The 56,283-nt window shown below is 59.5% G+C and carries 53 protein-coding genes (2 of these 53 only partly in view); 35 read left to right on the top strand and 18 right to left on the bottom strand.

Annotated features, from left to right (window positions below):
* From QEP12_RS08960 to QEP12_RS08970, 3 genes are all read left to right on the top strand, one after another.
* A protein-coding gene (locus QEP12_RS08960; RefSeq protein WP_284214023.1) for a tetratricopeptide repeat protein crosses the window boundary here: on the top strand, window positions 1-1,133 show its 3' portion. 130 nt of this gene lie to the left of the window's left edge; the window shows 1,133 of its 1,263 coding nt (coding positions 131-1,263); its start codon lies beyond the left edge, outside the window; its stop codon occupies window positions 1,131-1,133.
* Window positions 1,134-1,475: 342 nt separating this feature from the next.
* Window positions 1,476-1,841, top strand: coding sequence for a CidA/LrgA family protein (locus QEP12_RS08965; RefSeq protein ID WP_219164087.1), 366 nt, complete (start codon window positions 1,476-1,478; stop codon window positions 1,839-1,841).
* Complete coding sequence (locus QEP12_RS08970; RefSeq protein WP_284214024.1) at window positions 1,838-2,563, top strand: LrgB family protein; 726 nt, start codon at window positions 1,838-1,840, stop codon at window positions 2,561-2,563. The genes QEP12_RS08965 and QEP12_RS08970 overlap by 4 nt, the downstream gene beginning before the upstream one ends.
* Before the next feature lie 188 nt (window positions 2,564-2,751).
* On the opposite strand, the gene QEP12_RS08975 is transcribed toward QEP12_RS08970, so the two are convergent.
* Both QEP12_RS08975 and ppk2 read right to left on the bottom strand, forming a co-directional pair.
* Entirely contained in the window at window positions 2,752-3,942 is a 1,191-nt protein-coding gene (locus tag QEP12_RS08975; protein ID WP_284214025.1) for a sugar transporter, read from the bottom strand.
* A gap of 295 nt (window positions 3,943-4,237) precedes the next feature.
* Window positions 4,238-5,383 (bottom strand): polyphosphate kinase 2, encoded by a 1,146-nt coding sequence (gene ppk2, locus QEP12_RS08980; protein WP_284214026.1) that lies wholly within the window; start codon window positions 5,381-5,383, stop codon window positions 4,238-4,240.
* A 205-nt stretch (window positions 5,384-5,588) separates the two neighbouring features.
* Between ppk2 and QEP12_RS08985 the strand changes: the two genes are divergently transcribed.
* Complete coding sequence (locus QEP12_RS08985; protein WP_284214027.1) at window positions 5,589-6,116, top strand: DUF4124 domain-containing protein; 528 nt, start codon at window positions 5,589-5,591, stop codon at window positions 6,114-6,116.
* Here the strand turns inward: QEP12_RS08985 and QEP12_RS08990 are convergent.
* The gene (locus QEP12_RS08990) at window positions 6,113-7,054 is read right to left on the bottom strand and encodes an SDR family oxidoreductase (RefSeq protein ID WP_284214028.1); all 942 of its coding nucleotides are present in this window, start codon (window positions 7,052-7,054) and stop codon (window positions 6,113-6,115) included. The two genes, QEP12_RS08985 and QEP12_RS08990, sit on opposite strands and share 4 nt — an antisense overlap.
* Window positions 7,055-7,168: 114 nt before the next feature.
* Here QEP12_RS08990 and QEP12_RS08995 point away from each other — a divergent pair, with 114 nt between their 5' ends.
* The 7 genes from QEP12_RS08995 to trhA all read left to right on the top strand — a co-directional run bounded on the left by QEP12_RS08995 (window position 7,169) and on the right by trhA (window position 13,049).
* Window positions 7,169-8,206, top strand: a complete 1,038-nt coding sequence (locus tag QEP12_RS08995; RefSeq protein WP_284214029.1) for a CDP-6-deoxy-delta-3,4-glucoseen reductase — start codon at window positions 7,169-7,171, stop codon at window positions 8,204-8,206.
* Window positions 8,207-8,464: 258 nt separating this feature from the next.
* Window positions 8,465-9,436 (top strand): Bug family tripartite tricarboxylate transporter substrate binding protein, encoded by a 972-nt coding sequence (locus tag QEP12_RS09000; RefSeq protein ID WP_174863131.1) that lies wholly within the window; start codon window positions 8,465-8,467, stop codon window positions 9,434-9,436.
* A gap of 220 nt (window positions 9,437-9,656) precedes the next feature.
* Window positions 9,657-10,274: a plasmid pRiA4b ORF-3 family protein gene (locus tag QEP12_RS09005; RefSeq protein ID WP_174863130.1), complete on the top strand. Its 618-nt coding sequence runs from the start codon at window positions 9,657-9,659 to the stop codon at window positions 10,272-10,274.
* Window positions 10,275-10,602: 328 nt separating this feature from the next.
* Window positions 10,603-11,058: an azurin gene (gene azu, locus QEP12_RS09010; protein WP_284214030.1), complete on the top strand. Its 456-nt coding sequence runs from the start codon at window positions 10,603-10,605 to the stop codon at window positions 11,056-11,058.
* A gap of 209 nt (window positions 11,059-11,267) precedes the next feature.
* The gene (locus QEP12_RS09015) at window positions 11,268-11,639 is read left to right on the top strand and encodes a nuclear transport factor 2 family protein (RefSeq protein WP_284214031.1); all 372 of its coding nucleotides are present in this window, start codon (window positions 11,268-11,270) and stop codon (window positions 11,637-11,639) included.
* Window positions 11,640-11,799: 160 nt separating this feature from the next.
* The gene (locus tag QEP12_RS09020) at window positions 11,800-12,153 is read left to right on the top strand and encodes a hypothetical protein (protein ID WP_284214032.1); all 354 of its coding nucleotides are present in this window, start codon (window positions 11,800-11,802) and stop codon (window positions 12,151-12,153) included.
* Window positions 12,154-12,419: 266 nt separating this feature from the next.
* Window positions 12,420-13,049 carry a PAQR family membrane homeostasis protein TrhA gene (gene trhA / locus QEP12_RS09025; protein WP_174863128.1) on the top strand — a complete coding sequence of 210 codons (630 nt, stop codon included), beginning with the start codon at window positions 12,420-12,422 and terminating at the stop codon, window positions 13,047-13,049.
* Window positions 13,050-13,133: 84 nt separating this feature from the next.
* On the opposite strand, the gene QEP12_RS09030 is transcribed toward trhA, so the two are convergent.
* Entirely contained in the window at window positions 13,134-13,811 is a 678-nt protein-coding gene (locus QEP12_RS09030) for a P-loop NTPase family protein (protein WP_174863127.1), read from the bottom strand.
* A gap of 179 nt (window positions 13,812-13,990) precedes the next feature.
* On the opposite strand from QEP12_RS09030, the gene QEP12_RS09035 reads away from it, so the two are divergent.
* The 6 genes from QEP12_RS09035 to QEP12_RS09060 all read left to right on the top strand — a co-directional run bounded on the left by QEP12_RS09035 (window position 13,991) and on the right by QEP12_RS09060 (window position 21,089).
* Entirely contained in the window at window positions 13,991-14,635 is a 645-nt protein-coding gene (locus QEP12_RS09035; protein WP_284214033.1) for a YiaD family glycine zipper/OmpA-like lipoprotein, read from the top strand.
* Window positions 14,636-14,937: 302 nt separating this feature from the next.
* Complete coding sequence (locus tag QEP12_RS09040) at window positions 14,938-15,690, top strand: SDR family NAD(P)-dependent oxidoreductase (RefSeq protein ID WP_284214034.1); 753 nt, start codon at window positions 14,938-14,940, stop codon at window positions 15,688-15,690.
* 250 nt (window positions 15,691-15,940) lie between these two features.
* Window positions 15,941-16,984 carry a tripartite tricarboxylate transporter substrate-binding protein gene (locus tag QEP12_RS09045; RefSeq protein WP_284214035.1) on the top strand — a complete coding sequence of 348 codons (1,044 nt, stop codon included), beginning with the start codon at window positions 15,941-15,943 and terminating at the stop codon, window positions 16,982-16,984.
* A gap of 295 nt (window positions 16,985-17,279) precedes the next feature.
* Window positions 17,280-18,236: a bifunctional Delta(1)-pyrroline-2-carboxylate/Delta(1)-piperideine-2-carboxylate reductase gene (lhpI, locus tag QEP12_RS09050; protein WP_284214036.1), complete on the top strand. Its 957-nt coding sequence runs from the start codon at window positions 17,280-17,282 to the stop codon at window positions 18,234-18,236.
* A 735-nt stretch (window positions 18,237-18,971) separates the two neighbouring features.
* Window positions 18,972-19,703, top strand: coding sequence for a phospholipase D family protein (locus QEP12_RS09055; protein ID WP_284214037.1), 732 nt, complete (start codon window positions 18,972-18,974; stop codon window positions 19,701-19,703).
* 9 nt (window positions 19,704-19,712) lie between these two features.
* Window positions 19,713-21,089 carry an STAS-like domain-containing protein gene (locus QEP12_RS09060; RefSeq protein ID WP_284214038.1) on the top strand — a complete coding sequence of 459 codons (1,377 nt, stop codon included), beginning with the start codon at window positions 19,713-19,715 and terminating at the stop codon, window positions 21,087-21,089.
* Between the two features lie 433 nt (window positions 21,090-21,522).
* On the opposite strand, the gene parC is transcribed toward QEP12_RS09060, so the two are convergent.
* The 3 genes from parC to QEP12_RS09075 form a co-directional block, all read right to left on the bottom strand.
* Entirely contained in the window at window positions 21,523-23,907 is a 2,385-nt protein-coding gene (gene parC, locus QEP12_RS09065; protein WP_284214039.1) for a DNA topoisomerase IV subunit A, read from the bottom strand.
* A gap of 77 nt (window positions 23,908-23,984) precedes the next feature.
* Window positions 23,985-24,857, bottom strand: a complete 873-nt coding sequence (locus tag QEP12_RS09070; protein WP_174862511.1) for a lytic transglycosylase domain-containing protein — start codon at window positions 24,855-24,857, stop codon at window positions 23,985-23,987.
* Window positions 24,858-24,999: 142 nt separating this feature from the next.
* Entirely contained in the window at window positions 25,000-26,979 is a 1,980-nt protein-coding gene (locus tag QEP12_RS09075) for a DNA topoisomerase IV subunit B (RefSeq protein ID WP_284214040.1), read from the bottom strand.
* Window positions 26,980-27,191: 212 nt separating this feature from the next.
* Between QEP12_RS09075 and QEP12_RS09080 the strand changes: the two genes are divergently transcribed.
* From QEP12_RS09080 to bamC, 5 genes are all read left to right on the top strand, one after another.
* Complete coding sequence (locus QEP12_RS09080; RefSeq protein ID WP_284214064.1) at window positions 27,192-28,388, top strand: MFS transporter; 1,197 nt, start codon at window positions 27,192-27,194, stop codon at window positions 28,386-28,388.
* Window positions 28,389-28,398: 10 nt separating this feature from the next.
* On the top strand, window positions 28,399-28,563 hold the full coding sequence (locus tag QEP12_RS09085; protein ID WP_284214067.1) for a hypothetical protein: 165 nt from the start codon (window positions 28,399-28,401) through the stop codon (window positions 28,561-28,563).
* Between the two features lie 115 nt (window positions 28,564-28,678).
* Window positions 28,679-29,272, top strand: a complete 594-nt coding sequence (locus QEP12_RS09090; protein ID WP_219164067.1) for a class I SAM-dependent methyltransferase — start codon at window positions 28,679-28,681, stop codon at window positions 29,270-29,272.
* A gap of 212 nt (window positions 29,273-29,484) precedes the next feature.
* Window positions 29,485-30,381, top strand: coding sequence for a 4-hydroxy-tetrahydrodipicolinate synthase (gene dapA / locus QEP12_RS09095; RefSeq protein WP_174862509.1), 897 nt, complete (start codon window positions 29,485-29,487; stop codon window positions 30,379-30,381).
* Between the two features lie 51 nt (window positions 30,382-30,432).
* Window positions 30,433-31,539: an NlpB/DapX family lipoprotein gene (bamC, locus tag QEP12_RS09100; RefSeq protein ID WP_284214065.1), complete on the top strand. Its 1,107-nt coding sequence runs from the start codon at window positions 30,433-30,435 to the stop codon at window positions 31,537-31,539.
* A gap of 229 nt (window positions 31,540-31,768) precedes the next feature.
* On the opposite strand, the gene QEP12_RS09105 is transcribed toward bamC, so the two are convergent.
* The gene (locus tag QEP12_RS09105; RefSeq protein ID WP_219164066.1) at window positions 31,769-32,050 is read right to left on the bottom strand and encodes a hypothetical protein; all 282 of its coding nucleotides are present in this window, start codon (window positions 32,048-32,050) and stop codon (window positions 31,769-31,771) included.
* Between the two features lie 175 nt (window positions 32,051-32,225).
* Window positions 32,226-33,353 carry a cupin domain-containing protein gene (locus tag QEP12_RS09110; protein ID WP_284214041.1) on the bottom strand — a complete coding sequence of 376 codons (1,128 nt, stop codon included), beginning with the start codon at window positions 33,351-33,353 and terminating at the stop codon, window positions 32,226-32,228.
* A gap of 242 nt (window positions 33,354-33,595) precedes the next feature.
* On the opposite strand from QEP12_RS09110, the gene QEP12_RS09115 reads away from it, so the two are divergent.
* Window positions 33,596-34,123 carry an FKBP-type peptidyl-prolyl cis-trans isomerase gene (locus tag QEP12_RS09115; protein WP_284214042.1) on the top strand — a complete coding sequence of 176 codons (528 nt, stop codon included), beginning with the start codon at window positions 33,596-33,598 and terminating at the stop codon, window positions 34,121-34,123.
* A 133-nt stretch (window positions 34,124-34,256) separates the two neighbouring features.
* On the opposite strand, the gene QEP12_RS09120 is transcribed toward QEP12_RS09115, so the two are convergent.
* Complete coding sequence (locus QEP12_RS09120; protein ID WP_284214043.1) at window positions 34,257-35,627, bottom strand: ferredoxin reductase family protein; 1,371 nt, start codon at window positions 35,625-35,627, stop codon at window positions 34,257-34,259.
* Window positions 35,628-35,709: 82 nt separating this feature from the next.
* Window positions 35,710-36,072 (bottom strand): PepSY domain-containing protein, encoded by a 363-nt coding sequence (locus QEP12_RS09125; protein ID WP_284214044.1) that lies wholly within the window; start codon window positions 36,070-36,072, stop codon window positions 35,710-35,712.
* Between the two features lie 164 nt (window positions 36,073-36,236).
* Here QEP12_RS09125 and QEP12_RS09130 point away from each other — a divergent pair, with 164 nt between their 5' ends.
* From QEP12_RS09130 to QEP12_RS09140, 3 genes are read left to right on the top strand one after another with little or no spacing between them, the layout of a single operon-like run.
* Window positions 36,237-36,596 carry a PepSY domain-containing protein gene (locus QEP12_RS09130; RefSeq protein ID WP_174862508.1) on the top strand — a complete coding sequence of 120 codons (360 nt, stop codon included), beginning with the start codon at window positions 36,237-36,239 and terminating at the stop codon, window positions 36,594-36,596.
* Window positions 36,596-37,267, top strand: coding sequence for a response regulator transcription factor (locus QEP12_RS09135; protein WP_284214045.1), 672 nt, complete (start codon window positions 36,596-36,598; stop codon window positions 37,265-37,267). Before QEP12_RS09130 ends, QEP12_RS09135 begins: the two co-directional genes overlap by 1 nt.
* A complete protein-coding gene (locus QEP12_RS09140; RefSeq protein ID WP_284214046.1) occupies window positions 37,264-38,667 on the top strand; it encodes a sensor histidine kinase in 1,404 nt (467 codons plus the stop codon). The genes QEP12_RS09135 and QEP12_RS09140 overlap by 4 nt, the downstream gene beginning before the upstream one ends.
* A 195-nt stretch (window positions 38,668-38,862) precedes the next feature.
* Here QEP12_RS09140 and dut read toward each other — a convergent pair whose 3' ends face one another.
* The 3 genes from dut to coaBC are packed head-to-tail and all read right to left on the bottom strand — an operon-like array spanning window position 38,863 to window position 41,181.
* A complete protein-coding gene (gene dut / locus QEP12_RS09145) occupies window positions 38,863-39,312 on the bottom strand; it encodes a dUTP diphosphatase (RefSeq protein ID WP_174862505.1) in 450 nt (149 codons plus the stop codon).
* Window positions 39,313-39,343: 31 nt separating this feature from the next.
* Complete coding sequence (locus tag QEP12_RS09150; protein ID WP_284214047.1) at window positions 39,344-39,910, bottom strand: hypothetical protein; 567 nt, start codon at window positions 39,908-39,910, stop codon at window positions 39,344-39,346.
* 41 nt (window positions 39,911-39,951) lie between these two features.
* Window positions 39,952-41,181: a bifunctional phosphopantothenoylcysteine decarboxylase/phosphopantothenate--cysteine ligase CoaBC gene (gene coaBC, locus QEP12_RS09155; RefSeq protein ID WP_284214048.1), complete on the bottom strand. Its 1,230-nt coding sequence runs from the start codon at window positions 41,179-41,181 to the stop codon at window positions 39,952-39,954.
* A gap of 1,066 nt (window positions 41,182-42,247) precedes the next feature.
* On the opposite strand from coaBC, the gene ltrA reads away from it, so the two are divergent.
* The 6 genes from ltrA (at window position 42,248) to QEP12_RS09185 (ending at window position 49,235) form a co-directional block, all read left to right on the top strand.
* Entirely contained in the window at window positions 42,248-43,966 is a 1,719-nt protein-coding gene (gene ltrA, locus QEP12_RS09160; protein ID WP_284214049.1) for a group II intron reverse transcriptase/maturase, read from the top strand.
* A gap of 155 nt (window positions 43,967-44,121) precedes the next feature.
* The gene (pyrG, locus tag QEP12_RS09165) at window positions 44,122-45,783 is read left to right on the top strand and encodes a CTP synthase (RefSeq protein ID WP_174862495.1); all 1,662 of its coding nucleotides are present in this window, start codon (window positions 44,122-44,124) and stop codon (window positions 45,781-45,783) included.
* Between the two features lie 149 nt (window positions 45,784-45,932).
* On the top strand, window positions 45,933-46,790 hold the full coding sequence (gene kdsA, locus QEP12_RS09170; RefSeq protein ID WP_154164510.1) for a 3-deoxy-8-phosphooctulonate synthase: 858 nt from the start codon (window positions 45,933-45,935) through the stop codon (window positions 46,788-46,790).
* A 209-nt stretch (window positions 46,791-46,999) separates the two neighbouring features.
* The gene (gene eno / locus QEP12_RS09175; protein ID WP_174862493.1) at window positions 47,000-48,286 is read left to right on the top strand and encodes a phosphopyruvate hydratase; all 1,287 of its coding nucleotides are present in this window, start codon (window positions 47,000-47,002) and stop codon (window positions 48,284-48,286) included.
* A 65-nt stretch (window positions 48,287-48,351) separates the two neighbouring features.
* Complete coding sequence (locus QEP12_RS09180) at window positions 48,352-48,630, top strand: FtsB family cell division protein (RefSeq protein ID WP_219164054.1); 279 nt, start codon at window positions 48,352-48,354, stop codon at window positions 48,628-48,630.
* Between the two features lie 146 nt (window positions 48,631-48,776).
* Window positions 48,777-49,235 carry a hypothetical protein gene (locus QEP12_RS09185; protein WP_174862491.1) on the top strand — a complete coding sequence of 153 codons (459 nt, stop codon included), beginning with the start codon at window positions 48,777-48,779 and terminating at the stop codon, window positions 49,233-49,235.
* A 138-nt stretch (window positions 49,236-49,373) separates the two neighbouring features.
* Here QEP12_RS09185 and hslO read toward each other — a convergent pair whose 3' ends face one another.
* Both hslO and QEP12_RS09195 read right to left on the bottom strand, forming a co-directional pair.
* Entirely contained in the window at window positions 49,374-50,366 is a 993-nt protein-coding gene (gene hslO / locus QEP12_RS09190; RefSeq protein WP_174862490.1) for an Hsp33 family molecular chaperone HslO, read from the bottom strand.
* 40 nt (window positions 50,367-50,406) lie between these two features.
* Window positions 50,407-50,931, bottom strand: a complete 525-nt coding sequence (locus QEP12_RS09195) for a gamma carbonic anhydrase family protein (protein ID WP_174862489.1) — start codon at window positions 50,929-50,931, stop codon at window positions 50,407-50,409.
* Between the two features lie 45 nt (window positions 50,932-50,976).
* Between QEP12_RS09195 and QEP12_RS09200 the strand changes: the two genes are divergently transcribed.
* The 3 genes from QEP12_RS09200 to QEP12_RS09210 all read left to right on the top strand — a co-directional run bounded on the left by QEP12_RS09200 (window position 50,977) and on the right by QEP12_RS09210 (window position 54,489).
* On the top strand, window positions 50,977-51,777 hold the full coding sequence (locus QEP12_RS09200; RefSeq protein WP_284214050.1) for a ferritin-like domain-containing protein: 801 nt from the start codon (window positions 50,977-50,979) through the stop codon (window positions 51,775-51,777).
* Window positions 51,778-51,825: 48 nt separating this feature from the next.
* A complete protein-coding gene (locus QEP12_RS09205; RefSeq protein ID WP_284214051.1) occupies window positions 51,826-53,088 on the top strand; it encodes an EAL and HDOD domain-containing protein in 1,263 nt (420 codons plus the stop codon).
* Window positions 53,089-53,214: 126 nt separating this feature from the next.
* Window positions 53,215-54,489, top strand: a complete 1,275-nt coding sequence (locus QEP12_RS09210; protein ID WP_284214052.1) for an EAL and HDOD domain-containing protein — start codon at window positions 53,215-53,217, stop codon at window positions 54,487-54,489.
* Between the two features lie 66 nt (window positions 54,490-54,555).
* On the opposite strand, the gene QEP12_RS09215 is transcribed toward QEP12_RS09210, so the two are convergent.
* Both QEP12_RS09215 and xerD read right to left on the bottom strand, forming a co-directional pair.
* Complete coding sequence (locus QEP12_RS09215; protein ID WP_174863708.1) at window positions 54,556-55,539, bottom strand: Bug family tripartite tricarboxylate transporter substrate binding protein; 984 nt, start codon at window positions 55,537-55,539, stop codon at window positions 54,556-54,558.
* Between the two features lie 73 nt (window positions 55,540-55,612).
* Window positions 55,613-56,283, bottom strand: partial view of a site-specific tyrosine recombinase XerD gene (xerD, locus tag QEP12_RS09220; protein ID WP_174863710.1) — the 3' portion only. 244 nt of this gene lie beyond the right edge of the window; the window shows 671 of its 915 coding nt (coding positions 245-915); its start codon lies beyond the right edge, outside the window; its stop codon occupies window positions 55,613-55,615.

The raw sequence follows: 56,283 nt of genomic DNA on the forward strand, positions 1-56,283 counted from the left end.
CGCCGCAATTTGAGCTGCCCGCTCCTGCGCCCCAGCCCATCGAGGCAGCACCTGCCGGCGAGCGTGCAGCCCCCCTGGAGAGCGAAGTGCAACGCATCGATGCGCCTTCAGCCACCTCACCGCCCCCGATCAGCGCCCCCCCGATTACTGCCCCTACGCTGCAGCCCAAAGACACGCAGGCCCGCACTGTGAGGCGTGAGCTGCAGCAATTGCAAAAAATGGCTGCCCCAGCCAGCGGCTATGGCAGCACCGCCGCTGCAGCGCAGGCCGCGTGGCAACTGGGTTTGATCTACCTGCATGGGGCAGGCGTGCGCGTAGACCGCCCACTGGCGCAGCAATGGTTTGAACGTGCGGCACGGCAGGGCCGAGAAAGCTGGGCTTATGCAGGACTGGCTTGGTGCACGATGGATGGTTGCTCCGCCCCCGCCAACCCTGCGGCGGCCACACGCGCTATCGAGCAACTGCGTGCCACGCACCCCGGCCGCGCTGATTACCTGGCGTGGCTGCAGGCAACGCAGCTGCACCCACTGCGCATCACAGCGCCCAACCCACGCAGCAGCAACAGCAGCGCGTACGCCCCACAGGATGTGGCGCTGCTGGAGCGCGCTGCCGCATCGGGCGACGTGCCTGCCACCATTGAACTGGGCATCCTGGCCTTTACCGACCAAGATGTTGAGCGCGCACAAACGTACTTCCGCCGCGTGGCGCCGCGTTCGTCCGTGGCCGCCCATAACCTCAAGGTGCTGCAAGTGAGCAACCACTCGACCAGCGACCCGCTCCAAGCCAGCACCAGCAATGCAGCGCAGGCTGCGCTAGAGATGGCACAGATGTACCACCGCGGGCAAGGCGTGCCGGCCAACTTTGCCGAAGCGGTGCGTTTTTACCGGCTGGCAGAACAACGCGGCAGCACGCAAGCGCACAAGATGCTGGAGCTCATCTTCTCGCAGCCCATGCCCGATGGAAGTTTGAACGCGGCCTGGATGCAGCAGTTGGCCCAGGTCGATGTCAGCACCCCTGTGGCTGCGCTGAACTCCGGGGTGCAGACACCGCAGCTGCAACGTCTGCCAACCCCGTTGTTTGATCTGCTGCCCGCTTTCTGGCGCCAGCAGGTCTTGCAGATCGCCGGGGCCTGATCCGTCAGGCTGGGCGCTGGGCCTCAGGCCCGCCAGCGCCGTGGAGGCACGGGGGCTTGACAAATATACGTACAAACCCTTGCTTCTCCACGAAACCACTGGACAACCCTGTGGACAACTCTGCACAACCCATACACCAGTCACGCTAAGCCGTTGTTTTTATTTACCCTGAATTAACGTGCACAGAAAGCAGGCAAATTCATTAAAAGCATAGCTAACAGCGCTTGCTACATAAGCATTGGCAGCCAAAAACATACTTAGTCACCTGCGCAACAAAACAAGCATTGCCAAATCTGCGATACCGCCTAGACTGCGCAGCCATTGCTTTGATGAACGGTTGTCATGTTGTATGCACTTGTGGCCTTGTTCGCCTTTCAGTTGGCGGGCGAGGCATTGGTTCAGTTTTTTCAACTCCCCTTCCCCGGCGCGCTGCTTGGCGCCTTGCTCCTGCTGCTGGGCTTGCTGCTGTACGGGCGCCTGCCCCAGGCCCTGGAGCAGACCTCCCAAACCCTGCTGCAAAACATGATGCTGCTGTTCATCCCCACCATCTCGGGGGTGATGCTGCACTTTGATCGCATCGCCAAAGAATGGCAGCCGTTTTTGGTGGCTGGCGTGGCGGGTGCCGCCATTACTTTTTTGGTCACTGCGCTGACGTTCAAATGGATGCTGGCCCGCACCCCGCAAAGCGCGCAGGAGTCACAGCCATGAGCCCGCTGCATGACGTGCTGCAGCAGCTGTCCCACAGCCACCTGCCGTGGCTGGTGCTGACCATGGCGGTGTATTTGGTCACCTTGGCGCTGTACAAGCGCTCTCGGTGCCACCCGCTGCTCATTCCGGTCTTTCCATCGGTGGTCATCATCGTGGGGGTGCTGCTGGCCACCGACACGCCCTACGCCACCTACCAGCAAGGCGTGCAGTGGCTCAGCCTGCTGATTGGCCCAGCCACCGTGGCCCTGGCCATTCCGCTGTACGCCCAGCGCGCGCGCATTTATGCGCTGTGGAAGCCGATTGCCGTGGCCTTGCTGGTGGGTTGTGTGGTGGCACTGCTGTCGGCCATGGGCATTGCCTGGGCACTGGGTGGCAGTTGGGAGACCCTGATTTCGCTGGCCCCCAAATCGGCCACCATTCCGATTGCCTTGCCGATGGCGGAGCGCTTTGGCGGCTTGCCTTCACTGGCGGCGGTGGCCGTGGCCGTTACCGGCATCAGTGGCTGCATGCTGGCCCCCTTGCTGCTGCGCATCGTACGCAGCCAAGACCCCGCCGTGGAAGGCTTTGCCCAGGGCCTGACCGCGCACGCCATTGGCACGGCGCGCTCCATCCAGATCAACCCCACGGCCGGTGCTTTTGCCGCGCTGGCCATGGGGCTCAACGGCGTGCTCACCGCTTTGCTGATGCCGCTGTGTGTGGCCTTGTTCCAGAAGCTACCCTAAGCGCTGACCAACACCCGCCATCACAGAACGCACCTAAAAAAACAATAGCTGCCAGCGCTGGATAGGTAAGCGCTGGCAGCTATTTCTTTATGTATGCATACTGCATTGCCACTGTTGCGCAAGGCCATATCGACCATCCCTATGCACGTCTTCGCGACCACGCCGCGCTTGCGGCAATGCCAGCGCTTTTATGCCGCTGCGCGCGGCCCCCAGCGGCGCTGGGCATAAGCGCACCACAGCAAGGCCAAAGTGGCCAAAGCACCACCGACCCAGCCAATGTGCTGCATGTCCGTATGCAAACTGACCTGGCTGCCCAGCAAGGCGCCTGCACCAATGCCGATGTTGAAAATGCCGGAAAACAGCGACATGCCCACGTCCGTCGCATCATGGGCCAGCGCCAGCACCTTTGCCTGCAGCGCCAGCACCATGCACATCATGGCGCTGCCCCACACCACGCATTGCAGGTACAGCGCCATTTCAGAGCTACTGGCGGGCAAAAGCAGCAGCAAGCTGGCGGCCATCGCGGCGATCGATGTCAGCAAAAAGCCTTGCGGAAAGCGGGCACCGTAGGCGCTGAACAGCACGCTGCCCATGATGCCCATACCCCCAAAAAGCAGCAGCACGATGGTGGTCACATCCGCGCTCAGGCCTGCAACCACTTGCACAAAAGGCTCGATGTAGCTGTACACCGTGAACTGCGCGGTCACCACCAGCACCAGCAGCACATACAGCGCCACCAATGCAGGACGGCGCAGCAGCAGCGGAATGCTGGAAGCCGAGCCCGCGTTCTCACTGGGCAGCAGGGGCAGCAACTTGGCCAGCGCCAGCATGACCACCACCGCCAGCGCACCAATCGCCCAAAACGTGGTGCGCCAGCCCAGCCAGTCACCCACCACGCGCCCCAGGGGAATGCCCATCACCATCGCCAGCGTGGTGCCAGTGGCCAGCAAGCTCAGTGCCTGCGCTTTTTTGCCCGCAGGCGCAATCCGCACCGCCAACGCCGCCGTGATCGACCAAAACACCGCGTGCGACAGCGCCACGCCCAGTCGGCTGGCCACCAGCATCTCAAAGCTGCTGGCCATGCCCGAGATGGCGTGGCTGGCAATAAACAGCGCAAACACCCCCATCAGCAGCTTGCGCCGCTCCACCTTGCGGGTCAGCAGCATGCATGGCAGCGAAGCCAGCGCCACCACCCAGGCGTAGATGGTCAGCATCAGGCCCACATGCTCCGCCGGCATGTCAAAGCTGGCACCGATATCACTGAGCATGCCGACCGGCACAAACTCACTGGTGTTGAAAATAAAAGCGCCCAGTGCCAATGCACAAACGCTGAGCCAGGCACGCACGTTCGCGCTGGAGGAAGAGGAAACAACAGACATACACCACACAAAAAAGAACGCAGCCTGTTGGCTGCGTGTGCGTATTGTTGCCGTTTCTGCATGCATGCGCTGGCACCAGGGGCAGACCGGGCCGCCTGCGCTGCGCGGCCTGCACCGTGCTTGGGGCCGATCGCTCTGCTGGCACTTTCGCGCGCAGGAGCATGAAGGTGGTATGAGTTAGATAGCTACCAGCGCCTGTCAAACCTTGTTTTCACGGCAATTTGACAGTGAAAGCGTTGTTTCACCTGCGCCAGAAGCTCCTATTTTTATGCGCTGCCTGGTTGTCAGGGCCCGCTTAGACCTTGTCTTGCACCTTCTCGCCACGCTCGTAAATGGCCGAGGCGCGGCCCACGATCAGCGAATCAAGCTTGCCCACTTTCTCCAGATCGCGGCTCGTGTAGGGCAGCTTGGTGAGCACATAGCGCATGGCGTTCAGGCGTGCGCGCTTTTTGCAGTCGCTCTTGATGACCGTCCAGGGAGCGTCGGCCGTGTCGGTCTCAAAAAACATGGCTTCTTTGGCACGCGTGTAGTCGTCCCACTTGTCCAGCGAGGCCTGGTCAATCGGCGAGAGCTTCCACTGCTTGAGCGGATGATTCTCGCGTTCTTTGAAGCGGCGGCGCTGCTCCTTGCGGCTGACGCTGAACCAGAACTTGATCACATGCACGCCGCTGTCCACCAGCATGCGCTCAAACTGGGGCGCGTCCTGCATGAACTGCTTGTACTGCGCATCCGTGCAAAAGCCCATCACACGCTCGACACCGGCGCGGTTGTACCAGCTGCGGTCAAACAGCACGATCTCACCTGCCGTGGGCAAGTGCTGCACATAGCGCTGAAAGTACCACTGGCCCTGCTCGGTCGGCGAAGGTTTTTCCAGCGCCACCACACGCGCTCCGCGCGGGTTCAAATGCTCCATAAAGCGCTTGATGCTACCGCCCTTGCCCGCTGCATCACGGCCTTCAAAAATGATCAGCACGCGCTGGCCGGTCTCCTTCACCCACGCTTGCAGCTTGAGCAACTCCACCTGCAGGCGAAACTTTTCTTTCTCGTAGACCGAGCGGCGCAGCAAATTGGCGTAAGGGTAGCCGCCGTCTTTCCAGTCCTTGGACAGTTCCTCATCGGGATTGGGCTTGGATTCTTTTTTGCCACCATCGAGCTTGCTCAGCGCCTTCAACAGGGCTTTTTGGTCTTCCGAGTCAGCGCCTTCAATCAGGGCACGCAATGCCTTGGCACGCTCTTTGTCTGAGCCGGGCTGATCCAGCACGCTCATCACCGCCGCCACACGGCGCTTTTGCGCGGCTTGGGTGGCTTGCCCAGCGACAAATTTTTCAATCGACTGCGCATCCTCCCCCACTGCGATATCGCCCGCCTGGGCTTTGCGCTTGCCGTGGTCGGCACGTTGGGCGTTTTTCTGGGTACTGCTGGGGGTGGGCTTATCAGCCATGCGCGAAAACTCCTTGCCGCACGGCACCGCAACCCCTGTGGCGCGGTGGGTACAAGCGAACAAAACAAATCAGATACACAAAGATACCATTGCTGCAGCAGGGCGCTGAGCAAGCATCCGACCACAGAAGTGGCACATCGCGCTTGCATGCGCCTGCGCAACCGAGGACAGTATCCCCTTATCTGCACCGCTACTGCTTGCTGCCATGTTTCTGCACCGCTGTTTACTCGCTTCTTTGCTGGGCACCGGGTTGTTCGCCCTGCCCACGGCCCACGCCCAGGTAGTGCGCTGCACCGATGCGCAAGGCCGCGTCACCTACACCGAGGGCTCCTGCCCCGAGCACCAGAAAAGCCGCGAGGTGCTGCCCGAACTCAGCGCCCAAGAGCGTGCCGAACAAGACGCCCAATACCAGCAGGCCTTGGAAAACAAGCGCGCGGAGCAGCAAGCCCAGGCTGAGCGCGAAGCCGCACAAGCCCAGGAAGCAGCGCAGCGCGCCGCCGCAGAGGCGGCACGCCGCCCGCCCCCTGCCCCCATCGTCGTGGTTCCGCCTGCGCCGGCGGTATCCAGCGAACTGCCTATTTATGGGCCGCTGTATCCCCCTCGCCCACCACGGCCCCCGCATGTGCGCCCGCCTCCACACCCGGTGCCACCGCCCCCTGGGTCATCACCGGGCTACAACTGCAACGTGTTCCGCTGCTACGACGGCAAGGGCAATACCTGGCAGCGGCCTTAGGTGGACTGCAGCCCCTCGCGCACCGTGGGGTAGCGCAGCGCCACGCGCAGCTCTTGCCGGATGCGCGCATTGCGCAAACGGCGCGATTCCCCCATGAAACTCAGCATCATGGGCGGCAGTGTTTGCTGCGCCTGCTGCCGCGTCACGCGCGGTGGCCGGGGCAGGCCGTACAGGTCTGCAGCCAGGTCGAAGTAATCCCCCATGCGCAGTTGCGTGTCATCACTGGCGTGGTAGATGCGCTGCGGCTTGCCACGCCACAGCGCTGCCTGTGCAATGCGCGCCAAGTCATCGGCATGGATGTGGTTGGTAAACACATCGTCTGCGGCTTGCAGCACCGGCAGCCCTTTGAGCAGCCGCGTGCGCGGGGTGCCACCCTCCCGGTTTGGGGCATAAATTCCGGGAATACGCAGTATTTGCAAGCGTAAGCCGCTCTCTTTTCCAAAGCGCAACAAACGCTGCTCAGCGTCCACGCGGCGTCGGGCGCGGTCGGTGCTGGGGCGCACCGGCCGGGTTTCATCGACCCACGCGCCACCGCAGTCGCCGTACACCCCGGTGGTTGAGCCATACACCATGCTGTGCGGCAACTTGCCCTGGCGCAGCACGCGCACCACGTTGGCCATGCGCACATCGTGCAGACCATGGTTGGGGGGCGGCGCCATGTAAATCACACGCTGGGCAATGCCGCGCAAACGGTGCAAGCTGCGCACATCGTCCAAATTACCCCGCAGCGGGGTCATGCCCTGTTGCTGCAACAGTGGTGCTTTTTCAGCACTGGAAGTCAGCGCCAGCACCCGCGGGCCATGTTGCCGCACGGTGCTGGGCCCGCGCAGCAGATCACGGGCAATGCGCTGGCCCACATCACCACAACCGATGATGAGCACCCGCGTGCGTCGAAAGCGCGCTGGCAAGGCGCGGCGAGGGAATTGGTTTACAGGCAAAATCGGGCATCCCCATTGAATACTTACTGTTACGCACCGGGCCGCTGTACGCGGCCCATTGCCTTTGTAAAGCTGCTGGTGCGGACACTGCAAAACCCCAAGGATAGCTAGAAGATGACCGCCTCCGCCTTCCAAATCACCGTTCAGCCCAGCGGACGCACGTTTGCCGCCACTGAAAGCGAGACCATTTTGGCCGCAGCCATCACGGCGGGTGTGGGCTTGCCGTATGGCTGTAAAGACGGCGCTTGCGGATCGTGCAAGTGCAAAAAACTCAGCGGTGAAGTCTCGCACGACACCCACTCCGACAAAGCCCTCACGCCGCAAGAGCTGGCCGACGGCTTTGTGCTGACTTGCCGTGCCACCGCGCACAGCGATGTGGTGCTGGAGTCGCGCCAGGTGACCGACACCACGGCCTTCCCCATCAAGAAAATGCCTGTGCGTGTGGCCGCGTTTGACAAGCTCTCGCACGACGTGATGCGCGTGCAGCTGCAATTGCCTGCCAACACCGTTTTCAAGTACTTTGCGGGACAGTTCATTGAATTCATCTTGCGCGATGGCTCGCGCCGCGCGTATTCCATTGCCACGCCCCCCCACGTGCAAGAAAGTACCCCCGGCATTGAGCTGCACATCCGTCACATGCCCGGCGGCATCTTCACCGACCATGTGTTTGGCACCCTGAAAGAAAAAGAAATTCTGCGTGCCGAAGGCCCATTTGGCAGCTTCTTCCTGCGCGAAGACTCTGCCAAACCCATGGTGTTTCTGGCCTCCGGCACGGGTTTTGCCCCCATCAAGGCCTTGCTGGCCCACATGCAGCACCAAGGCATCACGCGCCCGGTCAGCCTGTACTGGGGCGGCCGCCGCCCTGAAGATTTGTACCAAGATGCGTGGGTGCAAGAGCTGGCTGCCGTCATGCCCAACCTGACCTACGTGCCCGTGGTGTCGGATGCACTGCCCGAAGACAACTGGACGGGCCGCACCGGCTACGTCCACCAGGCGGTGCTGGACGACTTTGCCGACCTGTCGGGCCACGAGGTCTATGCCTGCGGCGCCCCCATCGTGGTGGACTCTGCACGCACCAGCTACACCAGCCAGCGCGGCCTGCCCGAAGAAGCCTTCTTTGCCGACGCATTCACCAGCGCGGCGGACAAGTAAGACAACCCATCAAGCTGTTTAAGGGGCTGCCCTGCGCATACCCTCCACCTGCCCAAGGCCGCTGATGCGGCCTTTTTTACGAGTACTTACAAAACCCTTGACTGGACAGCAAGCCCACTTGGGTGTAGCACGCACCAAAACTGCGCACAGTAGATAGATGCAGCAAATTCCCTCAACAACCGTGCCATTCGCACAATAAAAAACCAAAGCACAACAGTTGCGAGAGTATCCACACACGAATCTTGCACAATAGCTGCCATGAACCGTCGAAACCTCCTGCTGTCCTCCGTGGCACTTGCTGCTGCCATCGCGTCCCCTCTGGCCCAAGCCGTTGAGCAACCCATCCGCCTGATCGTGCCTTTTGCACCCGGTGGTCCGCTGGACGTGACCTCCCGCGTGCTGGCCGAGCGTGTGCGCGACACGCTGGGCACTGTGATTGTGGAAAACAAAGCGGGCGCTGGCGGCAATATTGGCGTGGATGCCATCGCCAAGGCGGCCCCCGATGGCAAAACCATTGGCTTGGCCACCGTGGCCACCCACGCCGTCAACCCCTGGCTCTACAAGAAACTGCCCTTTGATGCGGGCAAAGACTTTGTCGGCCTGACCCAAATGGTGCGCGTGCCCAACGTGCTGGTCATCAACGCCGAGCGCGCCAAAGAGCTGAAGATCAACTCTGTGGCCGATTTGGTCGCCTACGGCAAAGCCCACCCCGGCAAGCTCAGCTACGGCAGTGGCGGCAACGGCAGCGCGGGCCACCTGGCTGGCGAAATGTTCAAGCAAGGCATGCAATTTACGGCCGTGCACATCCCCTATCGCGGCGCCAGCCCCGCCCAGCTGGCTTTGCTGGCCGGTGAAGTGGACTTTAACATCGACAACCTGGCTGCCGCTTCTGCCAACATCAAGTCGGGCAAGCTCAAGGCGCTGGCCGTCACCAGCCTCGACGAAAGCAGCCTGCTGCCTGGCGTGCCTGCGCTGTCCAAGCAGATCAAGGGCTTTGCCATTGATACCTGGTGGGGCCTGGTCGCGCCTGCGGGCACCCCGGCAGATGTGGTTGAGAAGCTGAGCAAAGCCTTCTCCGACGCGCTGAAAGATCCAGAAACCCAAAAGCGTTTTGCCACCTTGATGGCAGAGCCTGTGCCCACCACGTCCAAGCAGTTTGACGACTTCATGGCGGCCGAGCGCACCAAATACGGCCCTGTGGTCAAGGCCTCTGGCGCCAGCGTGGACTGAGCGGCCACGCCATCTAGCGTTATTTTTTAAGGCACCTGTGGGTGCCTTTTTTATGCCAAGCACAAATCGCACAAGGTGTCAGCCCGCACGGCTAAACCCCAGCACAGGCGGAACCAGTACTTACCCTGGTACGCCATGCGCTGCATGCAACTGCGCTACAACCCGACATGAAATAACTGCATGCACTGCAGATTTGTGATTGACACCGGGAGGAAAAACCATGCCGAAAACCCCCAACAGCTACCAGCTGCATATTCAACTGTGCGATACCAAACCCGCCATCTGGCGCCGTTTGGTGGTGGCTGAATCCATCACGCTGGCGCAACTGCACCGCGCCATCCAGGCCGTCATGGGCTGGCAAAACCGCCACCTGTACGAGTTTGAAATTGCAGGCCAGCGCTACGGTCAGCCCGATGCCGACCAGCCCGACGACCCCACCATGGATGCACGCCGCTACACCCTGGGCCAGTTGCTGCAAGGCCAGGCCCTGGCCGTGCGCTATCTGTACGACTTTGGGGACGGTTGGCTGCACCGCATCAAGCTGGAATCGGTAGCGCCGATTGCCAGCCCTGCTGCGCTGCACAGCCTGCCCATGTGCATGGGGGGGCGCAACGCCTGCCCGCCCGAAGACTGTGGCGGCCCCGCCGGCTTTGCCGATTTGCTGGCGGCCCTGCAAGATGCCACACACCCGGGCCACCAAGCGGCGCGGGCACAAGCGGCCCACTTTGATGCCAAGCACTTTGACCTGCAGCGCGCCCAGGCACGCGTGCATTCACTGGCACTGCTGCGTGCCAATGCCCCGGTTGCCACACCCCGGGCAGAGACCGCACTGGCATAAGGTGATATTAAAAAATATAGCTGCCCGCGCTTATCAAACAAGACTTTCAACAGTTAAAACGTTTGAAACCAAGCATTAATAAGTGCCAACAGCTATTAATTTGATAATTTCACGTGTTATCCATTGGGGCATGCGGGTGATTTATTGATCCGCATCATGCCCCGATGCAAAAAATACGTAAGCTGCGTTTCGATGATTTGAATTTCACAAAATACTGAAAATTCAAGATCACAATATCCGGCAACTGAACAGTTAGACCGATTCTAAAATTGGCTGCAGTTCAGCATTTCTTACTCTTCACCACGATTCATTCGGAAGGATTTGCGCTATGAAAAAGACTCTGATGGCATTCGCTTTGTTGGCTGCAGGTGGCTTCGCTGCCCCCGCCATGGCTGCTGACTGCGCGATTACCGTAGAAGGTAATGACCAAATGCAATTCAATGTGAAGAGCATTGAAGTGCCTAAGTCGTGCAAGAACTACACCGTCACCCTGAAGCACGTGGGCAAGATGCCCAAGTCCTCCATGGGCCACAACCTGGTGCTGACCACCGCTGCAGACGCAACTGCTACGGCAGCTGACGGCATGAAGGCCGGCGCTGCAGCAGACTACGTGAAGGCTGGCGACACCCGCGTGCTGGCACACACCAAGGTCATCGGCGGTGGTGAATCCACCCAAGTGGTGATCGACGTGGCCAAGCTCAAGGCAGGCACCGACTACACCTACTTCTGCTCCTTCCCCGGTCACTCCTTCATCATGAAGGGCACCTTGAAGCTGGGCGCTTAAACCGTCTGCTGCTTCCCGCCAGTGGTCACACTGGCAGCCTCAAGCCCCGCGCCTTGTGCCGGGGCTTTTGTTTGGGTACTTTTGTTTGGGTGCCTCAGCGCGCGCCCCCCCGCTGTGAAACACCTGTGACTGGAACATGCGCAATCTTGGCGCCCGCCCCCGCTAGCATGCGGCAGCCCATCCCGCAAAGAACCACCAGGAGCCGCTGCATGCTAACCAACCACCCCGAAGAAAACGCTGTACGCATCCCTCTGGAGCTGTACATGCGCGGCCATGCCGAAGACAGCGCCGAACACATGCGCGCCGCCTTCCTCCCCACCGCCCGGCTGGAGAGCGTGCGCGAAGGCCCGCTGACCTCGTGGGATCTGGACTTTTACTGCCAGCGTTTCAACAACACGCCAGCCCCGGACGAATCCACCCGCCGCCGCAGTATTGACTGGCTGGACATCACCGGCACTTCGGCCATGGCCAAGGTCACGCTGGTGCACGGCAGCGTCACCTTCACCGACTACTTTGTGCTGCTCAAAACCGAACAGGGCTGGAAGATTGCCAACAAGGCCTTCCACGCACAGCCCCAGTAAGCGGCAGCGCCCCGCTGCTTATCGAGCCTTGTCTCAGCCCGGCAAAGCCGGGCTTTTTTGTGCCTACCCAACCTTGTTTTTTCCAAAAACCAGCGGCGCTCCAAGACTTAGGGACAGCGCGCACAATGCATCTTTTTTGATAGCAAAAATCTGAACCACCATGAGCCAACAAAGCTTTGAAGTTGCGTTTTTCACCATCGGCGAATTCGAAGGCCTGAGCGCCGACGACACCTCCCGCACCGCCCACATCGATGTGCCCGCCGACTGCCAGCCCGTGGCCGCCACCTTGCAATCGGCCCGCCAGTGGCTGAATGAGCAACATGCCCACATCGACATGGAATGCGCCGCCGAGCTGCCGGTACGCGGTTATTTTTCGTTCAAAGGTGCGAATGTCAACGAAGGCTTGCACGTGGAAAGCGCCCAACTGGTGGCGCTGGACGAAGGCTTTGTGGTGCGCGCCAGCCTGGACAACGGCGTGAGTGTGGAAAGCGATTTGATTGCGATTGCTTTGTAATAAATTTGCATCCAATATGGCGCTAGCGCTTGCTAGATAAGCGTTAGCAGCTATCAAAGCTATAAAAATCCATGAATTTCTGTTGGCGTATGCGCCAGCAATTCACGGCCAAGCCCGCTGCCTGCGGGCTTTTTTCATGGCCCCATGCATCCCATGATGTACATCCGCCACACGCGCACAAGGGCAAGGCGTCCGGCTTAGGCTGACACTTTTGCTTGCCTTATGCCGTCTTGCACATCCAGCGCCTTGGCCCCACCATCTGGCCCATGTATCACGGCGAACGCTTTAACGCTTGGACGCACTTGGTGGGCGCCCTGCTTGCGCTGACGGGTGCCACCTGGCTCATCGTCACCACCAGCTTGCGCGCAGATGCGCAGGCCGTCACCAGCGTCAGCATCTACGGCGCAGCCCTGGTGCTGCTGTATGCCATCTCCACCGTCTATCACAGCGTGCGGGGGCGGGCCAAACGCATCTGGCAAAAGTGTGACCACCTGAGCATCTACCTGATGATTGCGGGCAGCTACACGCCGTTTTGCCTCATCAGCCTGCGCGGTGCCTGGGGCTGGAGTCTGTTTGGCGTGGTCTGGGGGCTGGCGCTGATTGGCATGCTGCAAGAGATCAAACCGCGCAGCGAGGCACGCGTGCTGTCTTTGGTGATTTATGCCGTCATGGGCTGGGCCGTGCTGGTGGCCACCGGCCCGCTGCTGGACGCCTTGGGCACCGCAGGCTTTTTCTGGCTGGCCGCTGGCGGTTTGCTCTACAGCGTGGGCATTGTGTTTTTTGTGCTGGATGCGCGCGTGCGCCACTTTCACGGCATCTGGCACCTGTTTGTGATTGCGGGCAGCTTGATGCACTACATCGCCATCCTCGGCTATGTACTGCCTGCCAGCAGCTAACAATCCACCCCCCAACGCCGAAGGCAAAGCGCCAAACGTTTCACAGTGAGCAGTGGGCGGTGCAACGCAGCGGTTGACCCCGCCCTAGGCCAGCACAGGGGGTGCCAGCACCTCGTCCCACGTCACCCCCGCCAAGGGCTCCCAGTGCGCCACAATGATCCAGCGCGGCGCTTCGGGCGCGCTGGCCAGTGCTTCGCCCAGCGCATCCAGCGCCTGGCTCAGGTAACGAATGCTGGCGGTATCCAGCGCCGCAATCGGCTCTTCAATCACCGTCACCCGCGCACCGCTGGCCAAGGCCGCCGCTATCCCCAGTTTGCGCAACGTGCCGGTGGACAGGTGCCACAGCGGTTTGAGCAAATGCGGCTCCAGGCCAAAGCCTTCGCAATGCGCTTGCCAGGCTTCATCGCTCCACTGCGGCCAGCGCTGGGCCATGCTTTGTGCCCACTGGTGGGCAGCAATCTCACGCGCCTCCAGAGGCTGGCGCGGGTTGTGCCAAAACACCTGCGCCTGAAAAGCGGACGGCTCAAGCTGGCTGTTCAGCCCTGCACATACCACCTGCCCTTGGCTGGGTGCGGCATAGCCGGTCAGCACCGCCAGCCAGCGTGCGGCGTCGTCGCCCGTCTCATCCAGCAGCGCATGCACACCGGGGGGCAGTTGCTCTGTCCAGCCATGGCTGCACCCGGCAGTGCCGCTGGGCCACAAATCTGCCCACGCCATCAGCGCGGCAGACGACGGTTGTGATGCATGTAGGACGTCTGTCATGCGATACCTCCCTCTTCTTATGGCTGTGCAATCTAGCAAAGGCTTGTGCAAGTAAACAGTCGCCCATTGTTAGCAACTGATACACAGGCACTTTCAATACACCGCCAAAAACCACTGCAAGTCTTCTCCCGCCTACACAAATAGCTATACATTTTTCATGTTTGTTACAGGGAGAAAACATGCAAATAAAAACAGGTGCCATCGTCGCCTTGGCGGCTGTACTGAGCCTGACAGGCTGCGAGACCATGACCGAAACCCAGCGCAATACCGCGATTGGTGTGGGCGTAGGGGCCTTGGCCGGTGCAGGTGTTGCCAAAGCCACCGGTGGCAAAGCCGGCAAAGGCGCACTGATTGGCGCGGCCGTCGGCGGGGTGGGTACTTATATCTGGTCGGCCACGATGGAACGCCAGCGCCAAGAACTGGAAGCGGCCACCCGTGGCACAGGCGTGACGGTCAGCCGCACCAGCGACAACCAGCTCAAGCTGGCCATTCCTTCCGATATTTCGTTTGACAGCAACAGCGCCTACATCAAGAGCCAGTTCCGCCCTGTGCTCAACAGCTTTGTCACCAGCTTGCAGCGCAACCCCAACACGTACGTCATCATCATTGGCCACACCGACAGCACCGGGGGCGCGCACATCAATGACCCGCTGTCCCTCAACCGCGCCAATGCCACGCGTGACTACATCTTCAACCAAGGCGTGCGTGGCCCCCGCATCCAGACCGAAGGCCGGGGCGCGCGCGAGCCCGTGGCCTCCAATGACAGCAACTGGGGCCGCAGCAAAAACCGCCGCGTAGAAATCTTTGTGGCGCAGCCGCAATAAGCGCAGCACCACGCAACGCAGCGCGGCACAACCAACGCCGTGGCTTGCCACGGCTATGCCAAGGCACGGCATATTTCATCCCCCGGCACCAAGGCGACAGGGAAACCGGGTGATGGGGTGATGGGGCGATGGGGCGATGGGGCGATGGGGCGATGGGGCGATGGGGCGATGGGGCGATGGGGCGATGGGGCGATGGGGCGATGGGGCCACCACAAGACACCCAAGTGCTTGCCCCCGTATGCCGTCTATCGCCACAATGCGGGCAGCACTGTTGTCACCTTCCATTTCTAGAGGTTTTTTCCATGATCGTTCTTATCACCGGCGCATCGGCAGGTTTTGGCGCCGCCATGGCGCGCAGCTTTGTACAAGCCGGCCACAGCGTGATTGCCACCGCACGGCGCAAAGACAAGCTCAACGCCCTGGCCCAAGAGCTGGGCGACAAGCTCCTGCCCATTGAGCTGGACGTGACCGATGCCACCGCCGTAGCCGCCTTGCCCGCACAACTGCCTGCGGCATGGGCCACCGTCGATGTGCTGGTCAACAACGCAGGCTTGGCACTGGGCCTGGGCCCTGCACAAACGGCAGACCTGGCCCAATGGGACACCATGATCGACACCAACTGCAAAGGCCTGGTGCATGTCACCCGCGCCTTCTTGCCGGGCATGGTCGAGCGCCAGCGCGGCCACGTCATCAATTTGGGCTCTACCGCGGGCAACTGGCCGTATGCAGGCGGCAATGTCTATGGCGCCAGCAAAGCGTTTGTGAAGCAATTTAGCCGCAACCTGCGCACCGACTTGTTTGGCACGCCCCTTCGCGTGACCAACATCGAGCCCGGCCTGTGCGGCGGCACCGAGTTCTCCAACGTGCGCTTTGGCGATGCCGACAAGGCCGCCAAGGTGTATGAAGGCGTGGATTTCATCACCCCCGAAGACATTGCCAACACCGTGCTGTGGGTGGCCCAGGCGCCCAAGCACATGAACGTCAACAGCATTGAAATCATGCCCGTGCAGCAAAGCTTTGGTGGCTTGAGCGTGCACCGCCGCACCCCGGCTTAATGCCCCACCGCCCACGCTTTCCCCAGCGGGGGTTCTCCCCCTTCAGGCCTGCCATGCAGGCCTTTTTTTCGGGCCCACGGGCGCCAAGGTTGTGAGCGCCTGCATCCGCAGCAGCTGCCCTGCATGACCGCTTGCCCTTTTTGTGCTGGACACTGTGGATTCATTCTTTATCTAATACGCTGACACATAGAGCATTGCAGTTTTTTATCTTCACCACGCTCTATCTCGCCCACAACGCCGTGTGATCGTTATGTATAAGAAATCTGGGGAATACCTGCCGCCCTCGGTGCGGCGCCTCCAAGGCATCATCCGGCACGCGGCCCTGTCTGCTGCCTTGCTGGCGGCGCCGGTGCTGGCCCAAAGCCAGAACACGGTCGAGCGCTGGCGCCTGGTGGTCAGCCCCGTGCCCGAGGCGCGCACCTTGCACACCGCCATTCAGCAACAGCTGCAGCAAAGCCTGCACCAGCCTGTTGACATGTACTTTGACAATGCGCAGCCACCCCAGCCGCTGCAGGGCGTTGCCTCCCAGCCCTTGATCGTGCTGCTGAGTGAATTCAACAGCTTTGCCGTCGGCAAGGCGCCCAACAGCCTGCAACACCTCGACAACCTCACCCCGCTGCAGGTGTTTTTTGAGATGCCCTGGTGCCTGTATGTGCAAGACAACTCGCCGCTGCTGCAGCAATCGAACGTAAAAGACTGGATGACCCAGCAACGCCTGCAACGCCCCGTGCGCATTGGCATCAGCGCACGCGGCGGGCAATCCATGTTCTGGCTGTACGTGCTCTCGCAGGCCACGCACAGCAACGGGCAAAGCCCGCACAACATCGTGCCCGTGGAATACCGCGGGGCGCACAACCAAGAGCAGGTTTGGCGCAATGACGCAGACATGGCCCTGGCGCCCTGCTGGCAATCCACCACACTGGGCCAGCAAGTGCGGTTGCTGGCCACCGCGCAGCCCCCCACCCGCAGCGACCAGCCCTCCGCCCAGACCTTCACCGACCTGAGGCTGCCGCCTCTGGCTCCGAGCTGGTTTGCCGCCTTTGTGCCCAAAAGCACGGCACCTGCCATCCAGGCCCAAGCCATTGCGGCGCTGGAAAAAGCCGCCACCGCCCCCGCAGTGCTGCAGGCCATTGAAGCTGCGCACCACCAGCCTTTGCGCTGGAGCCATGCGCAATCGCGCAAGTACATTGAAAACTACATCACCACCTGGCAATCCGTCATGCAGCTGCTGCAATGGAATGCGGCAGACGCCGCCATCACCCCCGTGGCGGCGCGCTACGCCCAGGCGCACTAACTCCACGCACACCTGCATCGCCAATCCCGCCCACTGGCACATGCCCGCTGCGTGTAAATTTCTATTTTGATAGCTACTAGCGCTTACCAGATAAGCGCTAGTGCCATTTTTTCTAATTTTTTAGGGCTGTGCACACCCGTGGTGGGCCCACCTACACCGGGACGTTGCCCATAGCCAGCGCACGCGCGCTTTCCTACCATGGCGGCTTGGGCACCACCGCCCCCCCCAACGCACCCGTCTTGCCAGCACCTTGCACACAGGCGGGGCGCTGCACCCCTTTGCCAGACCTTCTCGCATGCAGATACTCACCCCATCCCAGACCGAACACCACCTGCCGTTGCCCGCCTTGCTGACTGCGCTGGAGCAATGGTTCATCGAAGGCTGCGAAGTGCCGCTGCGCCATAACCACGCCATCACCAGCCCCAACGCGGATGACAGCGGCATCTTGCTCATCATGCCGGCGTGGCGCCCCAGCCAGTATCTGGGCGTCAAAACCGTCTCCATCTTCCCCGGCAACCACCAGCGCGGCCTGCCCGGGCTGCACTCGGTTTACATCCTCTACAACGCCGCCACCGGCCAGCCCTTGGCCGTACTGGATGGCGACGCCATCACCTCACGCCGCACGGCCGCCGCATCGGCGCTGGCGGCGCGCTGGCTCAGCCGGCCCGACGCGCAAAAGCTGCTGGTGGTGGGCACCGGCCGCGTGGCCAGCCTGCTGCCCGAGGCCTACCGCTGCGTGCGCGACATTCAAAGCATCGAAGTGTGGAACCGCAACCCCACCAGCGCCCACGCCCTGGTCGAGCGCCTGCGCGCCCAAGGCATGAACGCCCAGCAAGCGCCCGAGCTGGAGGCCGCAGTGCGCCGTGCCGACATCGTCAGCTGCGCCACCCTCTCCACCGCACCGCTCATTCGGGGCGCATGGCTGCAGCCCGGCACCCACCTAGATTTGATTGGCAGCTTCACCCCCGCCATGCGCGAAAGCGACGGCGAATGCCTGCGCCGCGCCACCGTGTTCACCGACACCACCGAGGCCCTGATGAAAGCGGGCGACCTGCTGGGTGCCATCGAAGAAGGCGCCTGGGCCAAAGACCAACTGGCCGCCACCTTGGAGCAACTGTGCCGCAGCCAGCACCCCGGCCGCCGCAGCGCCGAGGAAATCACCCTCTTCAAATCCGTGGGCAACGCGCTGGAAGACTTGGCCGCTGCTTCGCTGGCGTATGACGGCTGGCTGAACCACCCCCACCATGCATAGCTGCTTACGCAGTTGCCATCTGCCATCTGCCTTCGCTGCCATTTTTAGGCTTGGAGTGATTGCGCTTGCAACCCGCTGCGGCGCTTAGCTTGACGCTGCGTGCGGGCGGGTATGGGGTGGGTCTCAGCTTATGGATAGCGTTTGATTGTTTTGGGCTCTAGCGCTTATGGCGTAAGTGCTGGCAGCTATGAAATTTTCTTATCGCACCAGCCCGTTGCACGCTCTCTTTCCCCATCCGCCTTATCGCGCCGGGGCGACTTCGTTTGCTTGCTTTTCCCAAGCAAATGAAGCCAAAGAAGCAGAGCGCTCTGCCAGCGCCCCTGCGCTGCGCTTGTGGCAACCTGCAGCACTCGGCCTTGGCACCGGGCGGCAGCACTCACTGCGCGCTTTGCACGCGCTTCGCGCCAACAACTGCCGCCAGCCAGCAGCACTGGCCTGCAACGCCCTGTGCGCCTTCGCGCAGCTAGACGGTGGCGGTGGAAATACCGCGCCGTCACCCGCACCGGGGTGGTATTCGCAGCCATAGGTTGCACTGATTCACATTGTTTTAATAGCTGCCAGCGCTTGCTGCGTCAGCGCTAGAGGCCAATTTCATACACAAGCATTTGCACAGGTGCTGATTTCGCCTGCCAATGCAAGCATGGCGTGCCACTTTCCCTTTAAAAACAACGCCCTGCTTTGCAAGCGCCGTTTGTCTTTCTAGACTGCCTTGTCAGAAAAATCCTGCAAAGCACTATGGCAAAGTTTCTCAACACCTCCGCCACCAATTACTTCCTGGAAGAACTCATCAAAGGCGCCAAGGACAGGCTGGTGCTGATCAGCCCCTTCCTCAAGCTCAATGACCGCATGAAAGAGCTGCTGGAGGACAAGAACCGCCTGAAGATCGACGTGCGCATCGTCTATGGCAAAAGCGAGTTGCAGCCCCAAGAGATTGAATGGCTGAAAGCACAAAGCTATATCCGCACCAGCTTTTGCAAAAACCTGCATGCCAAGTGCTACCTGAACGAGTCCGACGCCATCGTCACCAGCCTGAACCTGTACGAGTTCAGCCAGATCAACAACAACGAAATGGGCATCCTCATCCGCCGCGAGGACGATGCCGAACTCTACAAAGACACCTACGAAGAAGCGCAACGCATCATCCGCATCAGCGATGAAGTTCGCATCAGCATGGAACGCGTGAGCACCACGGACGACGGACCAGCCGCCAGCGACTGCGCCGACGCCACCGACGACGAGGCCCGCCCCAACGGCAACGGCCCACAAAAACTCTCCACCTCCCGCATCGCCCAAAAGCACGGCATGAAAACCGGCGAATGGCTGGCCAAGGCGGCGGCGGTGCAATTGCTGACCGCAGACAACGGACGCCATTACCTCACACCGGCCGCCAAACAGGCGGGGGTTGAGTTTGTGGCGAAGTCAAAGTTTGGGCCTTATTTTTTGTGGCCTGAGGATTTTAATTTTTAAAAATTAAATATGAATTACATAAATCCAAATAGCATTACAAAAATGCAGGAACAGCTCTATTTTGCAAAGAAAAAACTAAGACAATCAAGAAAAATAACTTTAAATATTCCTTCAGGATTTTCATTTAATAGAGGTGACAGCAAAAACTTCAACCCCGTCATAAATTTTTTCAAATGGGATATAAAAGATTGTCCGGTAGAAATTGATTTCACAGGGTGTTCAAGTGCAAATTATCAAGCTCTTTCATTGATAATACCTTACTGCTGGCACCTAAAACAAAACAGATGCACAATTAGTTTTAAATTAGATAATAAAGGCGATCAAAGCTCCAGTCAAATGTGGAGATTAATGGGCAGCCTTGGCTTATTTAGCGTTTCGACTGATCACACAATAAATTTCAAAGGCTATAGCAAAGAAAAACCATTATTCGCCATAAGAAATAGCACTGACTTCAAAGAAGCATTAGATGCAGCCAATGAATTTTCCGAGAAGTTCGGCATTGAATATCAAAAAACATTGCGCTATGTCCTAGCCGAACTTCTCTACAATGCTCTAGAACATGGAAAAAAAGATTTTCATTACCGAGGCAGAAGACTTTTAACACCTGCAATACTTCAATACTCTTGGTACGAAAGAGCAAATGAAATTTGCATCATAGTTGCAGATATTGGAGTGGGAATTCATTCCCACCTCGCACAAGCCTACCCTGGGATATCCTCAAACGAAGAAGCTTTGCGCTTAGCGATTCAACCAGAGATTTCTGGAACTTTTGGGAGACACGACCCATACACGAACAGAAATAATGCAGGCATGGGGCTTTTTCTTTCTTCCAATATTATTAGAAAATTAAGAGCAGATATGCACATCGTTTCAGGGGATACAGTTCTGCATATCTCACCCAACGACCTCACTTCACGTCAGCTTGAAAACAAATGGCATGGAACTTTTGTACTAATAACTATGAAACTAGATCAAGGCAATATATTTGCCTTGGATCAGCTAATGCAAGAGCTAAGAGAAAAAGCTGAAAGCGAAGTTAAAAGCAGAATAAGTCAACAAAAAGATCAACGCCATTATCTAGAAATATTCAACTACTTCGGAAGAAATGCTGATGACAAACAAGCAGCAATTTCTTATAGAGATAAATATCTTCTAAAAGCAATCGAAGAAGGTAAGGTATTAGTATTGGATTTTGGCAATGTAGATTCTTCACCGCATAGCTTCTTAAATGCATTACTTGCAAGCCCTATCAGGCGTCTTGGCATGCAGGCATACAAAAAAATAAAAATCACCAGGGCCACACCTGAAATCAGAGAAACCCTTGATTATGTTTTAGATGACAACACATCACCCGAAGGTGTTAATCAAGCGAAATATGATGACTAGTCATATAGTTCTCCACCCCTTCTACCTGCGCCTGCGACGCACAGCCTGCGGGGTGGCGTGTGTGCCGTAGGACACACGCTTCGTGATCTGACTCGCCGCAGTTGTTTAAGCGGAACGGCCAAGCCGTGCAGCGAGTTCTGCGGCGCACCCCGCAGGCGAGCACCGCAGGTTGCCCGCTTGGGTTTGGCAGCGCCAAACCCAAAGGGACGCAGGTAGCAGGGTCGCCTTTTCTTTGCTGACTTTCTTTTGGCGAAGCAAAAGAAAGTCAGTCGCCGCCGCGCGATAAGCGGCCTCTACCAACAACCCCACAACAGACACAAAAACAAGAAGCACCAAACAAAAAAGGCTGCTAACCCCAACCAACGGGTTAACAGCCTTTTCAGCCTCCAGCGCTTACCCAGCAAGCGCCACCAGCTAGCAAAAAATCAAAGCATCACTCCACGCGGAAGATGCCATTGGGCTTGAACGTCCACCCCGTGGTCTTGCCCTTGGAAGCCCGCTTGCCCAAAGCCGCATTCAAGGAACGAATCTCCAACGATTCCTCCTTGGCCTTGCCGCCACGGCCAGTACCAGTCACGCGCACCGAGCGGGTATAGGCGGCGGCACCGGCCAGCGATTCGCCCGCCTCCAGCTTCATCAGCTGCAGGCCACGGCCGCCATTGGCAACCTTGAGTTCCGACAGCGCATAGGTCAGCACCGTGCAGCCGGTGCTTACGCAGGCAACGTGCGTGGCTTCGGGCAGCGCCACGCTGCCGTTGGTGCCGCCAATGACGGAGGGCTGGCACAGGGTTTCGCCCTCCTGAATGGTGACAAAGCCCTTGCCGCCCTTGTTGCGGGCGCACATGGATTCCACCTTGGCGATAAAGCCATAGCCACCGCTGCCGCTCATGAGCAAGGTAGCGGTCACCGGCCCGGCAAAGTAGCTAGTGATGGTGGTGCCGGCTTCCAGATCGATCAGGGTATTGATGGGCTGACCATCGCCACGCCCGCCCGGCAGGGTGGCCACGGCCACGCTGTACACGCGGCCGTTGTTGCCAAAGACGATGAGCTGATCGACGGTGCGGCACTCAAACGTGCCCCACAGCTGGTCACCCGCCTTGAAGCTGAAGTTGCCCGCCTCGTGGCCGTGGCCCTTGTGGGTGCGCACCCAGCCTTTGTCGGAAATGATGACGGTGACGGGTTCGTCCGGCACCTTGATCTCGGCGGTGACCTTCTTCTCTTCCTGAATGAGGGTGCGGCGCGCGTCGGCAAAGGTTTTGGCGTCGGATTCGATCTCCTTGATCATCAGGCGCTGCAGGCTCTTGGGGTTGGCCAGAATGTCTTGCAGCTTGCCTTCTTCTTCGCGCAGCTCGTTCAGTTCCTTTTCGATCTTGATGGCTTCCAGCCGCGCCAACTGGCGCAGACGGATTTCCAGGATGTCTTCGGCCTGCCGGTCGGAGAGCTGAAAACGGTCGATCAGTGCCTGCTTGGGCTCGTCGCTCTCGCGGATGATGGCGATCACCTCGTCGATGTTGAGCAGCACGATCTGGCGGCCTTCCAGAATGTGGATGCGGGCCTGCACCTTCTCCAGGCGGTGCTGCGAGCGGCGGGTGATGGTGGTCTGGCGGAACTGCACCCACTCTTCGAGCATGCGGCGCAGCGACTTTTGCACGGGCTTGCCGTCCAGCCCGATCAGGGTCAGGTTGATGCTGGCATTGCTCTCCAGGCTGGTGTGCGCCAGCAAGGTGGTGATGAGGTCTTGCTGGGGCGTTTTGCCGGTTTTGGGCTCAATCACCAGACGCACGGGCGCGTCTTTGCTGGATTCGTCGCGCACCCCGTCCAGCACGCTCAAGATGGTGGCTTTGAGTTGCTGCTGGTCTTGCGTGAGGGCTTTTTTACCGGTCTTGACCTTGGGGTTGGAGAGTTCTTCGATCTCTTCCAGAATTTTTTGGGCCGACACGCCGGGCGGCAGCTCGTTCACCACCATTTGCCACTGCCCGCGGGCCATTTCCTCAATCGTCCAGCGCGCGCGCACTTTGAGGCTGCCACGGCCGGTGGCGTAGGCGTGGCGAATGTCTTGTGCGCTGCTGATGATCTGGCCGCCACCGGGGTAGTCCGGGCCGGGGATCAGGGCGTACAGCTCGTCGTCGGTCAGCGCTGGCTTTTTGACCAGCGCCACGCAAGCGTCGGCCACTTCGCGCAGGTTGTGGCTGGGGATTTCAGTGGCCATGCCCACGGCAATGCCGCTGGCACCGTTGAGCAGCGAAAACGGCAGGCGTGCAGGCAGTTGGCTGGGCTCTTGGGTGCTGCCGTCGTAGTTGGGCACAAAGTTGACCGTGCCTTCGTCGATTTCATCCAGCAGCAGCGTGGTGATTTTGGACAGGCGCGCCTCGGTGTAGCGCATGGCGGCGGCGCCGTCGCCGTCGCGGCTGCCAAAGTTGCCCTGGCCGTCGATCAGCGGGTAGCGCTGGTTGAAGTCCTGGGCCATGCGTACCAGCGCGTCGTAGGCTGACTGGTCGCCGTGCGGGTGAAAGCGGCCCAGCACATCACCCACCACACGGGCAGATTTGACGGGCTTGGCCGCCGTGTTGTTGTTGGTGCCGGAATAGCTCAGGCCCATGCGGTCCATGGCATACAGAATGCGGCGCTGCACGGGCTTCATGCCGTCGGCCACGTCGGGCAGAGCGCGGCCCTTGACCACGCTGAGCGCGTATTCCAGATACGCACGCTGGGCGTACTGGCCCAGCTCCAGCGCGTCGCCTGCGGCCTGGGTGGCCAAGTCCAGCAACTGGGGCTTGGCGGGAGTGGAGATAGCTTCGACTTCGGGTTGATCGCTCATGGTTTCTTCGTTATTGGCAGCAGTGGCGGGCGTCTCCTCCAACGCCCATCCCTGCTCATGGGGTGCGGCAGGCCCCGTCAGTTTTGCACTGCGGAGCCTGCTGGTAAGGTCATGCGAAAGCGGCTGTCATCCGTGGGGCTGCGCGTGAGCTGTGCAGTGCCACCATACAGGCTGACGCTGCTGTCAGCGGCCAGGGTGGATTGCAGGCTAGCGTACAGAGTCATCACGGTTTTGACGTAGTTTTGGGTTTCTTTGTACGGCGGAATTTTGTTGCCATAGCGCTGCACCGCGCCTTCGCCAGCGTTGTAGGCGGCTAAGACCAGGTCAGTGCGCCCGGGGAACAGGCTTTGCAGATAGCGCACATAGCGCGCGCTGACGGGCACATTGATGGCCGGGTCTTTGAGTTTTTGCGCAATCGAGCGTTTTGGATCGCCCGCCACACCAAAGCGCGCTGCCGTATCGGGGATGACTTGCATCAGCCCAATCGCCCCTGCGGGAGACACTGCCGAGGCGTTAAAGCCCGACTCTGCCGTGGCGATGGCTTTGAGCAATTGCTCGTCCACCCCCACTTTGGTGGCTGCCGCACGGATGTGCTTGGCATGCAGCTTGTAGCCCACGCTGCTGGCAAAGTAACGCGTGGCGGCGTGGCGGTCTTTCTCCGAAGCCACTGCCAGCTGCGCAGCCGCGTTGCGGATATCGACAAACAGGGGGCCATCGCCCGGCTCCAGCGTGCTCATGGAAAAGCGCTGGTAACGCTCGTCCACCCGCTCATTGGCGTAATGCAGCACGCCGCTGGGGTCTACAAAAAACCAAGTCTGCGCCTGGGCGAGCGACACCGCACCCAACCCCACCGCCACGCACAGGGCGCGCGCCAATCCACCACGCAGCCGCGCCGAGACACGGCGGCAAAGATTGCGAATGGCTATGGAGGTTGGATTGTTGTTAGTCATTGCTCGCAATTAAGCACCCGGTGGGCGATTTGCCCAAGCCCTACACCCTCAACGCGCGCAGGGATTTGGCCCATTCCACCCGAATGCTGAAGATGGCGTCAGACAAGTGCGCAGCTGCTGTGGGCACGGCAGCCGGGGCACTTTAGATGTCCACCACCACTTCGTCGCCGTGCAGCTCCATCAGCTCGCGGCGCGCGGCGGCTTCGCCCTTGCCCATGAGCTGGTCGAAGATTTCCGCAGAGGCAATGGCATCCAGCCCGCTGACTTGCACCGGCAGCAGGCGGCGCGTGTCGGGGTTGAGTGTGGTTTCCCACAGTTGCTCGGCATTCATCTCGCCCAAGCCCTTGAAGCGGCTGATCTGGCACTTCTCACGCGCCACGCCTTCCTTGGCGGCTTTGTCGAGGATGGCATTGAGCTCGCCCTCATCCAGTGCGTACACCTTGGCCGCTGGCTTTTTGCCGCGGGCAGGTACATCGACCCGGAACAGCGGCGGCAGGGCGATGTACACATGGCCAGTTTCAATCAGCTTGGGGAAGTGTTTGAAGAACAGCGTGAGCAGCAGCACCTGGATGTGGGAGCCGTCCACGTCCGCATCGCTCAAGATGCAAATCTTGCCGTAGCGCAGGCCGGAGAGGTCGGGCTCGTCGTGGGGGCCATGGGGATCGACACCAATCGCTACCGAAATGTCGTGCACCTCGTTGTTGGCAAACAGGCGGTCACGGTCCACTTCCCAGGTGTTGAGCACCTTGCCGCGCAGCGGCAGCACGGCTTGCGTCTCTTTGTTGCGGCCCATTTTGGCGGAGCCACCGGCGGAGTCGCCCTCCACCAGAAACACCTCGTTGTCGGCAATGTCGCGGCTTTCGCAATCGGTGAGCTTGCCCGGCAGCACGGCCACGCCGCTTCCCTTGCGCTTTTCCACCTTCTGGCCCGCTTTTTGGCGGGTTTGCGCGGCCTTGATGGCCAACTCGGCCAGCTTTTTGCCGTGCTCCACATGGGCGTTGAGCCACAGTTCCATGGCGGGCTTCACAAAGCCCGAGACCAGACGCACGGCATCGCGGCTGTTGAGCTTTTCTTTGACCTGGCCCTGGAATTGCGGATCGAGCACCTTAGCGCTCAGCACAAAGCTGGCACGCGCGAACACGTCGTCGGGCATGAGCTTGACGCCCTTGGGCAGCAGCGCATGCAACTCGATAAAACTTTTGACGGCCTGGAACAGACCATCGCGCAGGCCGCTTTCGTGCGTGCCGCCGGCGGTGGTGGGAATCAGGTTGACATAGCTCTCGCGCATGGGCGCGCCCAGCTCGGTAAAGGCCAGGCACCACGCGGCACCCTCGCCTTCACTAAAAGCTTCGCTGTGCTTGTCGGCATAGCCTTCGCCTTCGAGCAGCGGGATGACGGCGTCGGCGGTGAGGGATTGCTCCAGATAGTCTTTGAGGCCGCCCTTGTATTGCCACTGCTGAACGTCTTTGTTTTTCTCGTTGGTCAGCGTGACGCTGACGCCGGGCATGAGCACGGCCTTGGAGCGCAGCAGGTGCACCAGCTCGCCCATGGGCAGGTTGGCGCTGTCAAAGTATTTAGCGTCGGGCCACACGCGCACCGTGGTGCCTTGCTTGCGGTCGCCGCTGGCGATGGGGCGGGTGATGAGGGGCTCCACCACATCACCGCCCGAGAAGGTCAAGCTGGCGACTTGGCCATCACGGAACACCGTGACTTCCAAGCGTGTGGACAGCGCATTCGTCACCGACACGCCCACGCCGTGCAGACCGCCCGAGAAGCTGTACGCACCGCCATTGCCTTTGTCAAACTTGCCGCCCGCGTGCAGGCGGGTGAAGACCAATTCCACCACCGGCGCCCCTTCTTCCGGGTGCAGGCCGAAGGGAATGCCACGGCCATCGTCTTCGACACTGACCGAGCCGTCGGCGTGCAACGTGACTTTGATTTTTTTGCCGTATCCGGCCAGGGCTTCGTCGGCCGCGTTGTCGATCACCTCTTGCAGGATGTGCAAGGGGTTGTCGGTACGGGTGTACATGCCGGGGCGCTGCTTGACGGGCTCCAAGCCCTTGAGGACGCGGATTGAGCCTTCCGAATAAGCGGATGCAGAAGTAGAGGGTTTAGCTGCCATGGGGGCGGATTGTAGTTCCGGCCACAGCTCGGTGCTGGATAAATTCACAGTAACCAATCGGGAACTCCGGCTTGCGCAAAACAACCATCGTGCCATTCGATGGCTGCTTTGCGCAATCCGTATCCCGTATGTTGCAGCTTTGCGCAGCGTGTTTCGCTACATTGCGGCATATGCAATACAACACACCACCGTCATCCACGCAGCGTTTGCCCATGCTGCAAGTCCTGCTGTGCGGGGGCATGGTCGTCACACTGGCCATGGGCATACGCCACGGCTTTGGCCTGTGGCTGCTGCCCATCACGCAAGACATGGGCTGGACGCGCGAGAGCTTTTCGCTGGCAATTGCCATCCAGAACCTGTCGTGGGGAGTGTTTGGCATTTTTGTCGGCATGATTGCCGACCGCATCGGCGCCTTCAAGGTGCTGCTGTGTGGCGCGGTGCTGTATGCACTGGGGCTGGTGGGCATGGCCTTGTCGCCCAATACCTTGTTGTTTGCCTTGACCACCGGCGTGGTGATTGGCGCGGCGCAGGCCGGTACCACCTATGCCGTGATCTACGGCGTGCTAGGGCGCCAGATTCCGCCCCAGCGCCGCAGCTGGGCCATGGGGGTAACGGCAGCGGCGGGCTCGTTTGGCCAATTTTTCATGGTGCCCGTCGAAGGCACGCTGATTGCACAGTTTGGCTGGAGCAATGCCTTGCTGATTTTGGCGGCGATGGTCCTCATCATTGCCGTGCTGGCCTTTGGCCTGCGCGAGCCCGGCTTTGGCGCGGGCGCTGCGCCACAGCGTGAGCAAACCGTGGGCCAAGCACTCAAAGAAGCATGGACCAACCCCAGCTTTGTGCTGCTGCTCTGCGGTTACTTTGTCTGCGGCTTTCAGGTGATGTTCATCGGCGTGCACATGCCCAGCTACCTGAAAGACTTTGGCCTGCCACCGCACGTGGCCAGCATTGGCCTGGCGCTGGTGGGGCTGTTCAATATTTTTGGCACTTACCTGGCGGGCCATCTGGGCCAAAAATACCCCATGCACAAGCGCTATGTGCTGTCGGGCATTTACGGCATGCGCTCCGTGGTCACCATCCTGTTCTTGCTGCTGCCGCTGACGCCTTGGTCGGTCTACCTCTTTACTGCGGCCATGGGCTTTCTGTGGTTGTCGACCGTGCCGCTGACCAATGCCACCATTGCCCAGATTTTTGGGGTGCAGCACCTATCCATGCTGGGCGGCTTTGTCTTCTTCAGCCACCAGATCGGCAGTTTTATGGGGGTGTGGCTGGGCGGCTACCTGTACGACGTGAATGGCAACTACCACATGGTGTGGTACTTGTCGATTGCCCTGGGCGTGTTTGCCGCACTGGTCAATCTGCCTGTGCGTGAAGCCCCCCTGCAGCGCAAAACCGCCGTCGCCGCTTAATATGACTGGCATGACGCCCGCACCCCACACCCCTCCCCACGCTGCACCGCTGCCCACGTGGCTGCGGGCGCTAATTTGGGCCGTCGTGCTGGCTGCCTTGCTGGCGGTGTTTGCACTGTACACACGCCCGGAATTCATGCTCACGCTGGCCGACCAGGTGTGGGCCTGCTTTTGAGCTGAGCCACGCGCTCCCACGTGAAGCCGCCTTACCCTGGCCCTGGACGGATGCTGCTACTGCAGCCGTGGTTTGCCCAGGCCTTGTGCGGCGCTGGCCTATAGTTGGCAGCACTATGCCGAGTTCTTTGCCCCCTTCGCCCCCTGCCACAGCCAGCGTGGCTGCGCCCTCTGAATGGATTCAACGCTTTGCCCACTTGCTGCCTTCACAGGCCCACGTTTTGGACGTGGCTTGCGGCACTGGCAGGCATGCGGCCTATCTGCAAGGTTTAGGCCATCGCGTGACAGGGATTGACCGCAACCCTGACGCACTGGCCCAGCTACCCGCAAGCATCCAGGCGGTGCAAGCCGATATCGAAAATGCAGCATGGCCGCTGCCGGGCCAGCAGTTTGATGCGGTGGTGGTCACCAACTACCTGTGGCGCCCCCTGTGGCCGCAGTTGCTGGCCAGCGTGCGCGAAGGTGGCGCACTGCTTTATGAAACGTTTGCCCAAGGCAACGAAGCCTACGGCAGACCCTCGCGCCCCGATTTCTTGCTTGCCCCCGGCGAATTGCTGCAAGTGTGCGCAGGCTGGCACATCGTGGCTTACGAACACGGGCTTCGCACAGCACCCGAGCGCGTGGTGCAACGCATGGTGGCGATCAATGCTAGGCATGCTACACCGCCTCCTTTACCGCTGATGGCGTCGCCCTTGCCAGCGCACATCTAAAACAGGAGCTGCCAGCGCAGTAAGAATCAACTTTTGCGATAGATTCATCCTCAAAAACGCTGTATAACTTGCGCTAACAGCTACTTTTTTCAAAGCATCTGCTTGGACTAGCGTGACCCGCGCATGTTGCCTAGGGTCAACGCGCATACATTGCTTGCGATGTCCGTTTGCGCAGTCGTTAGAATGCCCTTTTTCCGTTTTCTCTTGCGGTCATGACCACATCTACAGTCGCCTTGAAAGGCAGCATCGTCGCCCTTGTCACCCCTATGCACGAGGACGGTAGCGTCGACTACCCCAGCCTGCGCAAATTGATTGACTGGCATGTTGCCGAAGGCACCAACTGCATTGGCGTCGTGGGCACCACGGGTGAATCCCCTACCGTGAACGTGGAGGAACATTGCGAAATCATTCGCGTGTCCGTGGAGCAAGCCGCAGGCCGCGTGCCCGTGATGGCTGGCTGCGGTGCCAACAGCACGCATGAAGCGATTGAGCTGGCCAAATTTGCCAAGAGTGTGGGTGCCGACAGCCAGCTGCAAGTGGTGCCCTACTACAACAAGCCTACGCAAGAAGGCCAGTACCAGCACTTCAAGGCCATTGCAGAAGCCGTGGGCGACCTGCCCATGATGCTCTACAACGTGCCCGGCCGCTCCGTGGCCGATATGCAGCACGACACCGTGCTGCGCCTGGCGCAAATCGACTCCATCTTCGGCATCAAGGAAGCCACCGGCAACATCGAACGCGCCCAGTGGCTGATCCGCGATGTGCCCCAGGGCTTTGGCGTGTACTCCGGTGACGACCCCACCGCCGTAGCCCTGATGCTGTGCGGCGGCCACGGTAACGTCTCGGTGACGGCCAACGTCGCTCCGCGCCTGATGAGCGAGCTGTGCGCCGCAGCGCTGGCTGGCAACATCCAGCGCGCCATGGAAATCCAGTTCAAGCTCATGCCTTTGCACAAGCACTTGTTCATCGAAGCCAACCCCATCCCCGTCAAATGGGCCGTGGCACGCATGGGCCACTGTGGCGGCACGCTGCGCCTGCCCATGACCGAGTTGTCGGCCGCGTACCAGCCTGTGGTAGAAACCGCGCTGCGCAATGCAGGTTTGATTTAATTCGCATTGCTTTAACCGTCTTTGCATCACCCGAGGAATTTCCGCGTGAAAGTGACCCAAACTACCGCCCGCTTAAGCCTGATCGGCTTGGCCGTCGCACTGTCTGCATGCTCCGTCATCGAAGAGAGCAAGATCGACTACAAGAGCGCCAAGAAGGCCAGCACGCTGGAAGTCCCTCCAGACCTGACACAGCTGACCAAAGACACCCGCTACAGCGCAGCGCCTGACCGCTCCGTCTCTGCGGTGGCTTTGCAAGCAGGCCAAGCCCAGGTGCCCACGGTGGAGCGCGCAGCGCCCCTGCAAGTGGGGGATGTCGAAATCAAGCGCGATGGCGACAAGCGCTGGCTGGTGGTAAGCCGCCCTGTCGACCAGCTGTGGGAACCTACCCGCGAGTTCTGGCTGGACCACGGCTTTAACCTGTCGCAGGAAAAAGCCGATCTGGGCATCATCGAAACCGAATGGGCCGAAAACCGCGCCAAGTTGCCGCAAGACATCATTCGCTCCACGCTGGGCAAGGTGTTTGACTCGCTGTACTCCACTAGCGAGCGTGACCGCTTCCGCACGCGCCTGGAGCGCCGTGCGGACGGCAAGACCGAGATCTACATCACCCACCGTGGCATGGAAGAGGTCTACAGCAACAGCAACAAGGACTCCACCATCTGGCAGCCTCGCCCTTCGGATCCAGAGCTGGAAACCGAATTCCTGCGCCGCCTGATGATCAAGCTGGGCACCACCGAAGAGCAATCGCGCGCTTTGGTCGCTGCCGACAAGGCAACCACGGTGCAAGCTGCACCTTCGGCCAAAGTCAGCACCATCAACGGTCAACCCACCGTGCAACTGGCTGAGCCTTTTGACCGTGCATGGCGCCGTGTGGGTGTGGCCTTGGATCGCACGGGCTTTACCGTGGAAGACCGTGACCGCTCCAAGGGCGTGTACTACGTACGTTACGTAGCACCCAACCCAGATACGCAAGAAAAGAAAAAGGGCTGGTTCAGCGGCTGGTTCAGCTCCAAGCCCGAAAACAAGCCAGGTCAGTACCAAATTGCGGTGCGCAGCGAAGGCGAGCAAACCCAGGTGACAGTACTGGACTCCAAGGGACAGCCCGAAAAACAAGCTGCACAGCGCATCGTGCGTGTGATCGCAGACGATCTGAAGTAATTACAGGCTTCAGCGCCACCGCTCCAAAAACCGCTTGCCGCATGCAAGCGGTTTTTTTATGCACAGCTGCAGCGGCAGCAACAGCCTCATTGCATACGTGGCTGCGCTTACATGCCAGCAGCAACAACACACACCGACAGATCAAAAGACAAAAAGAAAAACCCGCTCTGCGCATGCACACAGCGGGTTTTTCTTGGCTTACTCCGGCCGAAGCAGGAGCAACGCTGAATTACTTAGCGGATTCGATAGCAGACTTGGCAGCTTCAGCAGCCTTGTCAGCTTCAGCCTTGGCGGCGTCAACAGCTTGCTCAGCAGCAGGAGCAACGGCTTCAGCCGCAGGAGCAGCAGCTTCAGGAGCGGCTACAGGTGCTTCCACAGCAGGAGCTGCAGCTTCAGGAGCGGGTGCTTCCACAGCAGGAGCTGCAGGTGCCACAGGAGCTTCTTCCTTCTTGCCGCAAGCGACCAGAGCAGCAGAAGCGATAACGGTTGCCAAGATGAAAGCGTTCTTCATATCTATACCTCTAAGGGTTGAGAAAGGGTGCAGCGCCGTACCCATGCACGGCCAATCTGCCGCCAGCGCTGTGCCCGAAATGGACATCGTATGCACGCTAGCTTTCCCTCATCAACGCCCGCGTTACATGTTTGGTTTACAAGGCGAGTAACAGCAATTTGTAACTTTGTGTATTTCAAGCATTCACGCTATCGGCCCACCCCGCATCCACCCACTCCGAAAGCAGCTCAAGCGCATCGTCGCTGAACTGCTGCACCTCGCGCTCGCTCAAAGCGCGGGTATCGGCCAGTTTCTGCATCAGCTTGGCGTCTTTGCCGCCCGCCAGATAGCTCTCGCCGTTGATAAAAATGTGCTTGGCGTCATACATCATGCGGGTGCGGCGGTTCAGGCGCACACCTTCAATCATGGCAAAGCCCTCGGCAGGCTCAAACCAGACATTGGGCTTGGGGTCGGTCATGTACTCCCCCAAGGCGCGCTCCAGCGCCAGGGGTTCGGCCAACGCCTTCTTCAAGGCCTCGCGGGCAAACTCGTACATATCTGCCGGAATCAGGCCCGGGTTTTCTACGGCGGCTTGCTTGGGGTCCTTGTAGACCACGTCTTTGGGGCACTCATCGGGCGCATCGGACATGCGCAGGAAGATTTCACGCGCCATCTCGTCTTGCTTGGGCGAGCGAAAGCCGATGGAGTACGTCATGCACTCGCCTTCGGCGATACCGTCGTGCGCCCACTTTGGGGGCAGGTAGAGCATGTCACCGGGCTCCAGCACAAACTCTTCTTCGGGCTCGAAGTGGGTCAAGATTTTGAGCGGCACGCCTTCTTGCAGCGTGAAGTCTTTTTGGCGACCAATGCGCCAGCGGCGCTTGCCGTGGGCTTGCAGCAAGAACACGTCGTAGTTGTCAAAGTGCGGGCCGACGCCGCCTTGGTCGGTGGCAAAGCTGATCATCAGATCGTCCATGCGCGCATCGGGCACAAAGCGAAACTGCTGCAGCAGTGCATGGGCGTCTTCATTGTGCAGATCCACGCCTTGCACCAAGGCTGTCCAGCCCGGCTTGGTCAGCGCAGGCAGCTTGCGACGCGGGAAAGGCCCGTGTGAGAGCTTCCATTCGCCACCACCCAGTTGCTCGATCAAACGCGCCTCCACGCCCTCTTCGCCCGCCAAAGCCAGCAGTTGCGCACGGTTCAAGATGGGCTTGAAGCCGGGGATGGCCTGGCGAATCAGCAAAGGCTTTTTGTGCCAGTACGTGCGCATGAATTTCTCGGGCGAAATGCCGCCCAGCAGCGTCAAAGGGGCTTTGGTGTCCATATGCGTGTTATTTGGTTAGAGGGGGAGATGCAGCCGCTGGGACAGTCCGTCCCCGTGCACGATGGCAGGTATTTTCCTCTGAAAGCCGCTGGCTGCGATTTGCGCCGCCGCAATGCCTGTGTGTACGCCGGGCCGAATGGCGTACCCCTGCGCCCCGGCACGCCAAGGCTGCCCCGGTACAATTTCTCGCTCTTTGGCAACCAGCGCCACTGCTGGCTGGCCCCACATCAAAAGGTATGGATATGGAAATCACCCCCCAATGCGTGGTCGCACTGACCTGGACCCTCAAAGACACTTTGGGCGATGAGCTGGATGTGCTGGACGCACCCGTGGAGTTTCTCGTCGGCGGTGACGACTTGCTCAAGCGCATTGAAGAAGCGCTGCAAGGCCACACGGTGGGCGACACGCTGCAACTGCATCTGGAGCCTGAAGATGCGTTTGGCGACTATGTGGACACACTGATCTTCTTGGAGCAGCGCACCCTGTTCCCCAAAGAGCTGGAAGAAGGCATGACTTTTGAAGGCAGTGCTTTGCCGCCAGGCTGCAATGCCGCCGCACCCAAAGACGCGCTGTACACCGTGACCGATATTTACCCCGAGCACGTGGTGCTGGACGGCAACCACCCCTTGGCTGGTATTGCCCTGCGCATTGAGATCAAGGTGGAAGCCGTGCGCGAAGCCACGGAAGAAGAAATTGGCCGCGGCAGTGCGGGTACGGGCTTTTTCCGCATCGCCCCGCCCCCCGCCCCCGGCAACACCACCATTCACTAAAAAAAGATAGCTGCTTGCGCTTGGATTAACTTGTTTTCCAACGCTTATCGATTGGAAAGCCAGGCAATACCAGCGCCAACAGCTCCTAAAAAGAAAGCCTGCTTGCATGGCGCAAGCAGGCTTTTCTTATGGATCAGCGCATCTGGAACGCTTCTTGGTGCATGCGCCAGCCCCAGCGTTGGCGGGCAGCTTGGCGCATGGCCTTGCCCAAACCAGCGGGGCCACACAGCCAGATATCCAGCCGTGCGCCGTACTGCGCCAAATGCTCGGGCGTCAGATAGTCGCCCTGGGCAGCATCGTGCACCTGCAGCGTCACGCGGGGCTGGGCCTGGGCGCACAAAGCCCGCAACTGCGGCAGCAGCACATCACGCTCGGCATCGCGCGTGCAGTAATGCATGTGCGCGGGTTGCAGATCCGCCGCGTTGGCCGCACCCGGTTGGCGCGCTTGCAACAGGGCCAAGAACGGGGTGATGCCGACCCCACCGGCAATCCAGACCTGCACCCGGCGGGCTGCACCTTGGCCATCAAAGTGGCCATAGGGGCCTTCAATGCGCACGGTCTGCCCTGGCTGCAGGCGGGCATGCAAGGTCTGGGTGTAGTCGCCCAGCGGCTTGATCACCAGGCGCAGCAGCTGCCGGCCATCGTCCGTACGCGCATAGCCATCGGGGGCGCTGGCAATGGTGAAGGGGTGTGGCCCTTCCAGCCCTTCAAAACTGGCAAACACAAACTGCCCGGGCTGATGCCCCTTCCAGCGGGTGGGCATGGCGCACACCACTTCCACAGGGTCGGTGCCCGCATCTGCGCCCAGCAGCTGCACGGCCTGCACCTGGGCGGCATAACTGTTGCGGCCCCGGCCAATGCGCCCTGCCAGTGACCACAGTGCAGCGCCACTGCCCAGCACCAGCAGTGCTGCCATGAGCAGGCCTATCGGCGCTTGCCAGAAAGTCAGCGGCAACAGCGCCAGCGTGTGAAACGCCAGCAACAGGTACAGCACCGGCATTACGCGGTGGATGTAGCGCCAGGGCCGGTACGGCAGCAAGCGCTGCCACAGCGTCAGCACCACCATCACCAGCAGCGCATAAAACGCAAATTCACCCACGTCTTTGGCGCTGCCCCGCCAATCTACGGCCCAGCTCCACACAACTTCGCGCGCAGGGCGACCGGCTTTGCCCCAGATGTCTTTGATGAAATCGCTCGACTCATCGGCCGCCCAGTGCAGCACGGCTGCCACGGCGGCAGCAATGCCTGCCCATTTGTGCAGGCGGTACACCTGATCCATGCCGCCCAGCGGCCACTCCATCCAGCGCTGGCGCAGCGACAGCAGCATGACCAGCGACATCATGCCAATGCTCCACACGCCACTCAGGTACAGCGCATGCTGGCGCAGTTGCCACCACAGCGCAGCGCCTTGTGCGCTGCCAAGCGCCTCCCAAGGCAAGGCAGCGGTTAGCCATGCAGCCGTCAACAGCAGCAACCAAGCTCCGAACGCAACGGGTACTCGCATACACCCCCCAATCTTTTTTTACTGTTTTTGAGATCTACCTGCGCCGGGCGAGTGGCCTGCCATGGCCCAGCCCGGCAAGCTATCAGCGTTTGGTGCGGCTGCGCAGCACTTCGCCGGTGTTGCCATCCACCTCCAGCTTCACGCGCTCGCCCTGGGCGTTCATGCCTTTGACTTCATAACGGCCATCTGACCACTCGATCTCTTGCAGCTCGCGGTAGCCCGCCGCATCCAAACGGTCATAGATTTGGCGAATATTGAGCGAGGGCTGCTGCACCTTTGAAGCGGCTTGGGGGGCGGTTGCTGCGGCCGCAGCAGTGGCGGCTGCGGGGGCAGCGGGGGCAACGGGCGCGCTCTGCGCGATGGCGCCCATCGAAAGCCCGGCCAACAAGCTGGCTGCGGCCCAACGGCGTGCAGTAGACAACGACAAAATCTGATGTGCGTGCATGGTGAAAACCTCCGGTTGTGTGAACAATGCCCAGCAAAGCGCTGGCTGGTGGTTATTTTTCAAAACCCACCGTGAACACAATCTGAAGCGGCGATTCATCTGCCGTTCATCCGCCACCCGCTATAACCCAAGCGTTTGCACTGCAAAAAACTCCCCCTCCCTTCATGCTTTACACCTCTTCACTGCGACGCAGCCATCTGCTGGCCCTGCTGGGCAGCCTGGCGCTGGGCACGGCTTTGTGGACCGGCGCTTTGCAAGGCTGGCCACAGGCCCATTCCAATGAAAGCGACCACGAACTCGCACGCCAAGCCCTGCAAGCCGGCAAGGTGCTGCCGCTGCGCACGGTACTAGACCAGGTCGAGCGCCAGTTCCAGGGCCAGGTCTTGAAAGTAGAGTTTGAACACGACGAGGGCCGCTTCATTTACGAAATGCGCCTGTTGCAAACCAACGGCCAAATCACCAAACTCAAAGTCGATGCCGTGGATGGGCGCGTGCTCAGCGTACGGCGCAAGAGGCAAGACTGATGCGCATTTTGGTGGTTGAAGACGAACCCACACTCCTGGCTCAACTGGCGCACGCCATCACGACGGCAGGGCACACCGTAGAGACGGCCGCCGATGGCGCCACCGCGCAGTATCTGGGTGAAGAAGAAAACTTTGATGCCGTGGTGCTGGACCTGGGGCTGCCCGTGGTCGATGGCCTCAGTGTGCTGCGCCACTGGCGTGCACAGGGGCGGCAGATGCCGGTGCTCATCCTCACTGCGCGCAGCGCCTGGCACGAAAAAGTCACGGGCATGGATGCTGGTGCGGATGACTACCTCTCCAAACCTTTTCACATGGAGGAGTTGCTGGCGCGGCTGCGCGCTTTGCTGCGGCGTCTGTCACCCCACAGCAGCGCCGAATGGCAGTGCGGCAGCATTCGCCTCGATACGCGGCAAGCCACAGTTTCCGTCGATGGCCAGCCGCTGATTCTGACCAGCCATGAATTCAAAATTCTCTCGCTGCTGATGCAACGCATGGGCGAGGTGCTGTCACGCACCGAACTCTCCGAGCACCTCTATCCCCACGACAGCGAGCGCGACTCCAACACCATCGAAGTTTTTGTGGGCCGCCTGCGCAAAAAATTGCCGCCCGGCAGCATTGAAACCGTGCGCGGTCTGGGCTATCGCCTGCACGCCGCTGACCCTGCACCATGAAGCTGCCCGCATCGCTCTCACTGCGCCATGGTTCTTTGCGCATGCGCCTGCTGCTGGGCACCTTGATCTGGATTGCCCTGGCCATTGCTGTAGCCGGCTGGGGCTTGCGAGGTTTATTTCACGAGCACGTCAGCCAGCAGCTGCAAGACCAGCTGGTGCGCCAGCTCAACCAGCTCAGCGCTTCCGTCAATTGGAGTGCTGACAGCAGCGTGGAAGTTCTTCCCCTGGCAGGCGACACCCGCTTTTCCACGCCGCTCTCGGGCCTGTACTGGCAAGTCGATGTTTTACCCCCCACCGGTGCGGCCGATGCGGGTGTGGTGCGCTCACGCTCGCTGTGGGACCAGCAACTGCCTTTGCCCGCAGACACGGCGTTCCCCGGCACCACACCGCAGGGCTACGCCGTGGTGTCCTTGCAAGACGCCCAAGGCCACGAACTGCTGGCCGTCAGCCGCCCCTTGCAGCTGCCCGACGCCAACGCCCCGCTGCTGCGCCTGACAGTCGCGGCCGATCAGGCACTGGTTGCAGAACCGGTACAGCGCTTTACCACCATGCTGCTGACCGCACTGGGCGCCTTGGCGGCGGGCTTGGCGCTGGCCGTGGCCGTACAGCTGCAACTGGCCTTGCGCCCGCTCGATAGGCTGCGCCAGCGCCTGAGCGCCGTGCGCACCGGCCAATCCACCCAGCTGCAGGGCGATTTCCCCAACGAGCTACAGCCGCTGATCAACGAGTTCAACCACGTGCTCAGCGCCAATGCCGACATCGTGCAGCGCGCGCGCACCCAAGCGGGCAATCTGGCCCACGCCGTGCATACGCCGCTGAGCATTCTGGGCAATGCGGCTGCGCAGGAAAACAGCCCGCTGGCACAACTGGTGCAAGAGCAAGTCGCCACCGCCCAGCGCCAGGTGGACTACCACTTGGCCCGCGCACGCGCCGCAGCCGCTGTGCGCGCCACCGGCCTGCGCACGCCGGTGCAAGCCCCCGTGCAAGCGCTGCTGCGCACCATGCAACGGCTGCATGCGGCACGCGATGTGCAATTTGAACAAATCGGCAGTGCCGATACCCTGGCTTTTCGCGGCGAAGCGCAAGACCTGTTCGAGATGCTGGGCAATTTACTGGACAACGCAGGCAAATGGGCGCGCCACCATGTGCGGCTGCAGGTCACGCGCGAAGGCGCGCTGCTGTGCTTTACGGTGGATGATGACGGCCCCGGCATTCCGGCGGCCCAGCGCCAGCAAATTTTTGAGCGTGGCCAGCGGCTGGACGAGCAGCGCCCCGGCGCGGGTTTGGGGCTGGACATTGTGCGTGAGCTGGCCCACACCTACGGTGGCACCGTGGCCGCCGATGCCTCCCCCCTGGGCGGCCTGCGCATGCGGCTGTGCCTGCCTGCGGCGCTGCAATAGGGCTGCGCAGCGCCACACTGCATTCAAAAACAAGAGCTGATAGCGCTTGATCTGCAAGCATTTCCACACACAAAGCATCGGAAAGCTTTGGAATACCAGCGCTAACAGCTATCAAAATAAAAGCCTGCATCCTTACAAGGAGGCAGGCTGGAGTTGAGACTGGGGCAGCTTCAGCCACCCCACATCGCAAAGCGCTTATTGCTTGCCGGTCGAGCCGTAGCCGCCCTCACCGCGCTCAGACACCGCTTCAAACTCGTCCACCACGTTAAAAGTAGGCTGCACCACGGGCACGACCACCAGCTGGGCCAGGCGGTCCATAGGCTGCAAGGTGAAAGCTGTGGGCGATCGGTTCCAGGCGCTGACCATCAGCTGACCCTGGTAGTCCGAATCAATCAGCCCCACCAGATTGCCCAGCACGATGCCGTGCTTGTGGCCCAGCCCCGAACGCGGCAGGATCATCGCGGCGTAACCCGGGTCTTTCAAATACATGGCCATGCCGGTGGGAATCAACTGCCACTGGCCGGGCTCCAGCGTCACAGGCGCGTCAATGCAGGCGCGCAAATCCAAACCTGCGCTGCCAGGTGTGGCATAGGCGGGCATGTTCTCGCGCAGACGCGCGTCCAAAATCTTGATATCTACTTGCATGGGATGCGATGGTAATGCGCAAAACAACGAATTAAGACCTGCCAGCGCGAGAAGCCTTGCGCACTGCACGAACCAAGTTGATCGCCGCAAAAGCAACGATAGCGATGGGCAGCCAATCAGAAGCAAAAATTGCCACTGCCATCAGCGCTCCAATAAACAACACCCAACTTGACGGTGCGACGGCTTTTTTCTGCGGCTTTTGGGTAGTTCCTGCCGCCGTTGTCTGAGTTTTAGTGGCCCTGTTTGCTTGCTGCGGCAACTTCACGGCTTGCGCTTGCGCCTTGCGTTTAAGACGGTCAACCGCTGTCTCTACGCCCCCGGGCTGGGCATAGGCATTCACAGTCACAGAAGCTGCCGCAGCAGATTTTGATGGCGCATGCCCCCATTCGCTGTCTGGTGGCGCAGAGGCTGGAACATGGCCTTTAGCCCCTAAGGCCTTGAGACGCTGGCGTTCTTGCTCCTGTTCAGACCATGCCACCAGCCCTTCCACATAGCGCACATAGTCACCATCGGGAGGGCCGTTGTAGTCCGAATAATTGGGCCGAGCGACAGCAAAAAGCTTGAGCTTGCGCGAGGGAGCAGCAGGGAGCAACGCCATAAACAACCTCAGGTGGTTCGGTAAAACATGCTGTCTGCAGCTTAAGTCTTTGCCTGCAACGCAGGTAAGCGCCGCGCCAGCTCCTGCACCAGTTGCACGCCCAGTGCAGCCTTGCTGGCACGTGGCAGCTCACGGTGGCCGTGGGCGTCCACAAGCAGCAAGGCGTTGTCGTCTTGCCCGAAGGTGGCCGGGCCGATATTGCCCACCAGCAGCGGCACGCCCTTGCGCGCACGTTTGGCGGTGGCGTGCGCCAGCAAATCATGGCTTTCTGCCGCAAACCCCACGCAGTAAAGATCGCCACGCTGTGCGCGCTCGGACTGGGCCACGGTGGCGAGGATGTCGGGGTTCTCCACAAAGGCCAGCGCAGGCACTTCGCCTGAGCCATCCTTTTTGATTTTTTGATCGTTAAAACTGGCCGGACGCCAGTCTGCAACTGCGGCAGTCGCTATAAAAATACTTGCTTGAGCGACGTGGCTTTGCACGGCATCCAGCATCTGCCGGGCCGACTGCACATTGATGCGCTGCACGCCCCGGGGCGTGGGCAAATGCACTGGCCCAGCGACCAGCGTGACCTCAGCCCCCGCCGCCTTCGCCGCAGCGGCAATCGCAAAACCCATCTTGCCGCTGGACAGATTGGTGATGCCGCGCACCGGATCAATCGCCTCAAACGTAGGGCCAGCGGTGATGAGCAACTGGTGCCCGGCCAGCACCTTGGGGGCAAAAAAGGCGGCAATGTCTTCGATCAGTTCTTCGGGCTCCAGCATGCGGCCATCGCCGGTTTCGCCGCAGGCCTGGTCGCCCACGCCCACGCCCAGCACCTGCGCGCCGTCCGCGGCAGCTTGGGCAAAGTTGCGTTGCGTGGCGGGGTGGGCCCACATCTCTCGGTTCATGGCCGGGGCCAGCAGCAGCGGCACCCGCTCGATGGGGCGCGCAATGCACAGCAGGCTGAGCAACTCATCGGCCCGCCCCTGGGCCAGCTTGCCCACAAAGTCGGCACTGCACGGCGCGATAACGATGGCATCGGCCTCACGGCTTAAGTTAATGTGGGGCATGTTGTTGCCCTCGCGGGCATCCCACTGCGAGGTATAGACCGTGCGGCCCGACAGCGCCTGCATGGTCACCGGGGTGATGAACTGCTCGGCGGCCTCGGTCATCACCACCTGCACGGTGGCCCCTGCCTTGGTCAGCAGACGGCATAAATGTGCCGTCTTGTAACAAGCAACGCCCCCTGAGAGGCCCAAAACAATGTGTTTGCCAACGAGTTCTTGCATGGCGCGAATGTAGCAGAGCAGCAAGGTCAATTGCCCCGTCGGGCAAGCGGCGATTGCTGGCTGGCACCTATAATCTCGCTTTACGTGCGACACGTGTCGCGCTTTGTGGTCTAGAACCACCTTTTAAAACGGACGATAAGCCTTTTTGGTGTAAGTCCCATTGCTATCTAATAAGTAGCAATTTCAATCTGCAGCCGAATGGCTCAATTCGGCTGTACGCCTTTCCTCACAAGGGGAAGGCAAGCATTAGCACGTCCCTTTCAGGGATTTGCGCGCCGTTTTGGCCCATTTTTGCCATAGCAATGTGGCAAGGATGAAACACGCCTGAAATTTATTTTCAAGTGGGTTGTGGAGAGACGGAAGAGCGCAAAGCTCTGATCTGCCTTGTCATGCGTCCAGCAATGGATCGCCATGACCTTGTGTGCGACCACAAGTAGCCTACGGTGACATGCAAAGCCAGCAATGGCTCTGTTTGAAGCTCACCGGACAATGAACTCCCGGAAACGGCAATCCACCTTCGCAAGAAGGAGGAGAGAAGACTGCCAGCAGAAAGGCGGTTGCGAGGCTAGGCTAGTTCCGCATGGGCAACGTAAAGTGAATCATCGTTTGAACCTGGGTAAAGATTGAATGGCTAAATCTGCTGATAAGCCATAACCAAAAGGTGTGCTGCAGGCAATTTCTGTGTGAAGTAGAAATTCGTCGTCATATGCGTAGCCCCAGGAGAGATGAGCCCTAAACGGACAGGTATTGATGGAGCAATCCATTCATATCGGTAGATCAGGGAACGTGGTAAGCCCCACTGTCCGCCTGTGCGCGCAAGCGCATAGGCAGGGAAGCCGTAAGGCGACCTGTTGGATGAGGGGGTATGGGATGGTGGAAAAAGCGAATGGCTGCCTGTAATGGGTGGCATAGGGGCCTGTACCCTGACGCGAAAGCGTGCCCACTTCCACTTGGTGCAACCGTCGTTAGACGGCTGTCTATGTTTAATCGAACCCAATGGGGATGTACGAATCCCCGTTGGGGGCTCTCGTGCGTCTTCCGAAGGGGTTAACTCGAAGAGGAAAGCATGAGAAAGACCATTGACTCCAGTGGTTCTGCGTCCTCACGCGAGCCGCAAAACTGGCATGCCATTGATTGGCATCTGGTTGAGCGGTTCGTGCGAACGACGCAGCAACGTATAGCGAAGGCTACGCAGGAGAAGGACTGGCGCAGGGTGAAAGCTTTGCAAAGGTCTTTGAACCACTCGTTTTCTGCCAGAGCATTGGCGGTGAGACGAGTTACTGAAAACCAAGGTAAGCGAACGGCAGGTGTCGATCGTCAGCTTTGGGATTCACCTGCCCTGAAATGGGCGGCGATAGGTCGGTTAAAGCAGCAACGGGGGTATAAAGCCAAACCGCTTCGGCGGGTCTATATCCCCAAGTCAAACGGGAAAGAGCGCCCTTTGGGCATTCCAACCATGTTTGACCGAGCAATGCAGGCACTCCACCTGCTGAGCCTAGAGCCTGTAGCTGAAACCACGAGCGATCCGAACAGCTACGGCTTTAGGAAACACCGCTCAACGGCAGATGCTATGGGGCAGATATTTGTCTCAACCGCCCAAAAGGGCGCAGCCCCTTGGGTGCTGGAGGCAGATATTGAAGGCTGTTTTGACCATATCAACCACGAGTGGCTGGTGCGTCATGTTCCGATGAACAAGACAATCTTGCGCAAGTGGCTGAAGGCCGGAGTGATCCATCAGGGTCGCTTATCGCCGACTGAAGAAGGGACGCCGCAAGGCGGCATCATCTCGCCAACCTTGGCGAATATGTGTTTGAACGGACTAGAGACTGAGCTGAAATTGCACCTAGGTGCGAAGTTGAAAAAGTCAAAGGTCAAAGAACTCAAAGTTCATGTGATCCGGTACGCCGACGATTTTGTGGTGACCGGCAACTCGCAAGAGTTGCTGCACAACGAAGTCAGGCCGTGGATAGAAGCCTTCCTTGCACAACGAGGACTGCGACTGTCGCTGGAAAAGACGAAAGTCGTGCACATGGATGAAGGGTTTGATTTCCTGGGATGGAACTTCCGCAAGTACAAGGGGAAGTTACTCATCAAACCAAGTAAAAAGAACGTGCAAGCGTTCTATCGCAAGGTTAGGGCAATCGTGAAGACACATCTTTCGGTGAAGCAGGAGGATCTCATTGCCAAACTGAACCCAGTCCTTCGAGGCTGGGCGCAGTACCACCAACCGGTGGTGGCGAAAGAAGCCTTCAATCGGATGGACAACCTGATTCACTGGCGTCTTGTGCGCTGGTCAAGAAGACGCCATTCGAATAAATCTAGACCGTGGTGCAAAAGCCGTTACTGGCAGCGCATCAACGGTCGAGACGAGTTCGCTGCAACTGTGAAAACGACAGAAGGTTCGCGCACATGGAAACTGTTGAAGCTTGCTGATACAGAGATCGTGCGACACGAAAAAATTAAAGGGGAATACAACCCCTTTGACCCCGCCTGGGAGGTGTATGGCGAGAAGTTAAGAACGAAGCGCATGACTAAAAACATGGCGTATCAGTACGAGACTTCGATGCTGTTCATTAAACAGGATGGGCGTTGTGCACTTTGTACAGAACCTTTGGATTTTCAAAGCGGATGGCACGACCACCACATTGTTCGCAAAGTGGATGGTGGGTCAGATGCGATGTCCAACCGTGTGCTTTTGCACCCGGTCTGCCACACACGGCTGCACGCTCTTGGGCTGACAGTTGTTAAGCCGGCCTCACAAAGGCTTCGCATTCTTCGGGGGTAAGGTCCTGGTCTTACAATCATGGATTCCAACTACCTGAAGATTGGTGAGTTGTGCTTGAGCCGGATGCGATGAAAGTCGCAAGTCCGGTTCTTAGGGGGGGATAGTTCAGCAATGAACCGTCCCTACCCTCCCACCACCATAAAAACGAACAAGACATGACCAAATTCGTCTTCGTCACAGGCGGTGTGGTGTCTTCCCTGGGCAAGGGAATCGCCTCAGCCTCCCTTGCTGCGCTGCTCGAGTCGCGCGGCCTCAAAGTCACCCTCATCAAGCTGGACCCGTACATCAACGTGGACCCCGGCACGATGTCCCCCTTCCAGCACGGCGAAGTGTTTGTGACGGACGACGGCGCCGAAACCGACTTGGACCTGGGCCACTATGAGCGTTTCATTGAAACGCGCATGAAGCAGTCCAACAACTTCACCACCGGTCGTATCTACCAGACCGTGCTGGAGAAGGAGCGTCGCGGCGACTACCTGGGCAAGACCGTGCAGGTCATCCCCCACATCACCAACGAAATCCAGGAATACGTCAAGCGCGGCGCCGGTATCGGCACCGATGACGCGGTGGACGTGGCGATTTGTGAAGTGGGCGGTACCGTCGGCGATATTGAATCGCTGCCCTTCCTCGAAGCTATCCGCCAATTGGCTTTGAAACTGGGCCAGAACAATGCGGCCTTCGTGCACCTGAGCTACCTGCCCTACATTGCAGCGGCGGGCGAGCTCAAGACCAAGCCCACCCAGCACACCGTGCAAAAGCTGCGCGAAATCGGTATCCAGCCGGATGCGCTGCTGTGCCGTGCGCAATACGCTGTGCCTGATGAAGAACGCGAGAAGATTTCGCTGTTCACCAATGTGCAAGAGTGGGGCGTGATCTCCATGTGGGACGTGGACACCATCTACAAGGTGCCCCGCATGCTGCACGAGCAAGGCCTGGACGGTCTGATCTGCGACAAGCTGCGCCTGAACACCGCACCTGCCAACCTCAAGCGCTGGGATGATCTGGTCTACGAAACCGAGCACCCCCAGGGCGAAGTGCAAGTGGCCATGGTCGGCAAGTACGTGGAACTGTCCGACGCCTACAAGTCGGTCAACGAAGCACTCAAGCACGCGGGTTTGCGCAACCACACCCGCGTGAAGATCACCCACATCGACTCGGAAACCATCACCGACGCCAACGCCAAGGAACAGCTGTCCAAGTACGACGCTATTTTGGTGCCCGGCGGCTTTGGCTCGCGCGGTGTGGAAGGCAAGATCTCGACCGCCAAGTTTGCCCGTGAAAACAAGGTGCCTTACCTGGGCATCTGCCTGGGCATGCAGGTCGCGACCATCGAGTACGCCCGCCACATGGCTGGCCTGGAAGGCGCGAACTCCACCGAGTTTGATCCCCACACACCCAACCCCGTGATCGCCTTGATCAATGAGTGGAAGGACGAGGACGGCACGATCAAGACCCGTGACGAGAACTCCGACCTGGGCGGCACCATGCGCCTGGGCGCACAGTCGTCCGACGTGCAGCCCGGCACCCTGGCCCACAGCATCTACGGCGACGTGGTGACCGAGCGCCACCGCCACCGCTACGAAGCCAATGTGCAATATCTGGACAAGCTGCGCGCAGCCGGTCTGGTGATCTCCGCGCTGACGCAGCGCGAGCAGCTGACCGAGATCGTGGAACTGCCCAAGGACGTCCACCCCTGGTACATCGGCGTGCAATTCCACCCCGAGTTCAAGTCCACCCCCTGGAACGGCCACCCACTGTTCAATGCCTTCATCAAGGCGGCCATGGACGGCCAGGCGAAGTCGGGCAAGAAGGCTTAAATTTCCACAGACTGGAAAATAGCAAAAAAAGGAGCTGCCAGCGCTTGCAAACCAAAGACTTGGACATCAAATGCATCTGAAGTCATTGAAACACCAGCGCTAGCAGCTTTCATTTTTGAAGCATGCTGGGCATGCAAAAAGGAAACACCATGAAACTCTGCGGCTTTGACATTGGTCTGGACCAGCGCTTTTTCTTGATTGCCGGCCCCTGCGTGGTCGAGTCCGAACAGTTGCAGATGGACGTGGCCGGCCAGCTCAAGGAAATCACTTCCGCGCTGGGCATCAACTTCCTGTTCAAGAGCAGCTTTGACAAGGCCAACCGCTCCTCGGGCGCCAGCTTTCGCGGCCCCGGCATGGAAAAGGGGCTGGAAATTCTGGCCAAGGTACGCAAAGAAATTGGCGTGCCCGTGCTGACCGACGTGCACACCGTGGAAGAAATTCCCCACGTGGCATCGGTGGTCGACATGCTGCAAACCCCCGCCTTCCTGTGCCGCCAGACGGATTTCATCCGCGCCGTGGCCCAGTGCGGCAAGCCGGTCAATATCAAGAAGGGCCAGTTCCTGGCGCCGCATGACATGAAAAATGTCATCGACAAAGCCCGCGCCGCCGCCATCGAAGTGGGCCAGGACCCCGACATGTTCACCGCCTGCGAGCGCGGTGCCAGCTTTGGCTACAACAACCTAGTCAGCGACATGCGCTCGCTGGCCATCATGCGCGAGACCGGTGCCCCTGTGGTGTTTGACGCCACGCACAGCGTGCAGCTGCCCGGCGGCAATGGCACCAGCAGCGGTGGCATGCGCGAGATGGTGCCTGTGCTGTCGCGCGCCGCAGTCGCCGTGGGCGTGGCGGGCCTTTTCATGGAAACCCACCCCGACCCCTGCAACGCCTTGAGCGATGGCCCCAATGCCGTGCCGCTCAAGCACATGAAGGCTTTGCTGGAGACTTTGGTGGCGTTGGACGACGTGACCAAACGCCACGGTTTCCTGGAAAACCACTTTTCGGCCTGAAGTTTGCGTAAGATGCGCACCGCGCCTGCTACACCAGCTTAGACAGCGACAAAGCACGCTCCCGCCAGGGGTGTGCTTTTTTCACATCTGGCTGGATCTGCAAGCGCAAGGCTCCGATTTTTCGCATGCCAGACATTGCCCCCAACAAGCACAACACCACGCAACGTCTGAGCGGCACCCTGTTTTAAAAAACCTTCAAGGAAAACACCATGAGTGCAATCGTTGACATCGTTGGACGTGAAGTCCTGGACAGCCGCGGCAACCCCACTGTGGAGTGCGACGTACTGCTGGAATCTGGCGTGATGGGCCGTGCGGCCGTGCCATCGGGCGCATCGACGGGCTCGCGCGAAGCCATTGAGCTGCGTGACGGCGACAAGAGCCGCTACCTGGGTAAGGGCGTGCTCAAGGCCGTGGACAACATCAACGGCGAAATCGCACAAGCTGTGATTGGTCTGGACGCTGCTGAGCAAGCGTTCCTGGACAAGACCATGATTGACCTGGACGGCACCGAGAACAAGAGCCGCCTGGGTGCCAACGCCATGTTGGCCGTATCGATGGCCGTGGCCCGCGCTGCTGCTGAAGAAGCCGGCCTGCCCCTGTACCGCTACTTTGGCGGCATGGGCGGCGTGCAACTGCCCGTACCCATGATGAACGTGATCAACGGTGGCGCCCACGCGAACAACTCGCTGGACCTGCAAGAGTTCATGATCATCCCCGTCGGCGCGCCTACCTTCCGCGAAGCCGTGCGCTGGGGCGCTGAAGTGTTCCACGCGCTCAAGAAGATTATCAACGACCGTGGCATGTCCACCGCCGTGGGCGACGAAGGCGGTTTCGCCCCTTCCGTGGAAAACCACGAAGCGGCGATTCAGCTGATCCTCGAAGCCATTGAAGCCGCTGGCTACAAGGCGGGCGAGCAGATTGCTCTGGGCCTGGACTGCGCAGCCTCCGAGTTCTACGAAGAAGGCATGTATGTCCTGAAGGGCGAAGGCAATATGACCTTGAACGCCACCCAGTGGACCGACATGCTGGCTGGCTGGTGCGACAAGTACCCCATCATCTCGATCGAAGACGGCATGCACGAAGGCGACTGGGATGGCTGGAAGATTCTGACCGAGCGCCTGGGCGCCAAGGTGCAATTGGTGGGTGACGATCTTTTCGTGACCAACACCAAGATCCTGAAGGAAGGCATCGACAAGCGCATTGCCAATTCCATTCTGATCAAGATCAACCAGATCGGCACCCTGACCGAAACGTTTGCTGCCATCGAAATGGCCAAGCGCGCCGGTTACACCGCCGTGATCTCGCACCGCTCGGGTGAAACCGAAGACAGCACCATTGCTGACATTGCCGTGGGCCTGAATGCGGGTCAAATCAAGACCGGCTCCATGAGCCGCTCGGACCGTATTGCCAAGTACAACCAGTTGCTGCGCATCGAGGAAGACCTGGGCGAAGTGGCTGTGTACCCTGGCCGTGACGCGTTCTATAACCTGCGTTAATCTTTAGGCTGCTGCCTTGAACAAAAACCGGGGCCACACCGCCCCGGTTTTTTTAAATCTCTGTCATGGTTTCTCGCATCGTCACCGTTGTTTTGCTTTGCCTGCTGGCCATCACGCACGCCCAGTTGTGGTGGGGTGCGGGCAGCATGGACCGCGTGGCCGAGCTGCGTACACAGATCAATGAGCTGCAAGCCTCCAACGATGCAGCCCGCAAAGAAAACGAGCGCCTGACGTCGGAGGTCAACGACCTGCGCGAAGGCAAAGAAACCGTGCAGGAAAAAGCACGCAGCGAACTGGGCATGGTCAAGCCCAACGAAATTTACGTGCAAATTTTGCGCCCCTGATGCTTTCCATGCGCATAGCACCGCGGATGTGCAATCGCGCAGCCCACGTGGCCACGACCCAACACGGCGAGAGTGGCACCGCGATGGCAGATACAGGCGGCGCTCAATAAAAGGTTTGTGCCGCCCTTCGCGGCCCATGATGTGCCATGCGCCCCACGACGACATCCACCCCTTTCCGTGTGCTCTTGTGCGCCAGTGCTGCCCACTGCGCACAGGTATTGCATGCCGCCGCTTCGGCCGGTGTGCAACTGCACGGCCTGCACCCCAGCACGCAATGGCCCAGCAGCCATGCCCACGGCCAACTGCTACTCTGGGCCCTCACCCCCGCCGATCATCCGCAAGCCGAACAAGCCGCCGCGATCGAGCAGCACTGGCGCGCGCTGATGGTGCAAGGCGGGCACGGCTTGACCATCCACATGCTGTACGGCAGCGCGGCCCAGCAGGCCGGGCAATTGGCACCTTGGATAGAGCCCCAGCCAACCGTCGCTGCTGGCGCAAGCAGCCCACATGGGAATTGCCGAGAGTGCCTGGATGCATCCAGTGAACAAACGCTGTTTCAGCATTTGCTGCGCCGCGCACCCCAACACCCTCAACACAACCAATAAAAAGAGAGCTGCCAGCGCAGGTTATGCAAGGCATTCAAAGTCTAAAGACTTTGAATGCTAGCAAGCACAAGCGCTAACAGCTCTCTTTTTCAATACAAATATGAATGGCTCGTGCTGGGTGAACGACCCTGCGCAGCTTTATTGCACCGAGGAAGAACCTGGCGCTTGGCTGGGCATATCGGCAAACAATTGACCCGCATCCACCGCATCAAAGCGGTACTGGACACCGCAGTAATCGCAGCCCACTTCCACACAGCCTTGCTCGGCCACCACCTGCTCCACCTCTTGCTGACCCAGATTGCGCAGCATGCCTTCCACACGCTCACGGCTGCAGGTGCAGGCAAAGTGCGGCCCGTTGTCACCGTCTTGGGGCACAAAGCGCAGCAGCTTTTCTTCCCAAAACAGGCGACGCAAGATGGTGTCCACATCCAGGGACAACAGCTCATCGCGCTTGAGGCTGGATGCAAGCGTAGCAATGCGGTTGTACGCCTCGTTCTCGCCCATGCGGTCGTTCTCGTCTTGCGCGCTTTCCGTGGCGCCCGCCAGGTTGTCTTGGCCCTTCAATGGCATGCGCTGAATCATCAGGCCCGCCGCCACCTCATCATTGGCTGCCAGCACGATGCAGGTGTCCAGCTGTTCCGACTGGCGCATGTAGTGCTGCAGCACCTGCGAAATCTTCTCCAGGGGCTCGCCCTCTTCATTGTTCAGCGGCACCACGCCTTGGTATGCCTGCTGACCGGGCAGACGGTCTTTGGGGTCGAGCGTGATGGCACAGCGGCCTGCGCCATTGACATTCACCAGATCTGCCAGCGAGGCGCCAGCAGACACATCGCCATGCACAGACGCCGTGGCGCGCAGACCCAGGTCGGACTGCACCTCAGCCACCACCACCTTGACCGGGCCTTCACCAAAAATCTGAAACACCAGCGCGCCATTGAACTTGATGTTGGACTGCATCAGCACGCTGGCCGCCGTCATCTCGCCCAGCAACTCACGCACCGCTGCGGGGTAAGCCCCCGTGTCGGTGTTGCTGGCACGGCGCTGGAGGATGTCTTTCCAGGCATCGGTCAGGCGCACGATCATGCCGCGCACAGGCAGGCCATCGAAGAGGAATTTATGGAGTTCAGACACGCTGTGTGTATCCCAATCAGTGATTGCTAAAACCCGGGCATCAGCCCAGTTTGCGCAGGCCCACCCTAAAGCGGCGCGCGTTATCAATATAGTGCTGCGCGCTTTGGCGCAGACCCTGCATTTGCTCAGCGGTGAGCTGTTTGACGACCCGGGCAGGGCTTCCGATGATCATGGATCCATCCGGAAACTCTTTGCCTTCGGTCACCAATGCACCAGCCCCCACCAAACAGTTTTTTCCAATTTTCGCCCCGTTCAGCACAATGGCACCAATGCCAATCAGACTCTCATCACCAATCGTGCACCCATGCAGCATGACTTGATGCCCGACTGTCACGTGTCGGCCAATGACCAAAGGCATGCCCAAGTCGGCGTGCAGCACACTGGCATCCTGCACATTGGTGCCCTCACCAATCGTAATGCTCGATGTATCGCCACGCACCACGGTGCCAAACCAGACACTGGCATCAGCACCCAAATGCACCTCACCCATCACCTGGGCACTGTCCGCCACCCAGGCACTTTCGGCGATTTGAGGTTCCACACCATCCAATGCGTACACAGCCATCTTGTCTCCTCTTTATAGTGCTGTCAGGAAAATACAATTGTAGGTATGGAGCTACGACAACGCGCCCTTGAGGTTTTGTGCCTTTGTGACCCTTTTAAAAAAGCCGATGCCGTCATGCAGATGCATGCGCAAGCTGCGCAGTGGCGCATTGCGCCCCATGCACCGCTGCTGCCCGCTGGTACCGTGTTACCCGGCCACCCACAGCGACCCGCCTTGCTGCACCACACCGCAGTGGCGCGCCGCTCGCCTGCCACGCATGAAGGCCGGATCATCTTGATGCATGCGATTGCACACATTGAGTTCAACGCCATCAACCTGGCGCTGGATGCAATCTGGCGTTTTGACGACATGCCGCCACCGTACTACCTGGACTGGCTGCAAGTGGCAGGTGAGGAGGGCAAACATTTCCTGCTCATTCGTAACTGGCTGCAAGCACAGGGCCATGACTATGGTGACTTTCCTGCCCACCAGGGTCTGTGGACCATGTGTGAGAAAACCGCACAAGATGTGACAGCGCGCATGGCTTTGGTGCCCCGCACCATGGAAGCGCGCGGACTGGACGCCACCCCGCAAATTCAAGCCAAGCTGCGCCAGGTGGGCACCAGCGATGCTTTGGCTGCCGTGGATGTGCTGGACATTATCTTGCGCGAGGAAGTGGGTCACGTCGCAATCGGAAACCATTGGTATCGTTTCTTATGCCAGCGCAATAATCTGGAACCGCATTCGCACTACACTGCGCTTACGCAACAGTATGAGGCACCTCGCCCTCGACCTCCCTTCAACACCCAAGCTCGTCAAGCTGCCGGATTCACTGAAGCTGAAATTGCTTGGTTGGAACAACATTGAACCGCCGCCATCCGCTGCATACATTTCCCTGACGCTTTTCCTGAAGACATGTCCGTTATTTCTGCCTCTTCGCCTACCACTCCGCCGGTCGCAGCTCCTCGTGGCTCTTCCATGATTGCACGGCAGGCGATCGTGGACATTGACAAGACAGTCATCGGATACGAACTGTTCAACCGCTCTCGCGCCCCGGACGAACACACCGCTGCGACCGACGTGCTCTTGCTGTTTACCGCACTGTCGCATGCAGGCAGTGAAGACTTGGTAGGCACCAAGCTGCTATTTGTGAACAGCACCCATGAAAGCTTGGCAGGTGGACACCTGGAATTGCTCAACCCAGAAAAGGTTGTCCTCGAAGTAGAACCTCTGGGCCATGTGGCGGGGTCTGAAACCGTAGCGCGGCTGCCCATCTTGCGCGCCCTGCGCGAGCGTGGTTTTAAGCTCTCTTTCAACCACACCGTTCTCGAATCGGCCTACAACGCGTGGTTGCCCTTGGCCGACTACATCAAGCTGGACTTGAACGTACTGCGCCCCGAGCAGTTGGTCGTACTGGTTAGCTACGCGGCACGCCAGAGCAAAGCCCAGCTGATTGCCACCAAGGTAGAGACGCAAGAACAGTTTGATTTACTCAAAAGCATTGGCGTTTCTCTGTTCCAGGGTTACTGGTTCTCTCGTCCAGCGGTGGTGGAAGCCAAGTTATTGGCCCCCAACCAGGTCAGCATTATTCAGCTCATCAACCTGCTGCGTCGCCAAGCGAGTACGGACGCTATTGAAGAAGTGCTCAAGAAAGACGCAGGCTTGGCCTTCAATCTGATGCGTCTGATCAACTCCGCAGGCTTTAGCAACGCACGAGAGATCACTTCATTCCGGCAAGCGGTGATGATCATGGGCTTGAAAAAGCTCTTCCGCTGGGCAGCGCTGCTGCTTACCGCCTCCAAATACGGCAACACCAGCCCAATCGTGGGCCACACAGCGGTGATTCGGGGCCGCTTGATGGAGTTGCTGGCCCTGGAATTCATGAGCGAGGAGGACGCTGAGCAGGCCTTCGTGGTGGGCATTTTCTCTTTGCTGGATGTCATGCTCAGCATCCCCTTGCAAGATGCGCTGCATCTGATCAATGTGCCAGATGCGGTGCGCCAAGCCCTGCTCTCGCATGAGGGTGTTTTTGGTGATCTCTTGCGTTTAGCGGAAGCCTGCGAAAGCAGCAATGACGAAGCGTTTGACCAAGCCGCCTCTGCATTGAAGCTCACCAGTCAGCAAATCAATTGGGCACACCTGCAAGCGCTGGCGTGGTGTGAGCAAATCACCCAGTAGTACGCGCAGCAGATGCGCACGCTGCCAACATGCGGATAACTGTGTCCGTCAGCAAACACATTTGCTTGCTTCATATGCAAAGAGCTACATTTACAGGCTAAGCTGCCCTGTATCGTGTAACGCCCTATGAATTCTGTGAACAACACACCTGCCTTAACGCCCAGCTTGCCCGCTGGCATCACCGACGATTCTGTGTCCATGATTGGCCGCCAAGCCATCGTGAACGAACGCCGTGAAGTTTTTGGCTATGAGTTGTTTGACCGCTCCACCGCCAGCAATGCCCATACTGCCGCCAGCGATGCAGCCATGCTGTTCAATGCGCTTTCCTACGCGGGCAACGAAGCCTTGGTCGGGCGCAAACTGGTGTTCATCAACTGCACCCATGAAAGCCTGCGCGGCGGTCACCTGGAGTTGATTCACCCAGACAAGGTGATTTTAGAAATTCCCACGCTGGGTGAAGAGGCCAGTGCCGCAGAAATCGCGGCTGCCATTCCGTTGTTTGAAGGTCTGCGCCAGCGAGGCTTTCGCTTGGCCTTTGACCAGAATTTGCTGCGCCGTGCTTATGTCAACTGGCTCCCCATGGCGAGCTTTATCAAGCTCGACATGCTGACTTTCCCGCTGGAAAACGCACAAGCTCTCGTCAAATTTGCGCGCACACACACCACGGCGCAAATCGTGGCAGAAAAAGTCGAAACACAAGTCCAGTTCGAACATATGCACGAACTGGGAGTCAAGCTGTTTCAAGGCTTTTGGTTCGCTACACCAGACTTGGTACACACGCGCACGGTGCGCCCATCGCAAGCCATCATCCTGCAGTTGATCAATCTGGTGCGCAACCAAAGCAGCACGGCAGAGATTGAAGATCTACTGAAAAAGGACCCAACCCTGTCCTTTAACTTGCTGCGCTTCATCAATTCCTCGGGGTTTGGTCTGTCCTGCGAAATCACCTCGTTCCGCCATGCGGTGATGATTCTTGGTCTTAAGAAGCTGTTCCGCTGGGCCGCATTGCTCATGACCACATCGCGCACAGGCGGCAGTGCACCCGCCGTGGGCCAAACTGCGGTGGTCCGAGGCAGGCTCATGGAACTGCTAGCCTCTGAGCTGCTGCCAGCGGAAGAAGCAGACAACGCTTTCGTTGTCGGGGTGTTTTCTTTGCTGGACACCATTTTGGGCATCCCTATGGACCAAGCCCTCAATTCCATCGCCTTGCCCCAGCCTGTGGTCGACGCGCTGCTCCACAGAACCGGCGTGTATGCGCCCTTCCTCGATCTGGTGCTTGCCTGCGAAAGCGGAGACGAAGAAGCTTTTGCGCGCAACTCGGAGGCCTTGCACCTGTCCAACCACCAAGTGAACTGGGCACACTTGCAAGCTCTGGCTTGGGCAGACACCCTCAGCGATTAGAGAGCGCTCCGCCCAGTTCAAAGAAAGCCCTTGGTGGGGCTTCCTTTGAGCTCATGCACCCCAGCTTTACTTGGTGTGCAAATTCGCGGCCTTCACAATCCGGGCATTGTTTGCTGATTCTTGGGCAATTTGGCGCGCAAAAGACTTGGCATCGCCGCCCGTTGGCACATTGTCAGAAGCCTTGAGCTTGGCCTGGATATCGGGGCTGGCCAACGCCTTGTTGAACTCTTGATTCAAGCGCTGAAGCACTGCAGCGGGCACATTCGCTGGCGCAAAAATACCGAACAAGGATGTCGAGTTCGCTTCTGAGAAGCCCAGTTCTGCCAGCGTAGGCACTTCGGGCAATGACTCCAAGCGCTGAGGCGCTCCCACAGCCAGCGGCTTGAGCTTGCCAGCCTGAATATGCTGCATGACCGTAGGGCCCGCATTGGTGGAGAGCACCTCATACTGCGCACCCAAGGCATCGTTAAGCTGCTGCCCGCCGCCCTTGTAAGGAATGTGCGTGATATCCACCTTGGCGGTGTACTTCACTTGCTCCAAAACGATATGTCCCAAAGAGGCCAACCCTGCCGTCGCCCAGCGCACAGTCCCAGGGCTACGCTTGGCTTGCGACAGCAATTCCTTGAAGTTTGGTGATTGCTCGGCAGTGGTCGCCAAAATCAATACCGGCGAGTACATCACGCTCACCACAGGAACCAAGTCCTTTTGCGGATCGAAAGGCACTGCACCCAAATGCGGATTCAGAGCTACGGGACTGATGGCCGAAAAACCAATCGTGTAGCCATCGGGGGCCGATTTAGCCACCGTATCCAAACCGATTGCACCGCCTGCACCCGCTTTGTTTTCCACCACGATAGGGGTCGCCAGTTGCACCGTGAGCTTTTCACCCAAAGCACGGGCCACCACGTCACTCACACCCCCACCCGGGTAGGACACCACTATGCGAATGGGCTTGTTCGGCCACTGCGCCGTATCTGCCCAAGAAACCAAAGGCGCTGCTGTTGATAACAACGCAGCAGCCACCAAACCTCGCCGCACGGCATTCATCATCGTTAATCCGGGTTGACAAATAAAAAGATATTTTGCCTCAGAATTAATTTCACTTAACACGCATCAGTACTTCTTATCCACGAGGATGGTGCTGCGCATGCAGCCGTTGCAGCCGCTCTCTGGCTACATGGGTATAGATGGTAGTGGTGGAAATATCTGCATGCCCCAGCAGCATCTGCACCACGCGCAAGTCGGCGCCATGGTTGAGCAGATGCGTTGCAAAAGCATGGCGCAAGGTATGGGGCGATAAAGGCGCGGTGATACCCGCCAGCTGCGCATACTTTTTCACCAGCATCCAAAACATCACCCGCGTCATGGCACCGCCACGCTGAGTGACGAATAAATCACTTGAGGTCCGCCTGCCCAGAATTTCTTGCCGGGCTTGCTGCAAAAAACGTTGCAGCCACCACTGCGCCTCCTGCCCAAATGGCACCAACCGCTCTTTGCGCCCCTTGCCTTCCGTGCGCAATACGGCGGCATTCAGATCCACGTGATGCACCTGCAACCCCACCAGCTCACTCACGCGCAGGCCACTGGCATACATCAACTCCAGCATTGCCCGGTCGCGCAGCCCCAAAGGCGTGGCGTCATCGGGCGCTTGCAACAGCGGCTCTACCTGCTCCTGGGTCAGGGTATGGGGCACCCGCAAAGGGCGTTTGGCCGCCAGCAAGCGCAAGGTGGGGTCATCCTGGCGCCGACTTTCACGCAAAGCCCAGTGGAAAAAACGTCGCAGCACACTCAGCC

Source organism: Comamonas jiangduensis (assembly GCF_030162955.1).
Classification (GTDB): domain Bacteria; phylum Pseudomonadota; class Gammaproteobacteria; order Burkholderiales; family Burkholderiaceae_C; genus Comamonas; species Comamonas jiangduensis.

What these genes read in the sequence shown, in the direction of transcription:
- QEP12_RS09105 (WP_219164066.1), bottom strand. Translation starts at nt 32,050, where the DNA reads ATGAAGAACGCTTTCATCTTGGCAACCGTTATCGCTTCTGCTGCTCTG.
- QEP12_RS09030 (WP_174863127.1), bottom strand. Translation starts at nt 13,811, where the DNA reads ATGACAGACGTCCTACATGCATCACAACCGTCGTCTGCCGCGCTGATG.
- QEP12_RS09205 (WP_284214051.1), top strand. Translation starts at nt 51,826, where the DNA reads ATGTCCGTTATTTCTGCCTCTTCGCCTACCACTCCGCCGGTCGCAGCT.
- QEP12_RS09140 (WP_284214046.1), top strand. Translation starts at nt 37,264, where the DNA reads ATGAAGCTGCCCGCATCGCTCTCACTGCGCCATGGTTCTTTGCGCATG.
- QEP12_RS09115 (WP_284214042.1), top strand. Translation starts at nt 33,596, where the DNA reads ATGGAAATCACCCCCCAATGCGTGGTCGCACTGACCTGGACCCTCAAA.
- QEP12_RS09125 (WP_284214044.1), bottom strand. Translation starts at nt 36,072, where the DNA reads ATGCACGCACATCAGATTTTGTCGTTGTCTACTGCACGCCGTTGGGCC.
- QEP12_RS09185 (WP_174862491.1), top strand. Translation starts at nt 48,777, where the DNA reads ATGCGCCCCACGACGACATCCACCCCTTTCCGTGTGCTCTTGTGCGCC.
- QEP12_RS09130 (WP_174862508.1), top strand. Translation starts at nt 36,237, where the DNA reads ATGCTTTACACCTCTTCACTGCGACGCAGCCATCTGCTGGCCCTGCTG.
- QEP12_RS09150 (WP_284214047.1), bottom strand. Translation starts at nt 39,910, where the DNA reads ATGGCGTTGCTCCCTGCTGCTCCCTCGCGCAAGCTCAAGCTTTTTGCT.
- QEP12_RS08995 (WP_284214029.1), top strand. Translation starts at nt 7,169, where the DNA reads ATGACCGCCTCCGCCTTCCAAATCACCGTTCAGCCCAGCGGACGCACG.
- QEP12_RS09080 (WP_284214064.1), top strand. Translation starts at nt 27,192, where the DNA reads ATGCTGCAAGTCCTGCTGTGCGGGGGCATGGTCGTCACACTGGCCATG.
- QEP12_RS08965 (WP_219164087.1), top strand. Translation starts at nt 1,476, where the DNA reads ATGTTGTATGCACTTGTGGCCTTGTTCGCCTTTCAGTTGGCGGGCGAG.
- QEP12_RS09120 (WP_284214043.1), bottom strand. Translation starts at nt 35,627, where the DNA reads ATGCGAGTACCCGTTGCGTTCGGAGCTTGGTTGCTGCTGTTGACGGCT.
- ppk2 (WP_284214026.1), bottom strand. Translation starts at nt 5,383, where the DNA reads ATGGCTGATAAGCCCACCCCCAGCAGTACCCAGAAAAACGCCCAACGT.
- pyrG (WP_174862495.1), top strand. Translation starts at nt 44,122, where the DNA reads ATGACCAAATTCGTCTTCGTCACAGGCGGTGTGGTGTCTTCCCTGGGC.
- QEP12_RS09055 (WP_284214037.1), top strand. Translation starts at nt 18,972, where the DNA reads ATGGCAAAGTTTCTCAACACCTCCGCCACCAATTACTTCCTGGAAGAA.
- QEP12_RS09210 (WP_284214052.1), top strand. Translation starts at nt 53,215, where the DNA reads ATGAATTCTGTGAACAACACACCTGCCTTAACGCCCAGCTTGCCCGCT.
- QEP12_RS09085 (WP_284214067.1), top strand. Translation starts at nt 28,399, where the DNA reads ATGACGCCCGCACCCCACACCCCTCCCCACGCTGCACCGCTGCCCACG.
- QEP12_RS08970 (WP_284214024.1), top strand. Translation starts at nt 1,838, where the DNA reads ATGAGCCCGCTGCATGACGTGCTGCAGCAGCTGTCCCACAGCCACCTG.
- dapA (WP_174862509.1), top strand. Translation starts at nt 29,485, where the DNA reads ATGACCACATCTACAGTCGCCTTGAAAGGCAGCATCGTCGCCCTTGTC.
- QEP12_RS09015 (WP_284214031.1), top strand. Translation starts at nt 11,268, where the DNA reads ATGCTAACCAACCACCCCGAAGAAAACGCTGTACGCATCCCTCTGGAG.
- eno (WP_174862493.1), top strand. Translation starts at nt 47,000, where the DNA reads ATGAGTGCAATCGTTGACATCGTTGGACGTGAAGTCCTGGACAGCCGC.
- QEP12_RS09180 (WP_219164054.1), top strand. Translation starts at nt 48,352, where the DNA reads ATGGTTTCTCGCATCGTCACCGTTGTTTTGCTTTGCCTGCTGGCCATC.
- azu (WP_284214030.1), top strand. Translation starts at nt 10,603, where the DNA reads ATGAAAAAGACTCTGATGGCATTCGCTTTGTTGGCTGCAGGTGGCTTC.
- QEP12_RS09075 (WP_284214040.1), bottom strand. Translation starts at nt 26,979, where the DNA reads ATGGCAGCTAAACCCTCTACTTCTGCATCCGCTTATTCGGAAGGCTCA.
- QEP12_RS09045 (WP_284214035.1), top strand. Translation starts at nt 15,941, where the DNA reads ATGTATAAGAAATCTGGGGAATACCTGCCGCCCTCGGTGCGGCGCCTC.
- QEP12_RS09005 (WP_174863130.1), top strand. Translation starts at nt 9,657, where the DNA reads ATGCCGAAAACCCCCAACAGCTACCAGCTGCATATTCAACTGTGCGAT.
- QEP12_RS08975 (WP_284214025.1), bottom strand. Translation starts at nt 3,942, where the DNA reads ATGTCTGTTGTTTCCTCTTCCTCCAGCGCGAACGTGCGTGCCTGGCTC.
- QEP12_RS09110 (WP_284214041.1), bottom strand. Translation starts at nt 33,353, where the DNA reads ATGGACACCAAAGCCCCTTTGACGCTGCTGGGCGGCATTTCGCCCGAG.
- QEP12_RS08985 (WP_284214027.1), top strand. Translation starts at nt 5,589, where the DNA reads ATGTTTCTGCACCGCTGTTTACTCGCTTCTTTGCTGGGCACCGGGTTG.
- QEP12_RS09070 (WP_174862511.1), bottom strand. Translation starts at nt 24,857, where the DNA reads ATGACTAACAACAATCCAACCTCCATAGCCATTCGCAATCTTTGCCGC.
- ltrA (WP_284214049.1), top strand. Translation starts at nt 42,248, where the DNA reads ATGAGAAAGACCATTGACTCCAGTGGTTCTGCGTCCTCACGCGAGCCG.
- QEP12_RS09215 (WP_174863708.1), bottom strand. Translation starts at nt 55,539, where the DNA reads ATGATGAATGCCGTGCGGCGAGGTTTGGTGGCTGCTGCGTTGTTATCA.
- coaBC (WP_284214048.1), bottom strand. Translation starts at nt 41,181, where the DNA reads ATGCAAGAACTCGTTGGCAAACACATTGTTTTGGGCCTCTCAGGGGGC.
- kdsA (WP_154164510.1), top strand. Translation starts at nt 45,933, where the DNA reads ATGAAACTCTGCGGCTTTGACATTGGTCTGGACCAGCGCTTTTTCTTG.
- QEP12_RS09135 (WP_284214045.1), top strand. Translation starts at nt 36,596, where the DNA reads ATGCGCATTTTGGTGGTTGAAGACGAACCCACACTCCTGGCTCAACTG.
- QEP12_RS09090 (WP_219164067.1), top strand. Translation starts at nt 28,679, where the DNA reads ATGCCGAGTTCTTTGCCCCCTTCGCCCCCTGCCACAGCCAGCGTGGCT.
- QEP12_RS09195 (WP_174862489.1), bottom strand. Translation starts at nt 50,931, where the DNA reads ATGGCTGTGTACGCATTGGATGGTGTGGAACCTCAAATCGCCGAAAGT.
- QEP12_RS09200 (WP_284214050.1), top strand. Translation starts at nt 50,977, where the DNA reads ATGGAGCTACGACAACGCGCCCTTGAGGTTTTGTGCCTTTGTGACCCT.
- QEP12_RS09020 (WP_284214032.1), top strand. Translation starts at nt 11,800, where the DNA reads ATGAGCCAACAAAGCTTTGAAGTTGCGTTTTTCACCATCGGCGAATTC.
- lhpI (WP_284214036.1), top strand. Translation starts at nt 17,280, where the DNA reads ATGCAGATACTCACCCCATCCCAGACCGAACACCACCTGCCGTTGCCC.
- QEP12_RS09040 (WP_284214034.1), top strand. Translation starts at nt 14,938, where the DNA reads ATGATCGTTCTTATCACCGGCGCATCGGCAGGTTTTGGCGCCGCCATG.
- parC (WP_284214039.1), bottom strand. Translation starts at nt 23,907, where the DNA reads ATGAGCGATCAACCCGAAGTCGAAGCTATCTCCACTCCCGCCAAGCCC.
- QEP12_RS09000 (WP_174863131.1), top strand. Translation starts at nt 8,465, where the DNA reads ATGAACCGTCGAAACCTCCTGCTGTCCTCCGTGGCACTTGCTGCTGCC.
- trhA (WP_174863128.1), top strand. Translation starts at nt 12,420, where the DNA reads ATGTATCACGGCGAACGCTTTAACGCTTGGACGCACTTGGTGGGCGCC.
- QEP12_RS09035 (WP_284214033.1), top strand. Translation starts at nt 13,991, where the DNA reads ATGCAAATAAAAACAGGTGCCATCGTCGCCTTGGCGGCTGTACTGAGC.
- dut (WP_174862505.1), bottom strand. Translation starts at nt 39,312, where the DNA reads ATGCAAGTAGATATCAAGATTTTGGACGCGCGTCTGCGCGAGAACATG.
- QEP12_RS09060 (WP_284214038.1), top strand. Translation starts at nt 19,713, where the DNA reads ATGAATTACATAAATCCAAATAGCATTACAAAAATGCAGGAACAGCTC.